The sequence below is a fragment of the Streptomyces sp. NPDC030143 genome, from assembly GCF_055573695.1.
In genome coordinates, this window is sequence record NZ_JBVIAY010000002.1 from 593,381 (window position 1) to 649,864 (window position 56,484).

General features: G+C 73.0%; 47 protein-coding genes and 1 pseudogene (2 of these 48 only partly in view). 19 read left to right on the forward strand and 29 right to left on the reverse strand.

Translation table 11 applies throughout. The annotated features are described in order from the left end of the window. The 6 genes in view from gnd to tkt are tightly spaced (at most 57 nt apart) and all read right to left on the reverse strand, a layout consistent with a single transcriptional unit that may run on beyond the window. Positions 1–787 carry the 5' portion of a phosphogluconate dehydrogenase (NAD(+)-dependent, decarboxylating) gene (gene gnd, locus ACZ4YY_RS05750; protein WP_468284372.1) on the reverse strand. The gene continues 98 nt to the left of window position 1, outside the view, so 787 of the gene's 885 nt are visible here — the first part of the coding sequence; it begins with the start codon at positions 785–787; the stop codon falls past the left edge of the window. A 10-nt stretch (positions 788–797) separates the two neighbouring features. Next, complete coding sequence (gene pgi, locus ACZ4YY_RS05755) at positions 798–2,444, reverse strand: glucose-6-phosphate isomerase (protein ID WP_468284152.1); 1,647 nt, start codon at positions 2,442–2,444, stop codon at positions 798–800. 57 nt (positions 2,445–2,501) lie between these two features. Continuing rightward, positions 2,502–3,452 carry a glucose-6-phosphate dehydrogenase assembly protein OpcA gene (opcA, locus tag ACZ4YY_RS05760; protein WP_468284154.1) on the reverse strand — a complete coding sequence of 317 codons (951 nt, stop codon included), beginning with the start codon at positions 3,450–3,452 and terminating at the stop codon, positions 2,502–2,504. After that, positions 3,449–4,981 (reverse strand): glucose-6-phosphate dehydrogenase, encoded by a 1,533-nt coding sequence (zwf, locus tag ACZ4YY_RS05765; protein WP_468284156.1) that lies wholly within the window; start codon positions 4,979–4,981, stop codon positions 3,449–3,451. Before zwf ends, opcA begins: the two co-directional genes overlap by 4 nt. Further along, positions 4,978–6,123 (reverse strand): transaldolase, encoded by a 1,146-nt coding sequence (tal, locus tag ACZ4YY_RS05770; protein WP_468284158.1) that lies wholly within the window; start codon positions 6,121–6,123, stop codon positions 4,978–4,980. The genes zwf and tal overlap by 4 nt, the downstream gene beginning before the upstream one ends. Positions 6,124–6,142: 19 nt before the next feature. After that, positions 6,143–8,218, reverse strand: coding sequence for a transketolase (gene tkt, locus ACZ4YY_RS05775; RefSeq protein WP_468284160.1), 2,076 nt, complete (start codon positions 8,216–8,218; stop codon positions 6,143–6,145). Positions 8,219–8,373: 155 nt separating this feature from the next. On the opposite strand from tkt, the gene ACZ4YY_RS05780 reads away from it, so the two are divergent. Then, on the forward strand, positions 8,374–9,315 hold the full coding sequence (locus ACZ4YY_RS05780) for a helix-turn-helix domain-containing protein (RefSeq protein ID WP_468284162.1): 942 nt from the start codon (positions 8,374–8,376) through the stop codon (positions 9,313–9,315). A 212-nt stretch (positions 9,316–9,527) separates the two neighbouring features. Here ACZ4YY_RS05780 and ACZ4YY_RS05785 read toward each other — a convergent pair whose 3' ends face one another. Next, on the reverse strand, positions 9,528–10,946 hold the full coding sequence (locus ACZ4YY_RS05785) for a glycoside hydrolase family 16 protein (RefSeq protein ID WP_468284164.1): 1,419 nt from the start codon (positions 10,944–10,946) through the stop codon (positions 9,528–9,530). A 644-nt stretch (positions 10,947–11,590) separates the two neighbouring features. Between ACZ4YY_RS05785 and ACZ4YY_RS05790 the strand changes: the two genes are divergently transcribed. Continuing rightward, positions 11,591–11,845, forward strand: a complete 255-nt coding sequence (locus ACZ4YY_RS05790; RefSeq protein ID WP_468284166.1) for a hypothetical protein — start codon at positions 11,591–11,593, stop codon at positions 11,843–11,845. A 306-nt stretch (positions 11,846–12,151) separates the two neighbouring features. Here ACZ4YY_RS05790 and ACZ4YY_RS05795 read toward each other — a convergent pair whose 3' ends face one another. Both ACZ4YY_RS05795 and ACZ4YY_RS05800 read right to left on the reverse strand, forming a co-directional pair. Then, a complete protein-coding gene (locus ACZ4YY_RS05795; protein ID WP_468284168.1) occupies positions 12,152–12,904 on the reverse strand; it encodes an IclR family transcriptional regulator in 753 nt (250 codons plus the stop codon). A gap of 119 nt (positions 12,905–13,023) precedes the next feature. Further along, positions 13,024–13,449, reverse strand: a complete 426-nt coding sequence (locus tag ACZ4YY_RS05800; protein WP_468284373.1) for a MarR family winged helix-turn-helix transcriptional regulator — start codon at positions 13,447–13,449, stop codon at positions 13,024–13,026. A 263-nt stretch (positions 13,450–13,712) separates the two neighbouring features. On the opposite strand from ACZ4YY_RS05800, the gene ACZ4YY_RS05805 reads away from it, so the two are divergent. From ACZ4YY_RS05805 to ACZ4YY_RS05820, 4 genes are read left to right on the forward strand one after another with little or no spacing between them, the layout of a single operon-like run. Beyond that, positions 13,713–14,630, forward strand: a complete 918-nt coding sequence (locus tag ACZ4YY_RS05805) for an SDR family NAD(P)-dependent oxidoreductase (protein WP_468284170.1) — start codon at positions 13,713–13,715, stop codon at positions 14,628–14,630. 13 nt (positions 14,631–14,643) lie between these two features. Continuing rightward, a complete protein-coding gene (locus ACZ4YY_RS05810) occupies positions 14,644–15,519 on the forward strand; it encodes an amidohydrolase family protein (RefSeq protein ID WP_468284375.1) in 876 nt (291 codons plus the stop codon). 12 nt (positions 15,520–15,531) lie between these two features. Further along, positions 15,532–17,037 carry an acyl-CoA synthetase gene (locus ACZ4YY_RS05815; RefSeq protein WP_468284172.1) on the forward strand — a complete coding sequence of 502 codons (1,506 nt, stop codon included), beginning with the start codon at positions 15,532–15,534 and terminating at the stop codon, positions 17,035–17,037. 14 nt (positions 17,038–17,051) lie between these two features. Next, a complete protein-coding gene (locus ACZ4YY_RS05820) occupies positions 17,052–17,507 on the forward strand; it encodes a MaoC family dehydratase (RefSeq protein WP_468284174.1) in 456 nt (151 codons plus the stop codon). A 229-nt stretch (positions 17,508–17,736) separates the two neighbouring features. Here ACZ4YY_RS05820 and ACZ4YY_RS05825 read toward each other — a convergent pair whose 3' ends face one another. Further along, the gene (locus tag ACZ4YY_RS05825; RefSeq protein ID WP_468284389.1) at positions 17,737–17,913 is read right to left on the reverse strand and encodes a hypothetical protein; all 177 of its coding nucleotides are present in this window, start codon (positions 17,911–17,913) and stop codon (positions 17,737–17,739) included. Between the two features lie 167 nt (positions 17,914–18,080). Between ACZ4YY_RS05825 and ACZ4YY_RS05830 the strand changes: the two genes are divergently transcribed. The 3 genes from ACZ4YY_RS05830 (at position 18,081) to ACZ4YY_RS05840 (ending at position 23,313) form a co-directional block, all read left to right on the forward strand. Further along, a complete protein-coding gene (locus tag ACZ4YY_RS05830; protein ID WP_468284176.1) occupies positions 18,081–18,845 on the forward strand; it encodes a DeoR/GlpR family DNA-binding transcription regulator in 765 nt (254 codons plus the stop codon). Next, positions 18,842–20,179 carry a 6-phospho-beta-glucosidase gene (locus ACZ4YY_RS05835; protein WP_468284178.1) on the forward strand — a complete coding sequence of 446 codons (1,338 nt, stop codon included), beginning with the start codon at positions 18,842–18,844 and terminating at the stop codon, positions 20,177–20,179. Before ACZ4YY_RS05830 ends, ACZ4YY_RS05835 begins: the two co-directional genes overlap by 4 nt. A 77-nt stretch (positions 20,180–20,256) precedes the next feature. Beyond that, positions 20,257–23,313, forward strand: a complete 3,057-nt coding sequence (locus ACZ4YY_RS05840) for an alpha-mannosidase (RefSeq protein WP_468284180.1) — start codon at positions 20,257–20,259, stop codon at positions 23,311–23,313. 733 nt (positions 23,314–24,046) lie between these two features. Here ACZ4YY_RS05840 and ACZ4YY_RS05845 read toward each other — a convergent pair. Further along, positions 24,047–25,201 (reverse strand): ATP-grasp domain-containing protein, encoded by a 1,155-nt coding sequence (locus ACZ4YY_RS05845; protein WP_468284182.1) that lies wholly within the window; start codon positions 25,199–25,201, stop codon positions 24,047–24,049. 449 nt (positions 25,202–25,650) lie between these two features. Here ACZ4YY_RS05845 and ACZ4YY_RS05850 point away from each other — a divergent pair, with 449 nt between their 5' ends. Together ACZ4YY_RS05850 and ACZ4YY_RS05855 are read left to right on the forward strand one after the other, a co-directional pair. After that, the gene (locus tag ACZ4YY_RS05850) at positions 25,651–26,481 is read left to right on the forward strand and encodes a metallophosphoesterase family protein (RefSeq protein WP_468284377.1); all 831 of its coding nucleotides are present in this window, start codon (positions 25,651–25,653) and stop codon (positions 26,479–26,481) included. Then, positions 26,478–27,176 carry a 4'-phosphopantetheinyl transferase family protein gene (locus tag ACZ4YY_RS05855; RefSeq protein WP_468284184.1) on the forward strand — a complete coding sequence of 233 codons (699 nt, stop codon included), beginning with the start codon at positions 26,478–26,480 and terminating at the stop codon, positions 27,174–27,176. Before ACZ4YY_RS05850 ends, ACZ4YY_RS05855 begins: the two co-directional genes overlap by 4 nt. 27 nt (positions 27,177–27,203) lie before the next feature. Here ACZ4YY_RS05855 and ACZ4YY_RS05860 read toward each other — a convergent pair whose 3' ends face one another. The 3 genes from ACZ4YY_RS05860 to ACZ4YY_RS05870 form a co-directional block, all read right to left on the reverse strand. After that, positions 27,204–27,443, reverse strand: a complete 240-nt coding sequence (locus ACZ4YY_RS05860) for a hypothetical protein (protein WP_468284186.1) — start codon at positions 27,441–27,443, stop codon at positions 27,204–27,206. Between the two features lie 392 nt (positions 27,444–27,835). After that, positions 27,836–28,378, reverse strand: a complete 543-nt coding sequence (locus tag ACZ4YY_RS05865; protein ID WP_468284379.1) for a toxin-antitoxin system, toxin component — start codon at positions 28,376–28,378, stop codon at positions 27,836–27,838. Positions 28,379–28,410: 32 nt separating this feature from the next. Further along, a complete protein-coding gene (locus tag ACZ4YY_RS05870) occupies positions 28,411–29,061 on the reverse strand; it encodes a helix-turn-helix domain-containing protein (RefSeq protein WP_468284188.1) in 651 nt (216 codons plus the stop codon). 229 nt (positions 29,062–29,290) lie between these two features. Here ACZ4YY_RS05870 and ACZ4YY_RS05875 point away from each other — a divergent pair, with 229 nt between their 5' ends. Further along, the gene (locus ACZ4YY_RS05875; protein WP_468284190.1) at positions 29,291–29,953 is read left to right on the forward strand and encodes an MmyB family transcriptional regulator; all 663 of its coding nucleotides are present in this window, start codon (positions 29,291–29,293) and stop codon (positions 29,951–29,953) included. Positions 29,954–30,632: 679 nt separating this feature from the next. Here the strand turns inward: ACZ4YY_RS05875 and ACZ4YY_RS05880 are convergent. Genes ACZ4YY_RS05880 through ACZ4YY_RS05890 form a run of 3 tightly spaced genes read right to left on the reverse strand, consistent with a single transcriptional unit; the run spans position 30,633 to position 32,871 of the window. After that, a complete protein-coding gene (locus tag ACZ4YY_RS05880) occupies positions 30,633–31,571 on the reverse strand; it encodes a PDR/VanB family oxidoreductase (protein ID WP_468284192.1) in 939 nt (312 codons plus the stop codon). Then, entirely contained in the window at positions 31,568–31,807 is a 240-nt protein-coding gene (locus tag ACZ4YY_RS05885; RefSeq protein ID WP_468284391.1) for a hypothetical protein, read from the reverse strand. Before ACZ4YY_RS05885 ends, ACZ4YY_RS05880 begins: the two co-directional genes overlap by 4 nt. Beyond that, positions 31,804–32,871: an aromatic ring-hydroxylating dioxygenase subunit alpha gene (locus ACZ4YY_RS05890; protein ID WP_468284194.1), complete on the reverse strand. Its 1,068-nt coding sequence runs from the start codon at positions 32,869–32,871 to the stop codon at positions 31,804–31,806. The genes ACZ4YY_RS05885 and ACZ4YY_RS05890 overlap by 4 nt, the downstream gene beginning before the upstream one ends. Before the next feature lie 566 nt (positions 32,872–33,437). Here ACZ4YY_RS05890 and ACZ4YY_RS05895 point away from each other — a divergent pair. Both ACZ4YY_RS05895 and ACZ4YY_RS05900 read left to right on the forward strand, forming a co-directional pair. Further along, the gene (locus ACZ4YY_RS05895) at positions 33,438–33,959 is read left to right on the forward strand and encodes a VOC family protein (RefSeq protein ID WP_468284196.1); all 522 of its coding nucleotides are present in this window, start codon (positions 33,438–33,440) and stop codon (positions 33,957–33,959) included. A 783-nt stretch (positions 33,960–34,742) separates the two neighbouring features. After that, on the forward strand, positions 34,743–36,794 hold the full coding sequence (locus ACZ4YY_RS05900) for a phosphocholine-specific phospholipase C (protein WP_468284198.1): 2,052 nt from the start codon (positions 34,743–34,745) through the stop codon (positions 36,792–36,794). A gap of 526 nt (positions 36,795–37,320) precedes the next feature. Here ACZ4YY_RS05900 and ACZ4YY_RS05905 read toward each other — a convergent pair. Both ACZ4YY_RS05905 and ACZ4YY_RS05910 read right to left on the reverse strand, forming a co-directional pair. Further along, positions 37,321–38,277 carry a DMT family protein gene (locus ACZ4YY_RS05905; protein WP_468284200.1) on the reverse strand — a complete coding sequence of 319 codons (957 nt, stop codon included), beginning with the start codon at positions 38,275–38,277 and terminating at the stop codon, positions 37,321–37,323. Between the two features lie 248 nt (positions 38,278–38,525). Further along, positions 38,526–39,299: pseudogene (locus ACZ4YY_RS05910) on the reverse strand (phosphatase PAP2 family protein); the annotation flags it as partial. A 211-nt stretch (positions 39,300–39,510) separates the two neighbouring features. On the opposite strand from ACZ4YY_RS05910, the gene ACZ4YY_RS05915 reads away from it, so the two are divergent. Beyond that, complete coding sequence (locus ACZ4YY_RS05915; RefSeq protein ID WP_468284203.1) at positions 39,511–40,152, forward strand: TetR/AcrR family transcriptional regulator; 642 nt, start codon at positions 39,511–39,513, stop codon at positions 40,150–40,152. A 208-nt stretch (positions 40,153–40,360) separates the two neighbouring features. On the opposite strand, the gene ACZ4YY_RS05920 is transcribed toward ACZ4YY_RS05915, so the two are convergent. Then, entirely contained in the window at positions 40,361–41,368 is a 1,008-nt protein-coding gene (locus tag ACZ4YY_RS05920) for a DUF2510 domain-containing protein (protein ID WP_468284205.1), read from the reverse strand. A gap of 489 nt (positions 41,369–41,857) precedes the next feature. On the opposite strand from ACZ4YY_RS05920, the gene ACZ4YY_RS05925 reads away from it, so the two are divergent. Then, positions 41,858–44,590, forward strand: coding sequence for an ATP-binding protein (locus ACZ4YY_RS05925; protein ID WP_468284207.1), 2,733 nt, complete (start codon positions 41,858–41,860; stop codon positions 44,588–44,590). 243 nt (positions 44,591–44,833) lie between these two features. Here ACZ4YY_RS05925 and pcaDC read toward each other — a convergent pair whose 3' ends face one another. The 7 genes from pcaDC to ACZ4YY_RS05960 are packed head-to-tail and all read right to left on the reverse strand — an operon-like array spanning position 44,834 to position 51,323. Continuing rightward, positions 44,834–45,955: a bifunctional 3-oxoadipate enol-lactonase/4-carboxymuconolactone decarboxylase PcaDC gene (pcaDC, locus tag ACZ4YY_RS05930; protein WP_468284209.1), complete on the reverse strand. Its 1,122-nt coding sequence runs from the start codon at positions 45,953–45,955 to the stop codon at positions 44,834–44,836. Then, complete coding sequence (gene pcaB / locus ACZ4YY_RS05935; RefSeq protein ID WP_468284211.1) at positions 45,952–47,292, reverse strand: 3-carboxy-cis,cis-muconate cycloisomerase; 1,341 nt, start codon at positions 47,290–47,292, stop codon at positions 45,952–45,954. The genes pcaDC and pcaB overlap by 4 nt, the downstream gene beginning before the upstream one ends. Next, complete coding sequence (gene pcaG, locus ACZ4YY_RS05940; protein ID WP_468284213.1) at positions 47,289–47,894, reverse strand: protocatechuate 3,4-dioxygenase subunit alpha; 606 nt, start codon at positions 47,892–47,894, stop codon at positions 47,289–47,291. Before pcaG ends, pcaB begins: the two co-directional genes overlap by 4 nt. Positions 47,895–47,900: 6 nt before the next feature. Then, positions 47,901–48,674: a protocatechuate 3,4-dioxygenase subunit beta gene (pcaH, locus tag ACZ4YY_RS05945; RefSeq protein ID WP_468284215.1), complete on the reverse strand. Its 774-nt coding sequence runs from the start codon at positions 48,672–48,674 to the stop codon at positions 47,901–47,903. Between the two features lie 14 nt (positions 48,675–48,688). Further along, a complete protein-coding gene (locus ACZ4YY_RS05950) occupies positions 48,689–49,927 on the reverse strand; it encodes a thiolase family protein (RefSeq protein ID WP_468284217.1) in 1,239 nt (412 codons plus the stop codon). Continuing rightward, entirely contained in the window at positions 49,924–50,568 is a 645-nt protein-coding gene (locus tag ACZ4YY_RS05955) for a CoA transferase subunit B (protein WP_468284219.1), read from the reverse strand. Before ACZ4YY_RS05955 ends, ACZ4YY_RS05950 begins: the two co-directional genes overlap by 4 nt. After that, entirely contained in the window at positions 50,568–51,323 is a 756-nt protein-coding gene (locus tag ACZ4YY_RS05960; RefSeq protein WP_468284221.1) for a CoA transferase subunit A, read from the reverse strand. Before ACZ4YY_RS05960 ends, ACZ4YY_RS05955 begins: the two co-directional genes overlap by 1 nt. Before the next feature lie 207 nt (positions 51,324–51,530). Here ACZ4YY_RS05960 and ACZ4YY_RS05965 point away from each other — a divergent pair, with 207 nt between their 5' ends. Further along, complete coding sequence (locus ACZ4YY_RS05965; RefSeq protein WP_468284223.1) at positions 51,531–51,995, forward strand: MarR family winged helix-turn-helix transcriptional regulator; 465 nt, start codon at positions 51,531–51,533, stop codon at positions 51,993–51,995. Positions 51,996–52,142: 147 nt separating this feature from the next. On the opposite strand, the gene ACZ4YY_RS05970 is transcribed toward ACZ4YY_RS05965, so the two are convergent. Continuing rightward, positions 52,143–53,087, reverse strand: a complete 945-nt coding sequence (locus ACZ4YY_RS05970; protein WP_468284225.1) for a DUF3048 domain-containing protein — start codon at positions 53,085–53,087, stop codon at positions 52,143–52,145. A 358-nt stretch (positions 53,088–53,445) separates the two neighbouring features. Here ACZ4YY_RS05970 and ACZ4YY_RS05975 point away from each other — a divergent pair, with 358 nt between their 5' ends. Then, a complete protein-coding gene (locus tag ACZ4YY_RS05975; protein ID WP_468284227.1) occupies positions 53,446–54,636 on the forward strand; it encodes a zinc-dependent alcohol dehydrogenase in 1,191 nt (396 codons plus the stop codon). A gap of 219 nt (positions 54,637–54,855) precedes the next feature. Here ACZ4YY_RS05975 and ACZ4YY_RS05980 read toward each other — a convergent pair whose 3' ends face one another. After that, positions 54,856–55,932: an ATP-dependent DNA ligase gene (locus ACZ4YY_RS05980; protein ID WP_468284229.1), complete on the reverse strand. Its 1,077-nt coding sequence runs from the start codon at positions 55,930–55,932 to the stop codon at positions 54,856–54,858. Between the two features lie 172 nt (positions 55,933–56,104). Between ACZ4YY_RS05980 and ligD the strand changes: the two genes are divergently transcribed. Then, positions 56,105–56,484: the start of a non-homologous end-joining DNA ligase gene (gene ligD, locus ACZ4YY_RS05985; protein WP_468284231.1), read on the forward strand. It continues 646 nt past the right edge of the window; the window shows 380 of its 1,026 coding nt (coding positions 1–380); its start codon is at positions 56,105–56,107; the stop codon falls past the right edge of the window.

Below are 56,484 nucleotides of genomic sequence, written 5' to 3' on the forward strand. Positions count from 1 at the left end.
ACCGCGCGAACAGCGAGGCCGTGATCGCGGGCAGCGGCACGGCGTTGTCGATGGCCGCCTCGACGGTCCAGCGGCCCTCGCCGGAGTCCTGGGCGAAACCGCGCAGCCTGTCCAGGTGCTCGTCCTCGTCGAGGGCGTTGACCGCGAGGTCCAGCAGCCAGGAACGGATGACGGTGCCCTCCTGCCAGGAGCGGAAGACCTCGCGGACGTCGGTGACGGAGTCGACCTTCTCCAGGAGCTCCCAGCCCTCGGCGTAGGCCTGCATCATGGCGTACTCGATGCCGTTGTGGACCATCTTCGAGAAGTGCCCGGCGCCCACCTTGCCCGCGTGGACGTACCCGTAGGGGCCCTCCGGCTTCAGCGCGTCGAAGATCGGCCGGAGCCGGTCGACGTGCTCCTTGTCGCCGCCGACCATCAGGGCGTAGCCGTTCTTCAGGCCCCACACTCCGCCGGAGACACCCGCGTCGACGAAGCCGATGCCCTTCGCGCCCAGCTCCGCCGCGTGCTTCTCGTCGTCCGTCCAGCGGGAGTTGCCGCCGTCGACGACGGTGTCGCCGGGCTGGAGCAGGTCGCCGAGCTCGTCGACGACGGACTGGGTGGCCGCACCGGCCGGGACCATCACCCAGACCGTGCGTGGTGCCTCGAGCCGCTCGACGAGTTCGGCGAGGCCGCCGACGTCGGAGAGCTCGGGGTTGCGGTCGTAGCCGACGACGGTGTGGCCGGCGTTGCGCAGGCGCTGGCGCATGTTGCCGCCCATCCTGCCCAGACCGATGAGGCCCAACTGCATCGATGCCATGTCAGTTCTCTTCCTTCAGTTCACGGTAGGCGGCGACCAGAGCGGCCGTGGAGGCGTCCAGACCGGGGACCTCGACACCCTCGGTCAGGGCGGGTTCGACCCGCTTGGCGAGGACCTTGCCCAGCTCCACGCCCCACTGGTCGAAGGAGTCGATGTCCCAGATCGCGCCCTGCACGAACACCTTGTGCTCGTAGAGCGCGATGAGCTGGCCGAGGACCGACGGCGTCAGCTGGGGCGCGAGGATCGTCGTGGTGGGGTGGTTGCCCCGGAAGGTGCGGTGCGCGACCTGCTCCTCGGGCACACCTTCCGCGCGGACCTCCTCGGCGGTCCTGCCGAAGGCCAGCGCCTGGCCCTGCGCGAACAGGTTCGCCATCAACAGGTCGTGCTGCGCCTCGAGTGCGTCGCTCAGTCCGGCGACGGGACGGGCGAAACCGATGAGGTCGGCCGGGATCAGTTTCGTGCCCTGGTGGATCAACTGGTAGTAGGCGTGCTGACCGTTGGTGCCCGGCGTGCCCCACACCACCGGACCGGTCTGCCACTCGACGGGCCGGCCCTCGCGGTCCACCGACTTGCCGTTGGACTCCATGTCGAGCTGCTGGAGGTAGGCGGTGAACTTCGACAGGTAGTGGCTGTAGGGCAGCACGGCGTGCGACTGCGCGTCGAGGAAGTTGCCGTACCAGACCCCCAACAGGCCCAGGATCAGCGGGGCGTTGGCCTCGGCAGGCGCGGTGCGGAAGTGGTCGTCGACGACTCGGAACCCGTCGAGCATCTCCCGGAACCGCTGCGGACCGATCGCGATCATCAACGACAGTCCGATCGCCGAGTCGTAGGAGTAGCGGCCGCCGACCCAGTCCCAGAACTCGAACATGTTGGCCGTGTCGATGCCGAAGTCGGCGACCTTCCCGGCGTTCGTCGACAGCGCCACGAAGTGCTTGGCGACGGCCTTGTCGTCCCCGCCGAGCCCCTCGAGCAGCCAGGAGCGCGCCGAGGTGGCGTTGGTGATCGTCTCGATCGTGGTGAAGGTCTTCGACGCGACGATGAACAGCGTCTCGGCCGGGTCGAGGTCCCGCACGGCCTCGTGCAGGTCGGCGCCGTCGACGTTGGACACGAACCGGAACGTCAGGTCCCGCGCCGTGTACGCGCGCAGCGCCTCGTACGCCATCGCCGGGCCCAGGTCCGAGCCGCCGATGCCGATGTTGACGACGTTGCGGACGGGCCGGCCGGTGTGGCCGGTCCACTCGCCCGACCGCACGCGGCGGGCGAAGTCGCCCATCCGGTCGAGCACGGCGTGCACCCGGGGCACGACGTTCTCGCCGTCCACCTCCACGACCGCGTCCCGCGGCGCGCGCAGCGCGGTGTGCAGGACGGCGCGGTCCTCGGTGATGTTGATCCGGTCGCCGCGGAACATCGCGTCGCGCAGCCCGGACACGCCGGTGGCGGCGGCGAGTTCCCGCAGCAGGGCCAGCGTCTCGTCGTCGACCAGGTTCTTGGAGTAGTCGATCCGCAGGTCGCCGACGCGGACCACGTACCGCTGCGCGCGCCCGGGATCGGCCGCGAACAGCTCCCGCAGATGCGCGTGCCACGCGGCACGGTGGTCCTCCAGGGCGGCCCACTCGGGCCGCCGGGTCAGCAGGGGGGAGTCAGACATGAGAGGCGGTCTCCTTGGTGCCTCGGGGGGTCTTCCTGACGGTGCCGGGGGTCGGTCTCACAGCACCGTCGTCCCGGGTCGGCCTGATGGCGAGGATCCCCCTTCGCCGCGCAGGGCGACGGCGTACATCTCGTCCGCGTCGAGGCGCCGCAGCTCCTCGGCGATGAGTTCGGAGGTCGGGCGGACCTTCAGGGCGAGGGTCCGCGACGGCTGGCCGGGCAGGGTCAGCGTGGCGAGCGGGCCCTCGGGGCGGTCGATGACGATCTCGCCCTTCCCGGTGCCGAGGCGTACGGCCGTGACGACGGGGCCCGCGGTGACGACCCGCTCGATCGGGACGCCGAGGCGTGCCTCCAGCCAGCGCGCGAGGAGTTCCGCGCTGGGGTTGTCGGCCTCGCTCTCGACGGCGCCCGAGGTGATCGGCAGCCGCGCCTGGTCCAGGGCCGCCGCCAGCATCGAACGCCACGGCGTCAGCCGGGTCCAGGCGAGGTCGGTGTCGCCGGGCGCGTACGACGTCACCCTCGACTCCAGTGCCCGCAGCGGCCGTTCGACGGCGTACATGTCGGTGATCCGGCGCTGGGCCAGCGCGCCCAGCGGGTCCTTGGCCGGGTTCTCCGGCGCGTCCACCGGCCACCACACGACCACCGGCGCGTCCGGCAGCAGCAGCGGCAGCACGACGGAGTCGGCGTGGTCGGACACCTCGCCGTACGTCCGCAGGATGACCGTCTCTCCGGTGCCCGCGTCCGCGCCCACCCGCACCTCGGCGTCGAGGTGGGAGTTGGTGCGGTCGCGTGGGCTGCGGGCGTGCCGCTTGATGACGACCAGGGTGCGCGAGGGGTGCTCGTGCGAGGCCTCCTCGGCGGCCTTGATCGAGTCGTAGGCGTTCTCCTCGTCCGTGACGATCACCATCGTCAGGACCATGCCCACGGCCGGGGTGCCGATGGCACGGCGCCCCCGCACCAACGCCTTGTTGATCTTGCTTGCCGTGGTGTCGCTCAGGTCGATCCTCATGGCCTGCGCCAGCTCCGTCCGTCTCGTGCGAGCATCTCGTCGGCTTCCTCGGGTCCCCAACTGCCCGACGCGTACCTGGCCGGCCTGCCGTGCGCGGCCCAGTACTCCTCGATCGGGTCGAGGATCTTCCAGGACTCCTCCACCTCCTGGTGGCGCGGGAACAGGTTGGCGTCGCCGAGCAGCACGTCCAGGATGAGGCGTTCGTAGGCCTCCGGGCTGGACTCCGTGAAGGACTCGCCGTACGCGAAGTCCATCGTGACGTCCCGGATCTCCATCGAGGTGCCGGGCACCTTGGAGCCGAAGCGGACCGTGACGCCCTCGTCGGGCTGGACGCGGATGACGATGGCGTTCTGCCCGAGTTCCTCCGTCGCCGTGGAGTCGAAGGGGGAGTGCGGGGCCCGCTGGAAGACGACCGCGATCTCGGTGACGCGCCGGCCGAGGCGCTTGCCGGTGCGCAGGTAGAAGGGGACGCCCGCCCAGCGGCGGTTGTCGACGTTCAGCCGGATCGCCGCGTAGGTGTCGGTGGTGGAGGCCGGGTCGATGCCGTCCTCCTCCAGGTAGCCGCGCACCTTCTCGCCGCCCTGCCAGGCGCCCTCGTACTGGGCGCGCACGGTGTGCAGGCCGAGGTCCTCGGGCAGCTTCACGGCCTTGAGGACCTTCAGCTTCTCGGTGAGCAGCGAGGCCGCGTCGAAGGAGGCGGGCTCCTCCATTGCGGTGAGCGCCATCAGTTGGAGCAGGTGGTTCTGGATCACGTCGCGCGCCGAGCCGATGCCGTCGTAGTAGCCGGCCCGGCCGCCGATCCCGATGTCCTCGGCCATGGTGATCTGCACGTGGTCGACGTACGACCGGTTCCAGATCGGCTCGAACATCTGGTTGGCGAAGCGCAGCGCCAGGATGTTCTGGACGGTCTCCTTGCCCAGGTAGTGGTCGATGCGGAACACCTGGTCGGGCTCGAACACGTCGTGCACGATCGCGTTCAGCTCCCGGGCGCTCACCAGGTCGCGGCCGAACGGCTTCTCGATCACCGCCCGCCGCCAGGCGCCCTCCGGGGCGTCGGCCAGCCCGTGCTTCTTCAGCTGCTCGACGACCTTGGGGAAGAACTTCGGCGGCACGGAGAGGTAGAAGGCGAAGTTGCCGCCTGTGCCGCGGGAGGCGTCCAGTTCCTGGACGGCGTCGCGCAACTGCTTGAAGGCGGTGTCGTCGTCGAAGTCGCCCGGGATGAACCGCATGCCCTCGGCGAGCTGCTGCCAGACCTCCTCGCGGAACGGCGTCCGCGCGTGCTCGCGCACGGCGTCGTGGACGACCTGCGCGAAGTCCTGGTCCTCCCAGTCGCGGCGGGCGAACCCGACGAGCGAGAAGCCCGGCGGCAGCAGACCGCGGTTGGCGAGGTCGTAGACGGCCGGCATCAGCTTCTTGCGGGACAGGTCACCGGTCACGCCGAAGATGACGAGTCCGGACGGGCCGGCGATGAGCGGCAGCCGCCGGTCACGCGGATCCCGCAGCGGGTTGCTCCACACGGAGGTGCTCATTGCGCGTCAACTCCCTTGCTGTTCAGCGACTTCGTGACCGCGTCCAGAAGGTCCTGCCAGGCCGCCTCGAACTTGGCGACGCCCTCGTCCTCCAGCCGGGTGACGACCTCGTCGTAGGAGATGCCGAGCGCCTCCACGGCGGCGAGGTCGGCGCGGGCCTGCGCGTAGCCGCCGGTGACGGTGTCGCCGGTGATCCTGCCGTGGTCGGCCGTCGCGTCGAGCGTGGCCTGCGGCATGGTGTTGACGGTGCCGGGGGCGACCAGCTCGTCGACGTACAACGTGTCCTTGTACGCGGGATCCTTCACCCCGGTGGAAGCCCACAGCGGGCGCTGCTTGTTGGCCCTCGCGCCGCCGAGGGGGGTCCACCGCTCACCGGAGAAGACCTCCTCGTACGCCTCGTACGCCAGACGCGCGTTGGCGAGCGCGGCCCGTCCCCTCAGCGCGAGGGCCGTGTCGGTGCCGAGGACCGTCAGCCGCTTGTCGATCTCGGAGTCGACGCGGGAGACGAAGAAGGAGGCGACGGAGTGGATGGCGGAGAGGTCCAGGCCCCGCGCGGCGGCCTTCTCCAGGCCGGCCAGGTAGGCGTCCATGACCTCGCGGTAGCGCTCCAGCGAGAAGATCAGCGTGACGTTGACGCTGATGCCGAGGCCGACGACCTCGGTGATCGCCGGGAGGCCGGCCTTCGTCGCCGGGATCTTGATCATGACGTTGGGGCGGTCGACGAGCCAGGCGAGCTGCTTGGCCTCGGCGATCGTGGCCGCGGTGTCGTGGGCGAGGCGGGGGTCGACCTCGATGGAGACCCGGCCGTCGCGACCGCCGGTGGCGGTGTATACGGAATGCAGGACATCGGCTGCCGTCCGCACGTCGGCGGTCGTCAGCATCCGCACCGCCTCGTCGGGTGTGACGCCCCGCACGGCCAGGTCTGCGAGCTGCTCCTCGTAGCCCTCGCCGGAGCCGATGGCGGCCTGGAAGATGGACGGGTTGGTGGTGACGCCGACGACGTGCCGCTCGGTGACGAGCGCGGCGAGGCCGCCGGACGTGAGGCGCCGGCGCGACAGGTCGTCCAGCCAGATCGACACGCCCTCCTCGGCGAGGCGCTCGAGGGCGCCCGCGGGGGCGCTTGCTTCGGTCACAGTGATCATCTTCTTTCTGGCGATCGGGTCAACCACGCGCGGCAGCCAGCGATTCCCGGGCTGCGGCGGCGACGTTCTCGGGGGTGAAGCCGTACTCGGCGAAGAGGGTGCCGGCGTCGGCGGAGGCACCGAAGTGTTCGAGGGAGACGATGCGTCCCGCGTCACCCACGAACCGGTACCACGTCAGGCCGATGCCCGCCTCGACCGCGACGCGGGCCTTCACCGAGGGCGGAAGGACCTGGTCGCGGTAGGCGCGCGGCTGCTCCTCGAACCACTCCACGGACGGCATCGACACCACCCGCGTCCCGATCCCCTCGGCCTCCAGCGTCTCCCGCGCGGCCACGGCGAGCTGCACCTCGGAGCCGGTGGCGATCAGGACGACGTCCGGGAGCGCCGTCGAGGACTCCTTCAGGACGTAGCCGCCGCGCGCGGCGTCCGGGTCGGGGGCGTAGGTCGGGACGCCCTGACGGGTCAGCGCCAGTCCGTGCGGGGCCGGGTGGGTGGCGTGCCGCTCGAGGATCTCGCGCCAGGCGATCGCGGTCTCGTTGGCGTCGGCCGGGCGGACCACGTTCAGTCCCGGGACGGCGCGCAGCGAGGCCAGGTGCTCGACCGGCTGGTGGGTGGGGCCGTCCTCGCCGAGGCCGACGGAGTCGTGCGTCCACACGTACGTCACCGGCAGCTGCATCAGGGCCGACATACGGACGGCGTTGCGCATGTAGTCGGAGAAGACGAGGAACGTGCCGCCGTAGACACGGGTGTTGCCGTGCAGCGCGACGCCGTTCATCACCGCGGCCATCGAGAACTCGCGGATGCCGAAGTGGACCGTGCGGCCGTACGGGTCGGCCCCGGGCAGCGGGTTGCCCCGCGGCAGGAACGACGAGGTCCTGTCGATGGTGGTGTTGTTGGAACCGGCCAGGTCGGCCGAGCCGCCCCACAGTTCGGGGACGACCGCGCCGAGCGCCTGGAGCACCTTGCCGGATGCGGCGCGCGTGGCGACGGACCTGCCGGGCTCGAACACCGGCAGTGCGTCCTCCCAGCCCTCGGGGAGCCGACCGGCGACGACCCGGTCGAACAGCTCCGCGCGCTCGGGGTGGGCGCCGCGCCAGGCGACGATCCGCTTGTCCCAGGCGGCGTGCGCCTCGGCGCCCCGGTCGAGGGCGGCGCGGGTGTGCGCGAGGACCTCCTCGGACACCTCGAAGGACCGCTCCGGGTCGAAGCCGAGGACGCGCTTGGTGGCGGCCACCTCGTCCGCGCCGAGGGCCGAGCCGTGGGAGGCCTCGGTGTTCTGCGCGGTGGGGGCCGGCCAGGCGATGATCGTGCGCATCGCGATGATCGAGGGGCGCCCGGTCTCGGCCCGCGCCGCCGTCAGCGCCCCGTACAGGGCGTGCACGTCGACGTCGCCGTCGTCCTGCGGCTCGATGCGCTGCACATGCCAGCCGTAGGCCTCGTACCGCTTCAGCACGTCCTCGGAGAACGCCGTCGCGGTGTCGCCCTCGATGGAGATGTGGTTGTCGTCGTAGAGGAGGACCAGGTTGCCGAGCCTCTGGTGGCCCGCCAGGGAGGACGCCTCGGCGGAGACGCCCTCCTGGAGGTCGCCGTCGGAGACGACGGCCCAGACGGTGTGGTCGAAGGGGGAGGTGCCCTCGGGGGCGTCCGGGTCGAACAGGCCGCGCTCGTAGCGGGCCGCCATCGCCATGCCCACCGCGTTGGCGACACCCTGCCCGAGCGGGCCGGTGGTGGTCTCGACACCGGCGGTGTGCCCGTACTCGGGGTGCCCGGGCGTCTTGGAGCCGTGGGTACGGAAGGCCTTGAGGTCCTCCAGCTCCAGCTCGTAGCCGGCCAGGAAGAGCTGCGTGTAGAGGGTCAGCGAGGTGTGCCCGGGGGAGAGGACGAAACGGTCACGTCCCGCCCACTCGGGATCCGCGGGGTCGTGCCGCATCACCTTCTGAAAGATCGTGTAGGCGGCGGGCGCGAGGCTCATCGCGGTGCCGGGGTGACCGTTGCCCACCTCCTGCACGGCGTCCGCGGCCAGCAGGCGTGCGGTGTCGACGGCACGCCGGTCGAGTTCGGTCCATGCGAAGCGGTCCGGTGTCTGCGTGCTCATCTTCAAGAAGTCCTCGGTGTGAGCGGAATCGCTGGTCTGACGCGTTCAAAAGTAAAAGTCTGACTTATTCGAGGGAAGGTCTCCGTGTGTCAGGCTGTGGTGAAAGTGGGACACCCGGCGGGCACAGAACGCGATCAAGGCGGCACGAGACGGACATGGCGGACACAACGCTTCCGGGCGGCGGGAGGGCCGACGGCGCCGACGGCACCACCGGCCACGCGGGACACGGCGCGGCGGACGGGATCAGAACCCTCCCCTTCCCGGTCGACCTCAGCGTCGGCGGCGTCGGCATGCAGGTCGGCCCGATGGGCACCGGTCGCACCTGGCACGCGGACGCGCCCCTGGACCGGGTGCACCGGATCGACTTCCACGTCGTGCTGTTCTTCACCGACGGTCCCGTACGTCACATGGTCGACTTCACCGAGTACGAGGCGACGGCCGGCGACGTGCTGTGGATCCGCCCGGGCCAGGTCCACCGCTTCTCGAAGTCGAGCGAGTACCGCGGAACCGTCCTCGCCATGCAGCCCGGATTCCTGCCGCGCGCCACCGTCGAGGCCACCGGCCTGTACCGCTGGGACCTGCCGCCGCTGTTGCGCCCCGACCCGCCGCGGTCGGCGGCGCTGCGCGCCTGCCTGACCCACCTCCGACGGGAGTACGAGGACACCGCGACGCTTCCGCCGAGCCTGCACACCGCCGTGCTGCGCCACTGCCTGACCGCGTTCCTGCTGCGCCTGGCGCACCTCGCGGCCAGCTCCGCGGAGGCGGTCCGCCGGCAGGGCGACACCACCTTCACCCTCTTCCGGGACGCCGTGGAAAGGGAGTTCGCCACCAACCACAGCGTGAGCGCCTACGCCGAGGCCCTCGGCTACTCGCGCCGCACCCTGGTGCGGGCCGTGCGCGCCGCGACCGGCGAGACCCCCAAGGGCTTCATCGACAAACGGGTCGTCCTGGAGGCCAAGCGCCTGCTGGCCCACAGCGACCTGCCGATCGGCCGGGTCGGCGCGGCGGTCGGCTTCCCCGACCCGGCGAACTTCTCCAAGTTCTTCCACCTGCACACGGACATGACACCGGCGGCGTTCCGCGCCGAACTGCGCTGAGGGGTCCTTGCACTGTGAGCGCCGGATCAGACCGCGCGGCCCAGGCGGGCACAGGGCGCGGGGAACCCTGAGAGCTCCGGAGAGAAGGGGCGGCCGATCAGCTCGCGGCTTCCGTCGCCTGGTGAGCGTGCGTACCAGGCTCCCGAGCCCGGCTCCCCTTCTGTCCGGAGCTCCGAAACGCCGCCGGCCGCCCTCCGCGGCCGACCGGGCGATCAGTGACCGAAGTCGAACCAGTTCACGTTCACGAAGTCCGCGGGCTGACCGCTGGTGAAGGTCAGATAGACGTCGTGGGTGCCGGTCACGCCGGTGATGTTCGCCGGGATCGTGCGCCACGACTGCCAGCCGCCCGTGTTGCCCACCGCGAAGCTGCCCACGGGTGCGCTGCTCCGGCTGTCCAGGCGCACCTCGACCAGGCCGCTGACCCCGCTCGCCGCACCACTGGCGACCCGGGCGTAGAACTGTCCGGCCGCCGAGGAGCCGAAGGCGACCCCGCGGAACAGCGCCCAGTCACCGTTGGCCAGGGAGCCGATGTTCCGGCCGCCGCCGGTGTCGGTGGTGGTCTCGGTGATCACACCCGACTGTCCGTCGAAGGACTCGGCCTGGATGGGGGCGTAGGCGTCCCGGTTGCCGGACGGGGGCGGCGTGGTGCCGCCCCCGCCGCCCGCGGCCCGGAGGACCCGCACGTAGTCCACGACCATCGGGACGCCCGAACGCGTGTCACCGTCGAGACCGCCGCCGAAGGCGTCGGGGAAGCCACCGCCCATCGCCACGTTCAGGATGATGAAGAAGCCGTGGTCGGTGGCGTTTCTCCAGGTGGTGGCGTCGACCTGGTCGGCGGTCACGGTGTGGTAGTTGACGCCGTCGACGAAGAAGCGGATCGCCTCGGGGCTCACCGAGCGGTCCCACTCCATGGTGTAGGTGTGGAATCCGGACTGGCAGGTGGTGCCCGGGCAGGCGGTGGAGTTGCCGATGCCGCTCGTCTCGTTGCACGGGCCGCCGGGGTTGGTGCCGCAGTGCATGGTGGACCAGACCCGGTTCAGGCCCTGGACGTTCTCCATGATGTCCAGCTCGCCGACGGCGGGCCAGTTCTGGTAGTTGCCGCGGTAGGGGGCGCCCAGCATCCAGAACGCGGGCCAGTACCCCTCGGCCGCCGTGCCGGTCACGTTGGGCATCTGCAACCGGGCCTCGACGCGCAGCTTGCCACCGGACGGCGGCTGGAAGTCGGTGCGGTTGGTCTCGATACGGCCCGAGGTCCAGCGGCCGGCGGAGTCGCGCAGCGGGGTGATGCGCAGGTTGCCGTTGCCGTCGAGGGAGACGTTGCCGGTGCTGTTCGTCATCGTCTCGACCTCGCCGGTGCCCCAGTTCGCGGGGCCGCCCGGGTACGACGTGCCGGTCGCGTACTGCCAGTCGGCGGTGTTGACGCCGGAGCCGGCGGGGCCGTTGAAGTCGTCGAGGAACACCTGCGTCCAGCCCGTCGGGGTCGTGGGCGCGGAGGCGTTGGCGGGCAGGGTGACGGCCGTCGCGGCGGCGGCCGCCAGCCCGAGGGTGGCCAGCACGGCGATCAGCGCGCGCCGGACCGGCCGCCCTCGCGCGGGCCCTGGGGGGACGGGTGTGCCGGAGGTTTCGCTCATGGGGGAGCCTCTCGGAGTACGGGGACGGATGGGCGCGGGCGCCGTCGAGAGCGCCCGGGGCAGCGCGTGAGAGCGCTCTCAAGCTGCGGCCAATGTGCTCCCCGCCACCCGGACCGTCAAGAGTCAAAGCAAAGAAAGTCCTTCTGCCGTACGGGAGTTCATCCCGTGAACCCACTCGGGGGCCCCGGCGCGCCGCCCCCGCCCGGCCCTCCCGCGACGGCCCGGCGCGCGACTCCCGCCCGGGCCCTGCGTCTCGTCGGTCATCGCGACCGACGGCGCGAGGGTGTCACGGGCGGCCGGCGGGGGGGCGAGGACTGCGTGTCCGAGGGGCGAGTCGACGGAGGCCGGCACCGGACATCGCCGGCCGGGACCCGGTGCGGGTGCTGAACGAGACCGACGCCAGGCGGAAGGACCTCAGGACGGTGGACGACTGCGCCGAGCACCGCATCCCCGAACTGCCCGGTCGACGGCCCGCCGCAGACGGCCCTCGGCGTCCTGACACCGGTGCGGGTGCGCGTCGCCGCCGCGTACGCGGACCGGCACCGGGCTACCGCGAGGAGCGGCGGACGTGGTGCTGCGCCATTCAGCCCTCCCTCGCGGGTCGAGGCGGGTGCTTCCTCATACCCGCTCTACGATCGGCACCCGTGGCACACACCTTCGAAGAACTCGTGGACATGCAGCGCGCCGCCGACCAAGCGCACACGACTGCCCACGCCCTGCGCAACAGGGACGACGCGTCCGCCTTCGACACCGCGTGGCAGACGTGGCGGGGCCTCGCCCAGGACGTCCGGGCCGCAGTCACCGAGCACGCCAAGGAGCAGGGCAAGGGGCGTGCCGGCCTGGAGTTCGAGGTGAAGAAGGCGGCCCGGCAGACAGGGCCGACGTACGGCCAGGGCTGATGGATCTCCGAGGCGTCGCGACGCCCGGCACGCACTCTCGCCGCACCGCGCGAAAGCCCAAGTGGCGCCGCTACGAGGACTTCCGCGCCGCACGCCGAGAGCACGCACCGGACGCCGCTCCTTCTCCCACGGAGATCCATCAGAAGGCCCTGGACGGCGCACGGGAACACCCGTTCCCCGTATCCCCGCGTCGCCGGTCCGGGTGTCGGCGCGGTGCCCGTGCGACGGGCGCGCGTCCCCGGGCCGGTGCTGACACCGTCGTCGTCGCCGGACATCCCGCTGCTGGGGCAAGGGGGGCGGCCCCCGTCAGTCCGGCTGCCAGCCCAGTGCCCGTGAGATGCCCCGCGCCGCGAGCCGTACCGTCGGCACCAGCGCCGGGACCTGGGCGTCCGCGTGGGGGACGACGACCGAGACGGCGGCGACCACGTCGCCGCCCGGTCCGCGCACCGGTGCGGCCACGGAGACGGCGTCCTCGGTGACCTGACGGCTGCTCACCGCGACGTCGCCGCGCCGCACTTCGGCCAGGACGCGGCGCAGCCGGGCCGGGTCGGTGATCGTGTGGTCGGTGTAGGAGGCCAACGGGGCGGCGCAGTAGGTCTCCTGGAGCTCGGGGGTTCCGTGGGCCAGGAGGGCGAGGCCCACGCCGGTGACGTGCAGCGGCCAGCGGGCGCCGACCCGGATGCGCACGCCCACCGCCGACCGTCCGGAGAGCCACTCGATGTAGACGACGTCATGCCCGTCGCGCACCGCCAGCTGCACGTTCTCGTGCGTGGCTTCGTACAGGTCCTCGAGGTAGGGCAGTGCGGCCTGGCGCAGGGCGAGGCCGCGCGGGGCGAGCGCCGCGATCTCCCACAACCGCAGGCCGACGTGGTAGGCGCCGGACGCGTCCCGTTCCAGGGCGCCCCACTCGGTGAGGGCGGCCACCAGCCGGTGCGCCGTGGTCAGGCTCAGCCCGGCCCGTCGGCTGATGTCGGTCAGGGTCAGCGCCGGATGGGCGTGGTCGAACGCGGCGAGCACGGACAGCAGCCGGTCGGGCGCGGAGCGCGTGGTGACGGGCAAGGGGTTCCTCCATCCCCCGCACGGCGGCGGGAGGCGTTCTCCCGACCGGGGTGAAGGTAGGCAGTGGCCGCGCAGCCGTCAACCATGTGCCCAGCGTCCGCCCCGGGTGGGCGGGGCCCTCAGCCGAGCCCGTCCTGTGCGACGCGGCGCAGCAGCGCGTGCAGCGTCTCGCGGTCGGCCGCGTCGAGCGGGGCGAGCAGCTCGTTCGTCACGCGCAGGCCCGCCTCGTCCGTGCCGCGCAGGAAGGCGCGGCCGTCCTCGGTGAGGGCGACGATCCGGCTTCGGCGGTCGTCGGGGGCGGGACGGCGTTCGGCGAACCCGAGCTTCTCCAGGTCGTCGACCAGGCCGACGATGGCGCTCGGGTCGTAGCCGAGGCGGGCGCTCAGTTCGCGCTGGAGCGCTCCCTCGGCGGTGGCCAGGAAGCGCAGCACGGCGTAGTGCCGCAGGCGCAGCCCCGACTCCTGGAGGAACGTGTTGAAGAGCTGCCCGGAGCGCAGTCCCAGGCGGTAGAGCAGATAGCCGGTGTCCGCGTGCAGTGCGCGCATCCACGGCTCGTCGGCGTCGATCGGGGTGGCGTTCACGGCGTCGTGCTGGCGGGCGATGGCGGGCTCCCTGGTCGTGGATCCGGGCGAGACGGACGGTCGTGCGGCGTGCGGAGTCGTGCGGCGTGCGGAACGAATTCCAGCATGACGCACCCGCAGGTCGACAACAACTATTGACGACAACAATTATTGCTCTTAGCTTCGATCTCGCAGCCGCACCTCTCCGTGCCCCTCCCGGGTCGCACCGTTCGTGAAGGGACTCATCCGTGCCCAGCATCGATCTCACCGGCAAGGTCGCCGTCGTCACCGGCAGCGGCCGGGGCCTCGGCCTCGCCTACGCCCGCGCCCTGGCCGCCCACGGCGCCTCCGTGGTCGTCAACGACGTCGACGAGGCGGTCGCCGAGCAGGCCGTGACGTCGATCACCGAGGCGGGCGGCACCGCCGTCGCCGAGGTGGTCCCGGTCGGGACGACCGAGGCCGCCGAACGCCTGGTGAACCGCGCCGTCGAGGCGTTCGGCCGGCTCGACGTCCTGGTCACCAACGCGGGCATCCTGCGCGACCGGGTGCTGTGGAAGATGACCGACGACGACTTCGACGCCGTGATCACCACCCACCTCAAGGGCACCTTCACCTGCGCCCGCGCCGCCGCCGTGCGGATGCGGGAGCAGGGCGAGGGCGGCACGCTGGTCCTGGTCGGCTCCCCGGCCGGCCAGCGCGGCAACTTCGGGCAGACCAACTACGCCGCCGCCAAGGCCGGCATCGCCGCGTTCGCCCGCACCTGGGCGATGGAGCTGGGCCGGGCGAACATCACCGTCAACGCGATCGTCCCGGTCGCCGCGACCGCGATGACCGAGACCATCCCCGCCTTCGCCCCCTACGTCGAGGCGATGCGGGGCGGCGAGCCGCTGCCGGACTTCCTGCGCAAGGGCGAGGGCTTCGGCACCCCCGAGGACTGCGCGGCCCTGGTGCCGTTCCTCGCCTCCGAGGCCGCGCGCGGCATCACCGGCCAGGCCATCGGCATCGGAGGTGACAAGGTGGCACTCTGGTCGCATCCGCAGGAGATCCGCGCGGCCTACGCCGACGGCGGCTGGACCCCCGAGACCCTGGCCGCCGCCTTCCCCACCTCGGTCGGCGCCGAACTCCAGTCGGTCGGCATCCCGGCGCCCGAGTTCCCGGAGGCGTGACAGCATGGCGATCATCGACGTCGAGAACCTCGTCGCGATCGACGTCCACACCCACGCGGAGGTGTCCTCCCGGGGCCACTCCTCCCTGGACGACGACCTGCACGACGCCTCCTCCGCCTACTTCAAGGTGGAGGGCAAGCGCAAGCCCACCCTGGAGGAGACGGCCGCCTACTACCGCGAGCGGAGGATGGCCGCCGTGATCTTCACGGTGGACGCCGAGTCCGCCACCGGCACGGCGCCCGTCCCCAACGAGGAGGTCGCCGAGGCGGCCGCGGCCAACGCCGACGTCCTCATCCCCTTCGCCTCCATCGACCCCTTCCGCGGGAAGGCGGGCGTGCGGCAGGCCCGCCGCCTGGTCGAGGAGTACGGGGTGAGGGGCTTCAAGTTCCACCCCAGTATCCAGGGTTTCTTCCCCAACGACCGTGCGGTCGCCTACGACCTGTACGAGGTGATCGAGGAGACCGGCACCATCGCCCTGTTCCACACGGGCCAGACCGGCATCGGCGCCGGCGTGCCCGGCGGGGGCGGGATCCGGCTGAAGTACTCCAATCCGCTGCACGTGGACGACGTCGCCGCCGACTTCCCGCACCTGAAGATCATCCTGGCGCACCCGTCCTTCCCCTGGCAGGACGAGGCCCTCGCCGTCGCCACCCACAAGCCGGGCGTGCACATCGACCTGTCCGGCTGGTCGCCGAAGTACTTCCCGCCGCAGCTCGTGCAGTACGCCAACACGCTGCTCAAGGACAAGGTCCTCTTCGGCTCCGACTTCCCCGTCCTCACCCCCGACCGCTGGCTCGCCGACTTCGACAAGCTGACGATCAAGGACGAGGTGAAGCCGAAGATCCTCAAGGAGAACGCCGTCCGCCTGCTCGGGCTGACCACACCCTGAAGGGGCCTGACGATGCGCAACGAGGGACTGGGGTCATGGCCCGCACGCCGGGCCCGCAAGACCCCGCACCGCACCGCCCTGATCCACGGTGAGCGGTCGACCGACTACCGCACATTGCATACACGCACCACGCGCCTGGCGCACGCCCTGCGCGCCCGGGGCGTACGCCGCGGTGACCGCATCGCGTACCTCGGCCCGAACCACCCCTCCTACCTGGAGACCCTGTTCGCCGCCGGCACCCTCGGCGCGGTCTTCGTCCCGCTGAACACCCGCCTCGCCGGACCCGAGATCGCCTACCAGCTCGCCGACTCCGGCGCCAAAGCCCTCGTCTACGGGCCCTCCCACGCGGGCCTTGTCGCCGGACTGCCCGGCAGCACCGACGTCCGCACCTACGTCGAGGCCGGCCCCGAGTACGAGGAGGCGCTGGCGGCGGCGCCGGACGAGCCGATCGACGAGCCCGTCACCGCCGACGACACCTGCATCATCATGTACACCTCCGGCACGACCGGCCGGCCCAAGGGCGCCATGCTCACCCACGGCAACCTGACCTGGAACGCGCTCAACGTCCTCGTCGACACCGACCTCATCGCCGACGAACGCGCCCTGGTCTCCGCCCCGTTGTTCCACACGGCGGGTCTGAACATGCTGACGCTGCCGGTACTGCTGAAGGGAGGCACCTGCGTCCTGGTCGAGGCCTTCGACCCGCAGGCCACCTTCGACCTCGTCGCACGGCACCGGATCACCTTCATGTTCGGCGTGCCCACCATGTTCGACCAGATCGCCCGCCATCCGCGCTGGCCCGACGCCGACCTGTCCTCCCTGCGCATCCTCACCTGCGGCGGCTCACCGGTCCCCACCCCGCTGATCGCGGCCTACCAGGAACGCGGCCTCACCTTCCTCCAGGGCTACGGCATGACCGAGGCCGCCCCCGGCACCCTGTTCCTGGACGCCGAACACGCCCTCGCCAAGGCCGGTTCCGCCGGTGTCCCGCACTTCTTCAGCGACGTCCGGGTCGTCGGGCCCGACCTCGCGCCCGTCGGGGTCGGCGAGACCGGCGAGGTCGTCGTGCGCGGACCGCACGTCATGCCCGGCTACTGGGGACTGCCCGAGGAGACGGCGTCGTCGTTCGCCGACGGCTGGTTCCGCAGCGGGGACGCGGCCCGGGTCGACGAGGACGGGTACGTGTACATCGTCGACCGCATCAAGGACATGATCATCTCCGGTGGGGAGAACATCTACCCCGCCGAGATCGAGGACCTGCTCCTCGCCCACCCCGACATCGTCGAGTGCGCGGTCATCGGCGTGCCCGACGACAGGTGGGGAGAGGTGCCGCGCGCGGTCGTCGTGCCCCGCGAGGGCGCTTCGCCGGATCCCGACGAGGTGCTGGCCTCCCTCGCCGGACGGCTCGCCAAGTACAAGATCCCCAAGTCGGTCGTGGTCGCGGACGGACTTCCCCGCACCGCCTCCGGAAAGCTTCTGAAAGCCCGGGTGCGTCAGCGCTTCGGCACCAACTCCTAGCTGAGGACAGCCATATGAGCATCACCGTCAACGGACTCGACGAGCTGAGGAAGCTGGCCGGCAGCGACCTGGGCACCAGCGAGTGGATCGAGGTCACCCAGGAGCGCATCGACACGTTCGCCGACGCGACCGGGGACCACCAGTGGATCCACGTGGACCCCGAGCGCGCCGCCGCCGGCCCCTTCGGCGCTCCCATCGCCCACGGCTACCTGACGCTCTCCCTCTTCATCCCGCTGTTCACCGAGCTGCTGGACGTCCAGGGAGTCACGACGAAGGTCAACTACGGCCTGAACAAGGTGCGTTTCCCCTCGCCGGTGAAGGTCGGCTCGCGGATCCGCCTGGCCGGCAGGCTGACCGAGGTCGAGGACGTGCCGGGCGGCGTGCAGATCACCGTCGACGGCACGATCGAGATCGAGGGCGGAGCGAAGCCGGCGGCGGTCCTGCAGAGCCTCTCGCGGTTCTACGCGTAGGGCTGCGCCGCTCGAGCCGTTCCGCGCCGTGGCGGCCGGCGAGGGTGGGGGACCCCGGGGAACGGTGTCGAGCCGGTACGGGGGCGGCTCCGGCAGCCGGGTTCTCCACTCCGGGCCGTCCGTGACCGCTCGTGCCCACATGGCGGAGCGCACATCGACTCAGGGGGCCTTGCACCATGCCCGCCCGGGCCGCGCGGCCTGATCAGGCGAAGATCAGCCGGCGGGGGTTCTAGGCGCGGGCCCGGAGGATCTCCCGGTGCTGGAGCGCCGCGCCGTGGGACGCGTGCCCGACGTCGGAGTGCTCGTTGAACACCATCCGGTCCAGGCCGCAGCGGGCGGCGGCCGCGGCGGCCGCTCCGCCCAGGGCGAACGCGGTCCCGAACAAGAGCAGCCCGGTCAGCAGCACATCGGGCCGGTCGTCGTCGACGGGAGCGTCCCCTCGCGTCCGTCACGGGGGGAGCTCGTCAAAACTCCTCATTTCGTGATCGGAATCGTGCGCCGCCCTCGGGGGTTGGTCCATGGTCGAGCAGAAGTGCGCATAGAGGATTGAAGATGACGAGTAGTGTTCTTGGCGTGCTGGCTGAACGACGACACCGGCTCATCCTGCGGGCCTTGCCCGCCGGAGGCCCCGCGGCCGTGACCGACCTCTCCGAGCGGCTGGGTGTCAGCCCCGCCACCGTCCGGCGCGACCTGCTCAAACGCGAGGAGGACGGGCTGCTCACGCGGGTGCACGGCGGAGCGGTGGTCGAGGAGGGCGACCAGCCCTTCGCCGAGGTCGCCGAGGTGCGTGTGGCCGAGACGGACGCCATAGCGGCCCGCGCGGCGGCGATGGTGGCCGACGGCCGGTCCGTCCTCCTCGACATCTCCACCACCGCCTACCGGCTGGCCCGCCGGCTGCGCGGCCGCCGGCTCACCGTGACCACCGGCGACCTGGTGGTCCACGAGGAACTCGCCGACGACGAGGGCATCGAGCTGGTGCTGCTCGGCGGCATGGTCCGCCGCGAGTACCGCTCCCTGGTCGGCTTCCTCACCGAGGGCAACCTGCGCCGGCTCCACGCGGACTGGCTCTTCCTCGGCACCAGCGGAGTGCGCCCGGGCGGGCAGGTGATGGACACCACGGTCGTCGAGGTGCCGGTCGAACGAGCCATGATCAAGGCCGGCGACAAGGTGGTCCTGCTCGCCGACGCGGCGAAGTTCCCGGGGACGGGCATGGCGAAGGTCTGCGGTCCCGAGGACCTGGACGTGGCGTTGACGAACGCGCCGGTCGACCCGGCGACCCGTTCCTGCCCGGAGGAGGCGGGCGTCGAGTTGGTGCCGGCGGGAAGGGTGCAGGCGTGAGGCTGACGATTCTGGGCGGCGGCGGGTTCCGGGTGCCGCTCGTGTACGGGGCGCTGCTGGCGGACCGGGGCGAGGGGCGGGTCACGCAGGTCGTGCTGCACGACCTGGACTCCGGTCGACTGTATGCAGTCACCCGTGTACTGAAGGAGCAGGCGTCGACCGTCCCCGACGCCCCCACAATCACGGCCACCACCGACCTCGACGAGGCCCTGCGCGGTGCCGACTTCGTCTTCTCCGCGATCCGCGTCGGCGGCCTGGAGGGCCGGGCGGAGGACGAACGGGTCGCCCTCGCCCAAGGCGTCCTCGGCCAGGAGACGGTCGGCGCCGGGGGCATCGCCTACGGTCTGCGCACGACGCCCGTCGCCGTCGACATCGCCCGGCGCGTCGCCCGCCTCGCCCCCGACGCCTGGGTCATCAACTTCACCAACCCCGCCGGCCTGGTCACCGAGGCCATGTCCCGCCACCTCGGCGACCGCGTCATCGGCATCTGCGACTCTCCGGTCGGCCTCGGCCGCCGCATCGCCCGCGTCCTGGGCGCCAACCCGCGTGAGGCCTTCGTCGACTACATCGGCCTCAACCACCTCGGCTGGGTGCGCGGGCTGCGCGTCGCCGGCCGCGACCAGCTGCCGCGGCTGCTCGCCGACCCCGACCTGCTCGGCTCCTTCGAGGAGGGCAGGCTCTTCGGCGCCGACTGGCTCCGCGCGCTCGGCGCGATCCCCAACGAGTACCTGCACTACTACTACTTCAACCGGGAGACCGTCCGGGCCTACCAGCAGGTCGAGAAGACCCGCGGCGCCTTCCTCCGCGACCAGCAGGCCGGTTTCTACGAGGAGATGCGCGACCCCGGCGCGGCGGCCCTGGCTGCCTGGAACCGCACCCGCGCCGAACGCGAGGCCACCTACATGGCCGAGAACCGGGAGGCGGCCGGCGCCGGCGAACGCGACGCCGACGACCTCTCCGGAGGCTATGAGAAGGTCGCCCTCGCCCTGATGCGGGCCATCGCCCGCGACGAACGCACCACCCTGATCCTCAACGTCCGCAACCGCACCACGCTGTCGGTGCTGGACGCCGATGCCGTCATCGAGGTCCCGTGCCTGGTCGACGCCGGTGGTGCCCACCCGATCGCCGTCGACCCGCTGCCCGACCACGCCACCGGCCTGGTCTGCGCGGTCAAGGCGGTCGAGCGCGAGGTGCTCGCCGCCGCCGGGTCCGGATCGCGCGCGACGGCCGTGAAGGCCTTCGCGCTGCACCCGCTGGTCGACTCCGTGAACGTCGCCCGTCGGCTCGTGGAGGGCTACACCCAGGTCCATCCCGGCCTGGCGTACCTTAAGTAGCACGTCAGTCGTGGCAAGCGCTTTCTGCGCTCGCTTCCACCGCCGCTCACGCCTCCCTGGTTTCCTGGAGACTTCCCATGCACGACGAACGCCGCCGGATCGAGGAGCGCGTGGAGCGCCTCCACAACCAGCGCATCAAGCCCGCCGTCTACGCGGCCACCGCCCCCCTCGAGGTGGAGGCCTGGCAGGCCCCGGGGGAGCCGGTGCCCTTCGAGGAGGCCGCGGCCGCGGCGTACGAGCCCTTCGCGATGGACACCCCCTGGGGGCCGCCGTGGGGCACCACCTGGTTCCGGATGCGCGGGCAGGTGCCCGCCGCGTTCGCGGGCCGCCGGGTCGAGGCCGTCATCGACCTCGGCTTCGTGGGCGGCTGGCCGGGCAACCAGGCCGAGGCGCTGGTCCACCTGACGGACGGCACCCCGCTGAAGGCCGTCAACCCCCTCAACCAGTACGTGCCCATCGCCCACCCGGCGGCCGGCGGCGAGTCCGTCGACTACCTGGTCGAGGCGGCCTCCAACCCCGACATCCTCGCCAACGACTTCGCGGGTCCGACCCCGCTCGGCGATGTACTGACGGCAGGAGACCGTCCACTGTATACATTCCGCCGGGCCGACATCGCGGTCCTCGACGAGAACGTCTGGCACCTCGACCTCGACGTCCAGGTCCTGCGCGAACTCATGCGCGAGCTCGGCGAGCACGACCCGCGCCGGCACGAGATCATGCACGCCCTCGACCGCGCGATGGACCTGCTCGACCTCGACGACGTCTCCGGCTCCGCGGCCGAGGTGCGCGCGGCGCTCGCGCCCGCGCTGGCCAAGCCGGCCCACGCCAGTGCGCACGTCATCTCCGGCGTCGGCCACGCCCACATCGACTCCGCCTGGCTGTGGCCGATCCGCGAGACCAAGCGCAAGGCCTCACGCACCTTCTCCAACGTCACCTCGCTCGCCGAGGAGTACGACGACTTCGTGTTCGCCTGTTCGCAGGCCCAGCAGTACGCGTGGGTGCGCGACCACTACCCGCAGGTGTGGGCCCGCATCCAGGAGTCGGTGAAGAAGGGCCAGTGGGTGCCGGTCGGCGGCATGTGGGTGGAGGCCGACGGCAACCTGCCCGGCGGCGAGGCGGTCGCCCGCCAGTTCGTGCACGGCAAGCGGTTCTTCATCGAACACTTCGGCATCGAGACCAAGGGTGTGTGGCTGCCGGACTCCTTCGGCTACAACGCGGCCTACCCGCAGCTCGCCAAGCTCGCCGGCAACGAGTGGTTCCTCACCCAGAAGATCTCCTGGAACCAGACCAACAAGTTCCCCCACCACACCTTCTGGTGGGAGGGCATCGACGGCACCCGCATCTTCACCCACTTCCCGCCCATCGACACCTACAACGCCCGCTTCAGCGGCGAGGAGATGTCCCGCGCGGTGCGCAACTACGCCGAGAAGGGCGGCGCCACCCGCTCCCTCGCCCCCTTCGGCTGGGGCGACGGCGGCGGCGGCCCCACCCGCGAGATCATGGAGCGCGCGCGCCGGCTCGCCGACCTGGAGGGCTCGCCCCGGGTCGTCGTCGAGCACCCCGACGCGTTCTTCGCCAAGGCCCGCGAGGAGTACCCCGACGCGCCGGTGTGGGTCGGCGAGCTCTACCTGGAGCTGCACCGCGCCACCTACACCACCCAGGCCCGCACCAAGCAGGGCAACCGCCGCTGCGAACACCTGCTGCGCGAGGCGGAGCTGTGGGCGACGACCGCCGCACTGCACGCGCCCGGCTACGCCTACCCCCACGAGCAACTGGACCGGTTGTGGAAGACGGTGCTGCTGCACCAGTTCCACGACATCCTGCCCGGCTCGTCGATCGCCTGGGTGCACCGCGAGGCCGAGGCCGAGTACGCCCGCGTGGCACGGGAACTGGAGGAGCTGACCGCGCAGGCGATCGCCGCACCGGGCGCCGGCGGGACCCGGGTGTTCAACACGAGTCCCTTCGCCCGCGCCGAGGTGGTCCGCACGGCCGACGGCGCACCGGCGTACGCCGAGGTTCCCGCCAACGGCAGCGCACCCCTCACCGATGCCCGGCCCGCACAGCCGGTGACGGTGTCCGGCCGGGTCCTGGACAACGGTCTGGTGCGCGTACGGGTGGCGGACGACGGCACACTGTCGTCCGTATACGATCTGCGCGCCGACCGTGAGGTCCTCGCCGACCGGGGCAACCTGCTGCGTCTGCACACTGACCTCCCGAACTCCTGGGACGCCTGGGACATCGACAAGCACTACCGCAACCGCTACACCGACCTGCTGGACGCCACGGCGATCACGGTCGTCGAGGAGGACCCGCTCGTCGGCGCGCTCCGTGTCGAACGGACCTTCGGCAAGGGCTCGACGATCGTCCAGACGATCACCCTGCGCGCCGGCACCCCCCGTGTCGACTTCGAGACCGAGATCGACTGGCACGAGACGGAGAAGATCCTCAAGGCGGGCTTCCCGGTGGACATCCGGGCCCCGCACTCCTCCGCCGAGATCCAGTTCGGCCACGTCCAGCGCCCCACCCACACCAACACCACCTGGGAGGCGGCCCGATTCGAGGTCTCCGGCCACCGCTGGGTGCACGTCGGCGAACCCGGCTACGGGGTCGCCGTCATCAACGACTCGACGTACGGCCACGACGTGACCCGCACGGTCCGCGAGGACGGCGGGACCACCACCACCGTCCGCCTCAGCCTGGTCCGCGCCCCGCGCGTGCCCGACCCCGAGGCCGACCAGGGTCGCCACCGTTTCACCTACGCCCTGCTGCCCGGCGCGAGGATCGAGGACGCGGTCGCCGAGGGCTACGCCCTCAACCTCCCGCTGCGCGTGACGGACGCGGCCGGCGCACCCGCGCCCGTCGTGTCGGTCGACGGCGAGGGCCTGACCGTCGAGGCGGTCAAGCTCGCCGACGACGGATCGGGCGACGTCGTCGTACGGCTCTACGAGTGCCGGGGCGGCCGGGCGAGCGGTGTCCTGCGCACCGGCTTCCCGCTGGCCGCGGCCGAGGTCACCGACCTGCTGGAGCGCCCGCTGGAGCCGGCCGCCACCGACGGCGCGGACGCGGTCACCGTGGAGCTGCGGCCCTTCCAGATCCTGACGCTCCGTCTGCAGCGCGCCATCACCGGCCGGTAGGACCGCGGGTGCCCGGGGCCCGGTGCGCTGCCTCTCCTGTATGCGGTATCCGCGCCCCGGGCGGAAGGACCGGGCCCCGGGGCCGGTGCGGTGCCTTCCCTGGATGCCGCATCCTCGCCGGCGGTCGGTAGGCCCCCCGTCCCGGCGCCGGGGCGCCCGGCCCTCGTTCTGCCCGGCCCCGCTCGGCCGTTATCCCAGGACCGCCGCATCGGCGGTGGGCACGAGGCGCCGGGCGTGCGGTGGACCGTCCCGCCGACCGGGCGGTGGGCCTCGACCCGCACACCACGGTCGTCGCCGTGGAACGGGAAGGGCAGCTGGAGCCGTACCGGGGTTCGGGCCGCTTCTGACGGCGAGGTGCCCCGGTGACGGGGACGTGCGTCCGGCCGGAGGGAGAGACGTCCGGGCCGGCCGGCCGCTCCCCGTGACAGCGGCCGGCCGGCCCGATCCCCCGTGCACCGGGGATCCCCCGTCGATCCCCGGTCTTTCCGGTGGTGCTTCCCCCTGGCCCCCGCGCCCCCCGTGCCCCCGTGTCCCTTGGTCCCCCGTGCCCCCGGGTCCCCCGACCCGGGGGACCCGGATCCCCCGTGCTTCCCCCCGAGGACCGGTGGTTCCCCCGTGGCCCTCCACTCTTAGGAGCACGCGGTCGCGGCCCTGATACACCCCCGACGAAAAAAGTTTCCCCGGACCTGAATCCGGTCCGGGGGAGTGGGTCTTCCGGGTGCTCAGGACACCGCTAGAGGGGCAGGGCCTCGGCCGCGGTGCTCGTGGTGGAGTCGGCGGTGCTCGTCTCGACGGGCGGCTGCGCCGGAGCGGGTACGGCCGGCAGCAGCGGCTCGGTCTCCTCCAGCCGCTGCTGGGGGAGCGACACCGGCCGCAGCGGGCGCGGTCCCGACACCACCGTGTAGTCCTGGCCCAGGAACGGCGGCGCGATCTCACCCGGGTCCTCGCCGAGCGCGAGCTGCACGGCGGCCCAGGGGGCGTTCACCCCGCACAGGGACAGCTGGTGCAGTCCGCCGGCCGGGCGCGTGTTGACGTCCATCAGGACCGGCTGCTCGCCGAACATCCGGAACTGGATGTTGGACAGGTAGTGCAGCCCGAAGCCCTCGGCGATCCGACGGGCCGGCTCCAGCCACCGGTCGTGCAGGGTGAAGCCCCGGCGGCGGCCGTTCTTGGTGCGGCCGATGGCCAGACGGACCCGGTTGTCGGGGCCGGTGAGGCAGTCCACGGACACCTCGGGCTGCTCCAGGCGCGGCATGACCAGCCAGTCCACGGGCTCGTCGGCCCGCCGGAGCGTCTCCACGACCATGTCCAGCTGGACGTAGGAGCTGGGGAAGCCGTTCAGGTGCGTCAGGGAGAAGGGGGCGCGTGTGATCACACGGAAGCCGACCCCGCCCGCACCGGACGCGGGCTTGAAGCAGGCCTTGTGGCCGCCGGCCTCCAACTCCTCGACGGCGGCGACGAGTTCGTCGGCCGTGCGCACCCGCCACCACGGCGGCACGGGCACGCCGATCGCCTCGACCGCCTCGTAGGCGATCACCTTGTCGTGGAAGACGGCCACGGCCTCCGGGGGCGGGGCCAGCAGCGCGGTGCCCACCGCGGTGAAGTCGGCACGGTGCGCGACGACCGCCGCCTGGTGCAACCGGGGCACGAACACGTCGATGCCGCGACGCTGGCACTGGTCGAGCGCGTACTCGACGTACGCGGCGGGGGACAGGCCCTCCGGCTCCAGGTCGGCGGTGTCGGCGGCGGCCAGCACGGGGGAGTCGGCGTCACCGTGCGTGGCATGGATCTCGACGGCCCGGTCGTTCGGATTTCGTCGCAGCTGATCCATGAAGAACACGTTCTCCGCGTACGTGCGGTTGAGCCAGACGCGTACGCGAGAGACCATGCAGGCCGCCTTTCACGGTTCGCGGGCAGGGCAAAGCAGGCCCGTGCCCGGGCAGGGGGATGGGAGGGACACCAAACCGCGCTGCGTGAAAGCAAGTCCATGGCGGTGGTGTTGGGGCGATCATACGGCTTCCCGGGGGTGCCGCGTGCAACGCGCGTGTTACGGATTTTCTGATCATGTTCCGGTAGTCCCCGGGGTCGGGTAAGGACGCGTTCGGGCCACCTGACGGGTGGTCTCCTTGTTCCGTGGGCGCGAATGTGTTCTCGTGGTGCCGTTCGTGGGTTCGTCGGCGGTGCGTGCGCTGAGTCGGGGGGCGGAAGGTGACGTCGAGGGCGGCGGGTGCCGGTGGTACCGGCGGGGTCGGTGTCGGCGGCGCGGGCAGCGGGACCGCTGACACCGGTGAGGTCGGCGGTACCGACGGGAGGGGCGGTACGGGCCCTTCCGGAAAGCTGCTGGCCGTCAGTGATCTCCACATCGGCTATCCGGAGAACCGCGAGCTGGTCGAGCGCATGGCGCCGGACTCGGACGACGACTGGCTGATCGTCGCCGGTGACGTGTCGGAGAACGTCGCGGACATCCGCTGGACGCTGAAGACCCTCGCGAGCCGCTTCCGCAAGGTCGTCTGGGCCCCCGGCAACCACGAACTGTGGACCCACCCCAAGGACACCGTCACCCTGCGCGGGGTCGCCCGTTACGAGCACCTCGTCGAGGTCTGCCGAGAGCTGGACGTGACGACCCCCGAAGACCCGTACCCGGTGTGGGAGGGACCGGGCGGCCCGGCCGTCGTCGCACCGCTGTTCCTGCTGTACGACTACTCGTTCCTGCCGGCCGGGTGCGCGACCAAGGAGGAGGGCCTCGCGTACGCGCACGGCACGGGCGTCGTGTGCAACGACGAGTTCCTGCTGCACCCCGACCCGTACCCGACCCGCGACGACTGGTGCCGCGCGCGGGTCGCGCAGACCGAACGCCGGCTCGAGCGGATCCCTGAGCACCTGCCCACGGTGCTCGTCAACCACTACCCGCTGCACCGCCACCCCACCGACGTCCTGTGGTACCCCGAGTTCGCGATGTGGTGCGGCACCGAGCTGACCGCCGACTGGCACCGCCGCTTCCGCGTCGCCGCCATGGTCTACGGCCATCTGCACATCCCGCGGACCACTTTCCACGAGGGCGTCCGCTTCGAGGAGGTGTCGGTGGGCTATCCCCGCGAGTGGCGCAAACGACCGCAGCCGCCGGGCCGGCTGCGCCGCATCCTGCCGACGGAGGACGACACCGAGTGATCGAGGAACTGCTGCCGGAGACGGTGGTCGCCGTGGAGGCGCACGGCGAGGACGGCGTGCGCGCCTTCGGTGACGGGCCGCTCTATCCGCAGGAGGAGGCGCTGATGGTACGGGCCGTCGCCAAGCGGCGCCGCGAGTTCACCGTCGTACGGTCCTGCGCGCGCCGCGCGATGGAGAAGCTCGGCGTGCCCCCGCAGCCGGTGCTGCCCGGCGAGCGCGGCGCCCCCCGGTGGCCGGAGGGCCTGGCCGGCAGCATGACCCACTGCGAGGGCTACGGCGCCGCCGCACTGGTGCGCGCCACCGAACTGGCCTCCCTCGGCATCGACGCCGAACCGCACGCGCCGCTGCCCGAGGGCGTGCTGTCCGCCGTCGCGCTGTCCGCGGAGGAGGAGCGGTTGAGGCGGCTGGCCGCGGACCGTCCCGGTGTGCACTTCGACCGCCTGCTGTTCAGCGCCAAGGAGTCCGTGTACAAGGCGTGGTTCCCCCTCACCCGCAAGTGGCTGGACTTCAGCGAGGCGGACATCGCCTTCGACCTCGACACCCCCGACGGCACGGTGGGCGCCCGGGGCGGCTTCCGGGCCCGCCTCCTCGTCCCCGGTCCGGTGGTCGGCGGCCGAGAGGTCGACCACTTCGACGGCCGCTGGATGGTCGACCGGGGGCTGCTGGCCACCGCGGTCACGGTGCCGCACGGCTGAGCGCACGCCGTCCCCTCACGCCCCCGGTCACGGCCGGGGGCACCACTGGTGCAGCAGACGGAAGAACTCCTCCTCGTTGCCCGCGAGGCCCGCATCCGCCAGGGCATGCTCCGCCTCGGCCAGGACGGCGGGCGGGACCACCGGCGGACGCCGCTCGTGCGGCGGGCCGGAGACCTCCTCCCCGAACGCGGCACGGACGGTGTGCAACAGCCGCAGATAGGCCTGGACGGCGGTGCGCTCGCGGTCGGTCAGTACGGCGGTGGGCATCGGTCGGCTCTCCCCGTGTCGGCGTCGTCTCCCCCGCGCCCCTGGCGGCGCGTACGCCCCCGTACGGCGGGCGCACCTCCCAGCTTGCCGCCCACCACTGACAATCGGGCCGCGCTCCACCGCGGTTCGCCCGCACGGCGCAGGGGCGAGCGCGTCGGCCCGGCCCGGGGAGGGCCGTGCCTCCGCTGGTCGGAGGGGGACCGGGCGGACGGTGGACGTCCGGCGCGCGACACGACCGTCCGGCACACGACCCGACAGGACGGTGCAGGGCACAAGGGCCGGTGCAGAACACGAGGGCCGGTGCAGAACACGAGGGCCGGCGCGGGACGTGACGGGCCGGCGCCCCCTCACCCGGCCCGGGCACCGGGTCGCCAGCCACGCGTCCCGCGGCGTCAGGCCCCGCCGCGGTCCTGCGGCCCCAGGTACCCGAGGGACACCTCGATCCGTCCCGCCAGATGGTCGCGCTGTCCACGCCCCCGGGGCGACGAACCCGCGAGCCAGGCGCGGCACTTGCTCGCCAGCAGCAGGCCGAAGCTCTCGGCGTCCCGCTCGTCGTCCTGGTCGAAGCGGGTGCGCGCGGCCACCTTGTGGATCGTCGCCTGGAGGTCCGCCCCGTCGTGCAGGAGCCGGGCCGCGACGGCGGCGCCCTCGACGTGATGGCTGCGGTGACCGGCCTTCATGTGCCACAGCTCGTGACCGAGGATCACCAACTGGTGGTCGGGGGCCGTGCGTTCCTCGATGACGACGAGGTCCTGGTCGGCCATGTCGAGCCACAGCCCGCTCGCCGTGCCGGTCGGGAACGCGGCCGTGCGGAAGTGCACGGGGCGGCCCCGGCGCCGGCTCATGCCGTCGCACAGGGCGGTGTACAGGTCGCTCGGCGCGGCGGGGGCCGGGAGGGCCAGTTCCGCGACCAGTTCGCCGCACAGACGGCGCATGTCCTTGGCGATGCCCACAGTTCTCCCCAGGATCACGACTCTGGCCGCTTCACGCTCTCCAGGAGCATGTCCAGCCACTCGGCGACCTTGTCGCGGTGCTGGTCGGTGGGCAGTTGCGCGGCCCGCCAGGCGATCCCGCGCACCCCGTGGTCCTGCAGGAGCCGCTCCAGCGGGTCCTCGGCGGCCGCGGCCGCCTCGCGGGCGGCGAGCTTCTGCAGCAGTTCCTGTTCGGTGCGCTGGAGCGCCCCGGCGACCGCCTCGGGGTCCTCGGCGGTGAGGAAGCCGGCGTGGACGCGGAAGAAGCGCTGGAGGGCGTCGCAGTGCTCCATCGTGGGACGGCGGTCGCCGTTGATCAGGGCGCCCGCCTGCTGTCGGGACATGCCGGCGCCGTCGGCGATCTCCTGCTGGGTGTATCTGCGGCCGTTGGGCTTCAGACGGGTCCGCCGCAGCAGGTCGAGACGTTGCAGGAACCGGGCCTGGACGTCCGGTTCGCCCGCCGCCCGGCCGCTGAGCAGGGCCTTGACGACGGGTTCGGGAACGCCGGAGGCGACGGACAGCCGTCCGGTGTCGAAGACCTCCGCGGGGGGCACGCCGAGCCGGTCGGCGAGTGCGGTGACACGGGTGACGACGGCCGACAGCAACACCGTCACCGGAGCGCCCGGAACCTCGAAGCCATCCGTCACCGACAGGTCTCCTACGTCTCTCACGACCCTCTCACAGGCACAGGCGATCGCCGTGAACTGACCGGAGAGTAGCGGGTCTTTCGAACTCACATCCAGGTCTCGCCACAACTGTGGCCAATTTCAGCCGTCAACGAGCCTGGAATGCCACGATAGTTGACACGTCGAACGTCGGGGCACCAGGATCGGGACCCGCGTGCAGGGCCGCAGAGGCAAGAGGGGTGACCTCCCGATGGCATATCAGGCAGGTGGGCAGCGGTCGGTGCCGCGGCCCGTCCCCGGCACTCCCGAGGCCCAGGCCTATCTCCGGGACTACGCCGCGTATCTGGAGGCCGTCGCCTTCCCGTCCGTCGTCGTCGACCACCGCTGGGACGTCGTCCTGGCCAACACCGCGTTCGAGACGCTCTTCCGGGAGGTCGGCCCGCATCCGACGGCGCTGCCGGGCGACAACTTCCTGAGGTTCGTGCTGTTCCACCCGGACGCGTCGTCGGTCCTCGGCGACCACGAGGCCAGCTGGTGCCTGCCGATGCTGGCCGGGTTCGCCGCCGCCGTCGAACGGCACGGTCACGACGCCGGGCTCCAGGCGATCCGCCGGGAGATCGCCCAGGACCCCCTGATGGAGGCCGCCTACCGGCAGGGCCTGCCGCACTGGGTCCGCGCGGTCGGCGCGGGGGCCGTGGAGCACGACGGGGCGGTCCGGCCGCTGCTCCACCCCGACCCGCGCCGGGGCGCCCTCGAGTGCCGCATCGTCGGCGAGACCCCGGCGACCCTGCGGGATCTGGGGTACACACGGCTGACCATGGTGCTGCGCGAGACCGCGGCGCCCGCACCCCGCCGGTCCCGCCGGCGCCGTGCCGCGGGACACCTCAGCGTGGTGCCCACCCCCGAGGCCTGACCGGGCACCGTCGGCGTTCAGGTCGCCGACGGCGCTCCGGTCGGCCCCCTGGAGACCGCCGCACCGGTACCCGCGCGTCCCGCAGGCAACCGGCCACTTCGCGCTCCCGCAGGAAACCGTCCACCGGGGCGTCCCGCGAACCACCGCCCGCACGCCCCGCCCCGGGGGCCGCACCGCCGACCCGCACCCACGGCGACGGTCACCGGCTCCTTCCCGTCGACCCACGGCGGCGGCGACACGACGGTCGGGGGCGGGGCCGCCGGTTCTACCGGGCCGCCGGCGACCCGGCCACCGTCACCTCAAGGGTGTTCCGACAGGCTGTGCGCAGACGGCACAGTAGTGCCCAAGTCGCTTGCAGGGAACGCCGATCGGCGCCCCGGACCGGGTCGGACGGGCCGGCTGACGACGTCGTTGACAGGCCGGGGCGCGGTGCGCTGGAACTCGGCCACGCGTGCCTCACCGGTCTGATGCCGACCGGGCCGGCACGGTCGTGGCCGGCGTGAACACCACCGTCCGCCCCGGCCCCACCGCGTCGGCGGTGGTCCGGCGTGGGTTGTCGCCGTACCGCGTCGGCGGCGGTCCGGCGTGACCTGCTGCCGTACCGCGTCGGCGGTAATCCGGCGTGGGCTGTCGCCACGTCTGCTCGGGGCCGTGGCGCGGAGCGAGGCGGACCAGCGGATCAGAGGTCCAGGACCAGGCGCTTCCCCCGGCACCGCGACACGCAGACGAGCATGGTCTCGCCGGACTCGCGCTCCTCGTCCGAGAGGACGGAGTCGCGGTGGTCCGGGGTCCCCTCCAGCACGTCGGTCTCGCACGTGCCGCAGGTGCCCTCGGTGCAGGAGTAGAGCACCTCCACCCCGGCGCCGCGCACGGCGTCCAGCACGGAGACGCCCGGAGCGACCGTCAGGGTGTGCCCGCTTCGCGCGAGGACCACCTCGAACGCGGCGTCCTCGCCCGCCCGTTGCTCCTTGGGCCGGAACCGCTCCAGATGCAGCGCTCCGGACGGGCAGCGCGCCTCGACCGCGTCGAGCAGGGCCCCCGGACCGCAGCAGTAGACGAGGGTGCCCTCCGGCAGGTCGTCGAGCACCGGGCCGAGGTCGAGCAGACCGGTCTCGTCCTGCGGCGCGACGGTCACCCGGTCGCCGTAGGCCGCCAACTCCTCGGTGAAGGCCATGGAGTCGCGGGTGCGACCGCCGTAGAGCAGGGTCCACTCGGCGCCGGCCGCCTCGGCCGCCGCCACCATCGGCAGCAGCGGCGTGATGCCGATGCCGCCCGCGACGAAGCGGTAGCGCGGGGCCGGGCGAAGGGCGAAGTGGTTGCGCGGACCGCGCACCCGCACCTTGTCGCCCGGGGCCAGCCGCTCGTGCACGTACGCCGATCCGCCGCGCCCGTCCGGTTCGCGCAGCACGGCGATCCGCCAGGCGTCACGGTCGGCGGGGTCCCCGCACAGGGAGTACTGGCGTTCCAGCTCCGGGCCGAGCAGGACGTCGATGTGCGCACCGGGCTCCCAGGCGGGCAGCGGCTCGCCCAGGGGATGGCGCAGGACGAGCGCCCGGACACCGTCGGCCGCCGACTGTATACCGTCGACGACGAGCTCGGTCTCGTACACGGTCGTCATGAGTCGCTCCCTCGCGGCTCGTGTGCCGGCTCCTGCCCCGACCCGGGCGTCGGCCACCCCGCACGCGGGTGCGGCCGGGGGGCCGGCCGGTGTCCTTCGGGGTGGCCGAGCATCCACTCCCACATCTCGACCGGGTCCTGGGCGCTGTGTTCGGCGCCGCAGTGACAGGTGCCGTGCAGCACGTCGGTGCCCGGCAGCCAGTCGATGCGGTAGATCTCGCCCGTCGGCGACCTCACAGGACCTTCTCCACGGGCTTGTCGCCCTCCTCGACCAGCCGGGCGAGGATGCGACGGGCGGCCAGGCCGCCGGTGTCGATGTTGATGCTGAGCTCCTGGTACCCGGCCCGCTCCGAACCGAGCGTGCGCTGCAGGAGGTTGAGCGCGTCGACGTCCTGCATGACCACCGTGTGGTTGTTGCCGCGCAGGAACTCCGTGACCTCGTCGTCGTCCGTCGCCCAGTCCCGCGAGACCATCCAGAAGTCGTACACCTTGCCGTCGTCCGACGGCGTGATGGCGTACGTGATCTCGGTGTGGAAGCCGTGCGGGTCGCTGCCGTCGGCCTCCGGCAGGACGCCCACCGGTGCGATGCGGCTGTGCAGCAGGTACAGGCAGGGCGCGTGGTACTCGATGTCCTGCCAGCGGGTGATCCGGCCCTCGATGCCGGTCGAGCGGGCGTAGAACGGCGGGCACTCGGCGTCGTCCATGTGCCGGCTCACCCGCACGATGCCCGCGCCTTCGTCGACCTCGGTGGTGATCGGCGTCTCGGCGACCTCGGGGGTGCCGATGTAACCGCCGTGCAGATACGTCTCGTGGGAGAGGTCGAGGAGGTTGTCGACGAGCAGCCCGTAGTCGGCGTCGATGGGCTCCATGCCGCGCACGGTCGTCCAGCCGGGGGAGTCCAGGTGGCGGGCGCGCGGGACGGCCTGCGGGTCGGCGAGGGCCGGGTCGCCGATCCACACCCACACCAGGGAGTCCTGTTCGACGACCGGGTAGGAGGCGACGCGGGCGGTGCGCGGGACGCGTTTCTGTCCCGGCACGTACACACAGGTGCCGCTCGTGTCGTAGGTGAACCCGTGGTATCCGCACACGATCCGGTCGCCGTCGAGGCGGCTCTCGGAGAGCGGGTAGCGCCGGTGCACGCAGCGGTCGTGCAGCGCGACGGGCGTGCCCTCCTCCTCGGTGCGGTAGAGGACGATCGGCTCGCCGAGGATCGTGCGGCCGAGCAGGTCCTCGCGCCCCACCTCGTGACTGTAGGCGGCGACGTACCACTGGTTCCTGGCGAAGGCGGTCATGTGAGGCATGAGGTTCCCGTCCCTGTCGGCGGGGCGCCGTCGCCCCGCGTGCCGTGGTTGGCATCAGGGTCCTGACGGCTGTGGTTGCCGCGCAAGGCGGCTTCTGCCAGGCGGAAGCCTCTCTGTGGAAGTGCTGGTCAGGGCCTTGTCATGCATCTTGATCATCACTGATGGGCTGACGGGCAGACGTCAGAAGAGCCGGACAGGAGGGTCGACGGCGTAGGTCGGCCCGCGCTGGGTGAAGCAGGTCGGGGGCCGGGTCCCATCTGGATGTGCGACGTCGACGACCCACTTCTCGCACCCACCACCGGTGATGGTGGCGACCGCAGCCGCCAGGGGTGAAGCGACCGTAGGAGTGCCGGCGTCCGCGCTGCCCGGGTTCGACTTCGGCTCCGGGGGCTGCACCACCAACCGAAGGGGGAGCCCGGCGGACGCCGCGAGCTGATCGGCCTCCCCCTTTTGTTCGGAGTTCCAAGTCGCCGCAGGGACAGGGCCCGGTCGGCGTGACAGCCGCGATCGCGGACGCGATCCTGGGGGCGGGCACCGCACGGCTTGAGCGACGTACGAGGAGAGTCATGACCAGCACCGGTACACCCGAGGGCGCGCAACCGGACCACTCGGCGCTCGAGGCGCGGCGGGAGCACCTCAAGGAGCAGTACCTGCGGCCGGCCGGCGAGCGGCCCGCGTCCGCCGCGCGCGGGCTGCACCACACCGCTCTGATCAGCAGTGACGTCGAGCGGACGATCCGCTTCTACCAGGACGTGCTGGAGTTCCCGCTCACCGAGCTGATCGAGAACCGCGACTACCCCGGCTCCTCGCACTTCTTCTTCGACATCGGCAACGGCAACCTGCTCGCCTTCTTCGACTTCCCCGGCCTCGACGTCGGCCCGTACGCCGAAGTCCTGGGCGGACTGCACCACGTGGCCATCTCGGTGGAGCCCGACCGGTGGAGCCGCCTGGTGGACAACCTGACCCGGGCGGGCGTCGACCACGTCGTGCACAGCGAGGTCTCCGTCTATTTCCGCGACCCCGACGGCGCCCGCCTCGAACTGATCGCCGACCCGCTCGGCGAGATGTACGGCACCCAGGTGCTGTGACGCGCGAGGTGGGGAGCGCGGCTCCGGCCTCGCCCTCGGCGGACCTCGCGCCGCACCCCCGACGCCGCCCTGTTCAGCATCGGGGAAGGCCTCGATCGGCGAAGTGGCGGACATCCGGCCACCGTTCACCCTCGCAGCCCTCGCAGCTGTCGGAGCCGCCGGAACGGCCCAGCGCCGCGCCGGGAGGCGTCCCTGCCGGGCCGGAAGTCCTCACCGGCGCCCCCCGTTTGACGTAAGCAGACGACCCTGCGTCCGGCCCGGTGCGGGGAGGTGCCGGAGGCGGAGGGGGCTCGGGGGAGGTGGCGGATGCAGTCGTCGCCGGGGTGGTGGGCCGGGCGTCGACGTCCGGTGTCGGAAGGGGAGGCGGAGCAGGCGTCCACGGCCGCCGCCGCGGCGAGGACCGCGACCGCGCACGTCCCCGCCGTCCGCCTCATCGCCAGGACCCCGTGAGCGCGGGCGTCGATCCCGAGCGCGCCGGCGGGTGTCCGGCGTCGTACGACGACACACGGCGCGGGGTGCGCGGTGCGAGGAGGGGCATGGGGGCATGGCGGTGCTCGGCCTCCCTGCCGCGTGAGCGGTGTCCCGTCGGTGTCGGTCGCGCCGGCGGGGGAGGGGCAGCGAGCCTTGGTGACCTCTTGGCCGTGACCACACCCCCCGTACCGGCGACCTTCACATCGGCGCCATCCGGCCCTTCCCCCGTGTTCCGTGCCCTTGGAACACTCCTTGCGCGCCCTCCGTCCGCACCGGCCGCGCGCACCCCGCCCGCACGAGAGGTCCTCACCCATGGCTCAAGTCAACCGGCGCCACTTCCTCCAACTGGCGGGCGCCACCACGGCGTTCACCGCGCTCTCCGCGAGCATCGCGCGCGCCGCCGCGCTGCCCGCGCACCATCGCACGGGATCGATCGAGGACGTCGAGCACATCGTCGTCCTGATGCAGGAGAACCGGTCCTTCGACCACTACTTCGGCACGCTGAGAGGAGTGCGCGGCTTCGGCGACCCGCACCCCGCGACGCTCGACAACGGCAAGCCGGTCTGGCACCAGTGGGACGGCGGCAAGGACATCCTGCCCTTCCGCCCGGAGGCCGACGACCTCGGCATGCAGTTCCTCGAGGGCCTGCCGCACGGCTGGACCGACGGACAGGACGCCTACCACGGTGGCAAGTACGACCGGTGGGTGCCCGCGAAGGGCACCACGACGATGGCGTACCTGACGCGCGAGGACATCCCGTTCCACTACGCGCTCGCCGACGCCTTCACCGTGTGCGACGCCTACCACTGCTCGTTCATCGGCTCCACCGACCCCAACCGCTACTACATGTGGACGGGGCACACCGGCAACGACGGCCGGGGCGGCGGTCCCGTGATGGGCAACGACGAGCTCGGCTACGGCTGGACCACCTACCCCGAGCGGCTGGAGAAGGCCGGGATCTCCTGGAAGATCTACCAGGACGTCGGCGACGGCCTGGACGCGGCCGGTTCCTGGGGCTGGATCGACGACGCCTACCGCGGCAACTACGGCGACAACTCGCTGCTGTACTTCGACACCTACCGCGACGCCCGGCCCGGCGACCCGCTGTACGAGAAGGCCCGCACGGGCACGAACGCCAAGGCGGGCGACGGCTACTTCGACCGGCTGAAGGCCGACGTCGTGGCGGGCAGGCTGCCGCAGATCTCCTGGATCGTCGCCCCCGAGGCCTTCTCCGAGCACTCCAACTGGCCCTCCAACTACGGTGCCTGGTACATCGCCCAGGTCCTGGACGCGCTCACCGCCGACCCCGGGGTCTGGTCGAAGACCGCGCTGTTCGTCACCTACGACGAGAACGACGGCTTCTTCGACCACGTCGTGCCGCCGCTGCCGCCGCGGGACGCCTCGCGGGGCAGGTCGACCGTCGACGTCTCCCTCGATCTCTACCCGGGCGACGGCAACCGCCCGGCCGGTCCCTTCGGCCTCGGGCCGCGCGTGCCGATGCTGGTCGTCTCGCCCTGGAGCAAGGGCGGTTACGTCTGCTCCGAGACCCTCGACCACACCTCGATCCTGCGGTTCATGGAACGCCGCTTCGGGGTGCGCGAGCCCAACATCTCGCCGTGGCGGCGGGCCGTGTGCGGCGACCTCACCGCCGCCTTCGACTTCTCCCGCAAGGACACGCGTCCGGCCGCGCTCCCCGACACCGACGGCTACGAGCCGCCGGACCGCGAGCGTCACCCGGACTACCGTCCGGCGGTGCCCGTCGACGCCGCCCTGCCGAAGCAGGAGCGCGGCTCGCGCCCCACCCGTCCGCTCGCGTACGCGCCGAGCGTGGACGGTTCGCTCGACGCGGCGGCCGGCACCCTCACCCTCACGTTCGCGTCCGGGCCGAAGGCGGGCGCAGCGTTCCTCGTCACCTCCGGCAACCGCACGGACGGGCCGTGGCACTACACCACGAGCGCCGGAAAGACTCTCTCCGACACCTGGATCCCGGCCGGTTCGGAGGGGTCCCACGACCTGACCGTCCACGGACCGAACGGGTTCCTGCGGGTCTTCAGGGGGGCGGGGCACACGCCGGGACCCGAGGTCGTGGCGCGGCACGTCGGCGACGGGCTCGAGCTGACGTTCACTCACAGAGGCTCCGGAACAGCGGAGTTGAGGGTGGCGGACGGCTACGGCGGTCGTACGACCACGGTGAAGGTGCGCCGGGGGGCGGTGCTCAAGCGCACGGTCGGCCTGGCGGAGAGCTGGCGTTGGTACGACCTCACCGTCACCTCCGCCACCGACCCGTCGTTCCTGCGGCGGCTGGCCGGCCACGTGGAGAACGGCCGCCCTGGCGTGAGCGACCCGGCGATCGCCACGGGGTGAGGGGTCCTTGCACGACGAGCGCCCGATCAGGCCGCGTGGCCCAGGCGGGCGTGGTGCAGCGTGCGTGCCGGGCGTCGCGAGTCGGGCTCCCTTTGTGTTCGGAGCGCTAAGGACGGGCCCGAGGCCCCCCGCGGCGACGCCGACCGCGGGCGCTCGTCGGCCCCGTCCCGACTGTCGGCGTCCGTCCGGCCGTCGCCCCGCAGGGAGCAGGGGATCGGGACAGGTTGTCGCCCCCCGTGGGCGCCGGTCCGGGCGGCGCCGTGCCCGGCCGGGCACGGCGGACAGCGGGGGACAGGCGCCCGCCGGACACCCGGGGCACAAGCCCGGCGGACACCCGGGGCACGGGCCCGGCGGACACCGGGGGGCACGGGCCTCGGCCGGGTGCGACGCCGTTGGCGTGAGGGCTCGGATGTGGGCGCCGGGCCCGGCTCGCGGCGCCCGCCGGCTTCCGCGGTCCGGCCCCGGGCGGCGCCTGCGCGGTTCACGGGCCCGGCCCGCCGGGCCGGATCCGATGCCCCCGCCCGTCTCACCGCGGGGTGAGGTGTCCCGGTCCCGTCGCCGGGCGGGGGAGCAGGGCCGGTTCGGCGGAGGCGGTGGCCGGTTCCAGGGCCAGGACCGCCGCCACCGGGTGCTCCTCCTCGGCTTCCCCTCGGGCCGCCGTCGGTTCGGGTGTCGCCCTGGAGAGCAGGACCACGCCCCAGGAGGCGAGGCCCGCGCCCGCCAGGGCGAGGAGGACGCCCGTCGGCCCCCCTTGCAGCCGCTCGCCCAGCAGCGCGAGGCCGATCACCGCGGCGGCCATCGGGTTGGCCAGCGTCACCACCGCCAGCGGGGCGCCCAGGCCACCCCGGTAGGCGGTCTGCGACAGCAGCAGCCCGGCCGTGGCGAAGGCTGCCACCAGCAGCGCCACGCCCATCACCTGCACGCTCAGCAGCGGGCCCGACCGATCCGCGGCGGCCACCGTCACGGTCTGGGTGAGCGCCGAGGCCACCCCGGAGGCGAAGCCGGAGGCGGTGGCGTGCCGCAGACCGGGCCGGGTGCCCGGCCGGGCCAGCAGACCGATCAGCGCGGCCGTCGCGCCCGCGACGGCGACGGCCTCGCCGCCGCCGAGCACGTCCTCGGGGGCCGGCCCGGACGCCGTCGGCAGGATTGCCGCCAGTCCGAGCAGGGTGAGCGCGGTGCCCCGCCACTCGACGGAGCCGACCCGCCGTCCTGCGACCCTGGCGCCCAGGGGCACCGCCGCGACCAGGGTCAGTGCGCCCAGCGGCTGCACCACGGTGAGCGGTCCGTACCTGAGTGCCGCGACGTGCAGCAGCGCGGCGCCGCCGTTGAGCCCCACCGACGCCCACCAGGTGCCGCGCCCCAGCAGCCGGACCAGGCCCGTGCCCGGGGAGAGGGAGGCCAGCCGCTCCTGGGCGACGGCGGCGGCCGCGTAGGCGACGGCCGAGGAGAGCGACAGGGCGACGGCGACGAGGGTGGCGTTCATCGGCGGGCCCCCACGAACTCCTCGTCCTCCGCCACCCGGCCACCGTGCGCCCGACTGCCGTCCGCCCCGCTCCCGTCCGCCCCGCTCCCGTCCGTCCCTTGTCCGTGCGCTCGACGTCCGTGCGCTCGACGTCCGTCCGTCCGGCTCCCGTCCGTCCGGCTCCCGTCCGTCCGACGTCCGTCCGGCCGACTGCCGGGCGTCCGGCCCCCGTCGGCCCGCGTGCTGTCGGCCGGGACGGCGGGCGTCCGGTCCTCGGCCGGTTCGGGGGCGGGCGCCCCGGTGCCGGCCACGGTGGCCGTCGTGCGGCGCGGGGCGTGGATCAGCGCCAGCGCGAGACCCAGCAGCGCGCCCGCGACGAGCGCGTCCAGCCAGTAGTGGTTCGCCGTACCGACGATCACCAGCAGGGTCAGCAGCGGGTGCAGCAGCCACAGCCACCGCGCTCGCGAGCGGGTGGCTGCGATCAGTCCGACCGCCACCATCAGCGCCCAGCCGAAGTGCAGCGACGGCATCGCCGCGAACTGGTTCGACAGATGGTCGGTGCGCGGCGGGCCGTACACCGACGGCCCGTAGATCCGCGCGGTGTCGACCAACCCCGTCGCCGCGAGCATGCGGGGCGGGGCGAGCGGGAGGACGAGGTGCAGCACCAGGGCGGCGGCGGTGACGGCCGCCAGGACGCGGCGCGCCCAGACGTAGTGCGCCGGCCGCCGCAGGTACAGCCAGACCAGGAAGGCGGCCGTGGCGGGGAAGTGGACGGTCGCGTAGGAGGTGTTCGCGACGCGGGCCAGCGCGTCGCCGTGCAGCAGCAGGGACTGCACCGAGCCCTCGTCCGGCAGACGGAGCCACCGTTCGGCGCGCCACACGTCGTGGGCGTTGCGGAAGGCCTCGGCGGTGTGGCCGGCGGCGAGCTGCCGGCCGGCCTCGTACACGAGGAAGAGGCCTGCGACGAGCAGGAGCTCCCTGATCACGGGCGGCCGGGCCGGCGTGGCCGGCTCCGCTTCTGCAGGCTCGGTGCGGGCATTCATCCCCCGGCCCCTTCGCTGACGGTGGTGCGTGCGGAGGTACGCCATCGCCACGAGCGGCAACAAGCCATCGATACGATGTCGTTCCGATACGCGAGTGTACCGATACGATCCAGTACCGGTACACTGGCGTATCGATTGAGATGGGCCACACTGGAACGAGGGCACGGCCCACCACCGGCGCGCCGCATGAGGACAGGGAGAGGCAGCAGTGATGACGTCGCAGGCCGCGGACGGACCGGAGCCGGTCACCGCCTCGCGCCGCTCCAAACTCACTCCCGAGCGCGAGCAGGAGTTCTTCGACGCCGTCCTGGAGCAGATCCGTGAGTGCGGGTACGAGGCCGTCACCATGGAGGGGATCGCCGCCAGCACCCGGTGCAGCAAGTCCACGCTGTACCGGCAGTGGAAGACCAAGCCGCAGTTCGTCGTGGCGGCACTGCGCTCGCGCCGCCGTTCGCGGCTCGCCGGCATCGACACCGGCTCGCTCGCCGACGACCTGCGCCAGGCCGCACGGGCCGCGGCCCGCTGGTCCGCGACGGACACCAAGCTGCTCCAGGCCCTCGGTCACGCCGTCACACAGGACGAAGCCCTCGCGCGGGCGCTGCGGGAGGCGCTCGTCGGGCCGGAGGTCGCGGCGTTGCGCCGGATCCTGCACCGCGGGGCCGAGCGCGGCGAGATCCGGGCCGACCACCCGGCGCTCGAGTACATCCCGGCCCAGATGTTCGGTCTCGTCCGCGCCCGCCCGGTCGTGGACGGCACCTACGCCGACGAGGAGTATCTGGTGCGTTTCGTGGAGGCCGCCGTGTTGCCGGTGCTGGGCCTCGCCGAAGGACCCAGGCCGCCGTCCGAGGGATGACCGGACGGTGACCTGCTCGCGCCGCACCGTGGGGACGGGGGCGGCGCGCACCCCCCCGGCCGGGTGGGGTTCCCCTTGAGCGGAGGGGCGCCCCACCCGGCCGACCGGCGTTCGGGGCGGCTTTTTTTCAGGGGTCCTTGCACTGTGCCCGCCCGGGCGGCGCGGCCTGGTGCCGTGAGCGATCGGCCTCCCCTTTTGTTCGGACCCCTCAGACGTCCTGTCCGGCGCCCCCGCCCGAGGCGACCCTGATGCCCCGGGTGACGGTGTCGATGACGGACGCCGACTGGTCGGCGTCGACGCCGAAGCGCAGCACCACGATCCGGTCGGGGTTGGCGGGCGCCGGGAACGCCAGCGACTCGACGATGCCGTCGGCGCCCTTGCTCGTGACCGCCTTCCACCGCACCAGATAGCCCTTCTGCCCGGCCACGGTCACCGCCTGGGAGGCGAGCACCTGGTGCGAGGTGATCGCGCCGTAGGTCGTGCCGCCGTAGGACTCTTCGGCGTTGGCGGAGATGTCCGCCTTCGCGACCTCCTCGGCGGTGCCGCCCTTGGTGCCCAGCGCCTCGACGGGCGCCGAGTACAGGCCCCCCTTGGTGCAGGTCTTCGAGGTGTCGCCGGGGCACGGGTAGGAGGAGTCGGACGTGATCTGCGCCCCCGCGGCCATCTCCTGCCCCGACCAGCCCTTCGGGACGGGGATGCTGATCCCGTTCAGCGCGTCGGTCACCGCACCGCTCCTGATCTTCGGCGCCTCGGAACCGTCCGGACCGCCCGAGCCGCCGGAGCCTCCCGAGTCGCCGCGGGGCCCGCCCTGCCCGCCGTCCTGGCCGCCGGAGCCTCCCGCGCCGCCTCGGCCGCCCGGCCCCTGCGCGGTTCCGGGCCCGGAGGATCCGCCGTCGTCCTTGGTCAGCGCGTACACCCCGACGCCGATGCACGCGAGGACCACCGCGGCCGCCGCGACGGCGATCCCCGTGCGCACACCGCGCCGCGGAGCCGCGCCCGCCGGATAGGCGGGGTACGCCGGGAAGGCGGGGTGGGCCGGGTAGGCCGGGTGGGCCCCGGCGGCCGGCTGTTGCGCCGGCGGACCCCATGCGGCGGCCGAGCCCGCGGGGCGGGTCCGGTCCGTCCACGCCTTGCCGTCCCACCAGCGCTCGGTGGGGAGACCGTCACTTGTCTGCCCGGGATCGGGATACCACCCGGGGGGAGTCACCTGCGTCATGCCCCCACCGTATGAGGCATCGGTGAAAGTCGTATGAGAGGGATGCCGCCGAGGGGCCGCCCGAAGGCGCGGGCCGGGGTGGGTGCGCCTCCTCGGGTGCGCGTCCGGCTCGCCACGGGTCGCCTCGCGCAGCGCCCCTTCCCCGCGTGCGCATCCCTTCCCCGCGGGCCGTCCCGCGTACGCCGCGGGTCCGTCCCGCACGCGCCGTCGCCCTGTCCCGCGAGCGGGTCGCCGGGCCCCTGCCGACCCGTCCGAGCCGCCTCCCGCGGCGGAACGTTTCCCTCCGTTCGGCCGGAAACCGACGTCAATTCGCCGCGCGTCACCCGCCGTTGACGTCCTGAGGGTGTCCGCGCAGGCCCGTCGGGGCGCCGCGGCCCCTTCTGCGTCACCCGTCGAGGCAGGAGCTGCCCGGACCGGCCTCCGCGCGGGCCGCCGGAGGGCTACGCTCAAGGTCTGTACGTCGTTCGGGCGACTTGGGGAGGTAGCGGGATGACGGAGGTACGGCCGGCGGCGGCCACCTCGGCTTCCCTCTGGGAGCGCGACGAGGAGGTCGCCGCCATCGAGCGGGCGGTGGAGACACTCCGCGCCGACCGGTCCCCCTCGGGCCACCTGCTGGTGCTGTGGGGCGAGGCGGGTCTCGGCAAGACCGCGCTGCTGGCCGAGACCCGCCGTATCGCCGAGGCCCGCGGCTGCACCGTGTGGTCGGCCCGCGGCGGCGAGACGCTGAAGTCCGTCCCCTTCAACGTGGTACGGCAGTTGCTGCAACCCGCGCTGCTGTCGCTGATGGAGGAGGAGGCCCGCGAGTACCTCGGCGACTGGTACGACATCGCCGGCCCCGCCCTCGGCATCGCCGACCCCGGAGACGCCCCGGCCGATCCGCAGGGCGTGTGCGACGGCCTCGTGGCCGCCGTACGGCGGCTCGCCGAACGGCACTACCCGCTCGTGCTGCTCATCGACGACGCGCACTGGGCCGACCAGGAGACCCTGCGCTGGCTCGCCGCGTTCGCCGAACGCCTCGACGACCTCTCCGTCCTGGTCGTCGTGGCCCGCAGGCCCGGCGAGGTCACCGGGGAACGGGCCGGCCACCTCGACGCCGTCGCGTCCGTCGCCGGCTCGTCGGTGACCACCCTCAACGCGCTCACCCCGGCGGCGGTCGCCGGCCTCACCCGGGCCACCCTCGGCACCCACGCCGACGGCGCGTTCTGCCGCGAGGTGTGGGCCGTCACCGACGGCAACCCCTACGACACCGTCGAACTCCTCGCCAAGGTCCAGGACAACGACCTCGAACCGAGCGAGTCCTCGGCCGCCGAACTGCGCCCCCTGAACCGTGCCGCGCGCGGCGGCGGACTCGTCGACCGACTGGAGGAACTGGGCGTCGACGCCACCCGGTTCGCGATGGCCGCCGCCATACTCGGCGCCGGCATCTCCATCGACGAGGCCGCCCGGCTCGCCGTCATGGACCGCGACTCGGCGGTGCGCTGCGCCGAACTGCTGCGCACCCACCGCATCCTCACCGAACCCGACCCCGCGGCCGTGCCCGCCCCCGCCGACGGCGACCTGGAGTTCGTCCACCCGCTGATCGCGACCGCCGTCTACGAATCCATCCCGCAGAGCCTGCGCACCGCGATGCACGGCATCGCCGCGAAGGTCGTCACCGACGCCGGCAAGGGTCTGGCGGCCGCCTCCCGCCATCTGATCCAGGTCCACGCCGAGGGCGACGAGGAACTCGTCGAGCAACTGCGCGGAGCCGCCCGCGAACACCTCGCCGTCGGCGCGCCCGACGCGGCCCGCCGCTGTCTGGAACGCGCCCTGAAGGAACCGCCCGCGCCCGACGTCCACGCGCGCGTCCTGTACGAACTCGGCTGCGCCACCCACCTCACCGCACCCGCCACGACCATCGGACACCTGCGCACCGCGCTCGCCATGCCCGGCCTCGACGGCGACGACCGGGTCGACGCCGTCCACCGCCTCTCCCAGGCCCTCGTCCACAACAACCAGCTCGAGGAGGCCGTCCGCACCGTCGAGGCGGAGGCCGCCCGGCAGCCGGCCGGTTCCGCGCGGATGCGCCTGCAGGCCGTGCAGTTCATGTGGGAGGGCATCCACGCCGGCGAGGCCACCTCGCCCGGCCGCTCCGACAAGCTCGCCGCGCTCGCCGCGACCTGCACCGGCCGCGACAACGCCGAACGCTCGCTGCTCATCCTGCGCGGCTTCGACGCCATGACCCACGGCGAGAACGCCGAGGAGGTCGTCGAGTACTGCGACCGCGCCCTCGTCAACGGCCGGCTCGCGCCCGGGCTCGGCTGGACCGACACCGAGTCGGGCATCGAACTGCTGATGATGCTGGCCAGCGCGTACGCGTACACCGACCGCCTCGACCGGGCCGAGTCCCTCTTCAACGAGGCCCTGCGCGCCTACCTGACGGCCGGCTGGAGCGGCGGCCACCTCGCCCTGGCCCACGCCTACGTCGGTCTCGGCCTGCGCCGGCGGGGCCGGCTGACGGAGGCCGAGGAGTCCCTGCGCGAATCGCTGCGCCTCGCCGAACGCGTCGGCCGGGGCCTGCCGCTGTACTGGTCGGCAACCTGCAACCTCGTCGACACGCTGCTCGCCCGCGGCCATGTCGACGAGGCCTGGGAGATCGCCGAGCAGTACGAGTTCGCCCCGCCCTATCCCACGACGATCGTGCTGCCCGACCCGCGGGCGGTGCGCGGCCGGCTGCTGATCGCCGTCGGCCAGGTGCAGGACGGCGTCAACGAGCTGGAGGAGGCGGAGAAGGCGGCCGCCGCGCGCGGGCACCTCAACCCGGTGATGGTGCCCTGGGCGGGCGACCTCGCCCGGGCCCTCGCCACGGAGGACCCGGCCCGCGCGGCCCGGCTCGCCTCCGACCTGCGCCGCCAGGCCGAGCGCTTCGGCACCGACACCGCCATCGGCGAGGCCCTGCGGTGCGCCGCCGCCCTGGAGACGGGCCAGCGCGCGGTCCGCCTGGCCGCCCGGGCCGTCACGTTCCTGGAGGCCTCGCCCTGCCAGTACGAACACGCCGCCGCCCGCGTCGAGTACGGTCTCCTCTCCCGCTCGGCGAGCGAACTCGAACGCGGCCTGACACTGGCCCGCTCCTGCGGCGCGGACGGCCTGGTCATCCAGGCGCAGCAGGCCCTGAACGGCCTGGGCTCCCGGCGCGTGGGGCTGGTCCCGGGACAGGCGCGCGGGCAGGCCCCGCTGGGGTGACGGCGGCCCGGCGGCGCCCCGCCGGGCGGGCCGGGATCGGATGGGCGTGTGCTGCTGTGCCGGGCGGGACGTGTGGTCGCTGCGCCGGGTGGTCGGGGGTCGGACGGGTGTGTGCTGCTGGGCCGGCGGGACCTGTGGTCGCCCTCCGGGTGGTCCGGTCGCGCCGCCCGCCTGCGGGGTCCTGGAAGTCTGTGCCCGCCTGGACCACGCGGCCTGATCAGGCGCTCACAGCGCACGGACCCCTCAGTCCTCGTCCTCCTCCGCCAGCACCCGCTGCGCCGTCGCGAAAGCCGAGTTGGCCGCGGGGACCCCGCAGTAGACGGCCGTCTGCAGGAGCACCGCGCCGATCTCCTCCGGGGTGAGGCCGTTGCGGCGGGCCGCCCGGACGTGCATGGCCAGCTCGTCGTAGTGGCCGTGGGCGACCAGCGCCGTCAGCGTGATCATGCTGCGTTCACGGCGGCTGAGGGTCGAGTCGGTCCAGATCTCGCCCCAGGCGTAGCGGGAGATGAAGTCCTGGAAGCGGGCGGTGAAGGGCGTCTGGCGGGACTGGGCCCGGTTGACGTGGGCGTCGCCGAGCACCTGGCGCCGCACGTCCATGCCCAGCCGGGCGCCGCCGTCCAGATGGGCGCGCAGGGCCGTGAGGACGGCCTCGGGGCGTTCCGCGGGTGCCAGGTGCGAGGCGCCGGGGATCTCGACGAGCGCGGCGCCCGGCACCGCGTCCGCGATCTGCCGCAGATGCGCGGGCGGTGTCGCCGGATCCTCGCGGCCGGCGACCACGAGGGTCGGGACGGCGATCTCGCTCAGCCGTTCGCGCACGTCGAACGCGGCCAGCGCGTCGCAGCAGGCGGCGTACGCGCCGGGGTCGGCGGCACGGTGGTCGGCGACCAGCTCCGGCACGGTGAAACCGGGCGTGAACCAGCGGGCGTCCGCGCTCCGCGCGAGCGAGGCCAGTCCCTCGCGCCGCACCAGCGCGGCCCGCTCCTGCCACGGTGCGGCCCCGTTGAAGTGGGCCGACGAGCAGAGCACCGCCAGCGACGACACCCGCTCGGGGTGGTGCAGCGCCAGGTGCAGGCCGACCGCGCCGCCCAGCGACACCCCGGCGTAGGCGAACCGCTCCACGCCCAGCGCGTCCGCGAGCGCGAGCACCAGCCCGGCGAGGTCACCGACGGTGGCGCCGGGAGCGATCAGGTCCGCCGCCGAGCCGCCGTGCCCGGGCAGGTCCCAGCGGATCACCTGGTGGGTGACGGACAGCTCGGGGGCGACCTTGTCCCACAGGGCGGCGGAGGTGCCCAGCGAGGGCCCGAGCAGGAGCGGGGTGGCGGAAGCGGCCCCCTCGGCGCGGTGGTTGAGCAGCTTCTCGGTCAACGTCGCTCCAGCGCACGGTCGGTGAGGGATCCGGCGGAGCCGGTGTAACGGGCCGGGTCGGTCAGGGCGTCGAGGTCGACGCCCTTCAACGCGGGTTCCTCCCGGAGGAGTTCGGCCAGCGAGCGGCCGTCGGAGTGGATGCGGTGGGCGGTCCGGGTGAGCAGTTCCTTCGCCCGGGCGCGGCCCAGGGCGGCCGACAACTCGGCGGACAGCCGCTCGGAGACGATCAGCCCGTGCGTGAGGCCGAGGTGCTCCCGCATGACCTCCGGGTACGTCCGCAGCCCCCCGGTCAGTGCGGCGGTGTCCCGCGCGGCCCCGCCGGTCAGCCGCAGCAGGTCCCGCAGCGGCTCCCACTCGGCGTGCCAGGCCCCGGCCGGCCGCTCGTCCTCGGCGACCAGCGCGCCGTACAGCGTGGCCGCGAGCTGCGGGGCGCGCCGGGCGGCGGCTGCGACCAGGGTGGAGCGCACCGGGTTCGCCTTGTGCGGCATGGCCGACGAGCCGCCGCCGCTGCCCTCGGCGACCTCCGCGATCTCGGTGCGGGAGAGGGTGAGGACGTCCGTCGCGAGCTTTCCCAGTGCGCCCGCCGTGAAGGCCAGGCATCCGGCGAGGTCGGCGATCGGGGTGCGCAGCGTGTGCCACGGCAGCCGGGGCGCGCGCAGCCCCAGTTCTCGGGCGTAGGCGGCGGGCAGCGCGGTCGCGTCGTCGGCGCCGTACGCCGTGAAGGCGGCCAGCGTCCCGGCGGCACCGCCGAGTTGAGCGGGCAGCGCGTCCCGCACGGCCGTCACCCGGTCGCGCGCGTCCAGCACCAGTGACCGCCATCCGGCGGCCTTCAGCCCGAAGGTGGTCGGTACGGCGTGCTGGGTGAGCGTGCGTCCCGGCATCGGCGTGTCCCGGTGCGCGGCGGCGAGCCGGGCCAGGTCCCGCTGCGCGCGGTCGAGGTCGGACAGGAGCGGCTCCAGCGCGCGCACCGCGACCAGCATCATCGCCGTGTCCATGATGTCCTGGCTGGTCGCGCCCCGGTGCACATACGGCCCGAACTCCTCACCGACCGCCTCGGTCAGGTCGGCGACCAGCGGGATCACGGGGTTGCCGCCGCCGCGGGCGCGCTCGGCGAGGGAGCGCGGGTCGAAGGTGCGCGCGGCCGCCTCGGTGACGGCGGTCCCGGCGCCCCGGGGGGCGAGCGCCAGCGACTCCTGGGCGCGGGTCAGCGCCGCCTCCGCGTCGAGCAGCGCCCGCAGGAACGCCTCGTCGCCGGTGGCGTCGGCGGCGCGGGAGCCGGTCCAGCCGGGGGAGAGCAGACCGGCCTCACGGCGGGTCGGGGGCACCTCGTGCGTCACTGGTACTCCAGGAAGACCGTCTCGCCTTCGCCCTGAAGGCGGATGTCGAAACGGTAGGTGTTCCACGGCCCGGGCGTGGCGATCAGCGTGTCGCGCCGCGCGGGCTCCAGCCGGCCCAGCAGCGGGTCGGCGGCGAGTGCGGCGTCGTCGCCCGGCAGGTAGATCCGGGTGTACAGGTGCACCAGCAGCCCGCGCGCGAACACGCACACGCTGAGGTAGGGGGCGCTGTTCCCGCGGGCGCCGGGCCGCAGCGTCCGCGCGCTCCAGTGGCCGTCGGCGTCGGTCTGGACGCGGCCCCAGCCGGTGAACTCCACGCCGTTGCGGCCCAGGAAGCCGCCGCTCGCCGGGTCGCGCCGCATCGATCCGTCGACCCGCGGCACGTTGCCGTCGGGGTCGGCGCCCCACAGTTCCAGGAACGCGTCGGGCAGCGGCACGCCCTCGCCGTCGTACACGTGTCCCTGCAGGGTGACGGTGTCCGGGTGGCCGAGGGGGGCGATGTCGCCGCCGCCCGGGAACGGCAGGGCATGGCCGTAGAAGGGGCCGACCGTGTGCGACGGCGTGGGCAGCACCGTCTCCGGGCGGCTCGGGTCGATCTTCGTCATGGCAGGTCAGCGTCCTTCTTCGATCCAGGTGGCGTGCGGCCCGTCGAGCACGATGTCCCAGTGGTAGCCCATCGAGAACTCCGGCACCGACAGGCTGTGGTCGTAGGTCGCGACCAGACGCTGCCGGGCGTTGTCGTCCGTCACCGACTGGATGATCGGGTCGTAGGGGAACAGCGGGTCGCTCGGGAAGTACATCTGGGTCACGAGCCGCTGGGTGAACGCCGTGCCGAACAGCGAGAAGTGGATGTGGGCCGGCCGCCAGGCGTTGAGGTGCTGGCGCCACGGGTACGGGCCCGGCTGGACGGTCGTGAAGCGGTAGCGCCCGTCGGCGTCCGTCAGGGTGCGGCCGACGCCCGTGAAGTTCGGGTCCAGCGGGGCGTCGTGCTGCTCGCGCCGGTGGGCGTAGCGGCCCGCCGAGTTCGCCTGCCAGATCTCGATGAGCTGGCCCCGGACGGGACGGCCGTCGCGGTCCAGCAGCCGGCCGGAGACGGTGATGCGCTCGCCGATCGGCTCCCCGTCGTGCTGCCGGGTCAGGTCGTTGTCGATCTCGGTGATGTCGCGCTCCCCGAAGGCCGGCGAGTGCAGCTCCACCAGCTCCGGGTCCTGCGTCACGTCGATGGTGACCGGCGGCTGCTCGGGGTGGCGCAGCACCGAGGACCGGTAGGGCGCGTAGTCGCGGCGCGGCTGGTGCTCGACCGGACCGCCGTCGGCGAGCCGCTTCCGGTACGCGGCGTGTTCCGCCGCGATCTCCTGGTCGATGTCGTGCTGGGTGAGAGCCATGGGGGTTCCTGGGGTTAGCGTTCGAGGACGAGGGCGAGGCCCTGGCCCACGCCGATGCAGAGGGTGGCGACGCCGACTCCGCCGCCCCGGCGGGCGAGCTGGTGGGCGACGGTGCCGGCGAGGCGGGCGCCGGAGGCGCCGAGCGGGTGCCCGAGGGCGATCGCGCCGCCCTGCGGGTTGAGGACGGCCGGGTCGAACGCGGGCCATTCGGCCACGCAGCCGAGCACCTGGGCGGCGAAGGCCTCGTTCAGCTCCAGGACGGACAGGTCGTCGAACCGCTTGCCCGCCTTGGCCAGGGCGCGGTGGACGGCCTCGACGGGGGCGAGTCCGAAGTGGTGCGGGTCGACGGCGTGGACGCCGGTGGCGCTGACGCGGGCGAGCGGTTCGCGGCCGGTGGCCTTCAGGCCCGCCTCGTCGACCAGCAGCAGGGCGGCGGCGCCGTCGTTGAGGGGGGAGGCGTTGCCCGCGGTGACCGTGCCTGCCCCGGCGGTCGGGGCGGAGCCCTCTCCGGCTTCGCGCGCCTTGCGGAAGGCGGGCTCGAGCCTCGCCATCGCCTCCGGGGAGGCGTCCGGGCGGACGCACTCGTCGGCGCCGAACTCGACCGGGTCGCCCTTGCGCCGCGGGATCGTGACGGGTGTCAGTTCCGCGTCGAAGAGGCCCTCGCGCTGGGCTCGCGCGGCCTTCCGATGGCTGCTCAGGGCGAACTCGTCCTGCTGTTCGCGGCTGATGCCGTGCTTGTCGGCGACGAGTTCGGCGCACTCGCCCAGCGGGACGGCCCACTGCGGGTCCATCCTCGGGTTGACCATGCGCCAGCCGAGCGTGGTCGAGTACAGCTCGGTGTGGCCGGCCGGGAAGGGGCGGTCGTTCTTGGGCAGGACGTAGGGCGCCCGGGTCATCGACTCCACGCCGCCGGCCACGGCGATCGAGGCGTCGCCGACGGCGATGGCGCGGGCCGCCTGGATCACCGCCTCCAGGCCGGAGGCGCACAGCCGGTTGACGGTGACGCCGGGGACCGAGGTGGGCAGGCCCGCGAGGAGGGCGGCCATGCGGCCGACGTTGCGGTTCTCCTCGCCGGCGCCGTTGGCGTTGCCGACGTAGACGTCCTCGACGCGGGAGGGGTCCAACTCCGGTGTCCGGGCGAGCAGTTCCCGGATGGTGTGGGCGGCCAGGTCGTCCGGGCGGACGCTCGCGAGAGCCCCGTTGTAGCGGCCGATCGGCGTGCGGACGGCGTCGACGATGTACACGGTCCTCATCGCACACCCTCCGCGACGGTCAGCTCGGCTGCGGTCCGGTCCGCGACCTCCTCGACGGTGACGCCCGGCGCGGTCTCCACCAGCACCAGTCCGTCGTCGGTGACGTCGAGCACGCCGAGGTCGGTGATGATCCGGTTCACGCACGCCTTGCCGGTCAGCGGCAGCGCGCACTCCTGGAGGATCTTCGGGCTGCCGTCCTTGGCGGTGTGCGTCATCACCACGATGACGGTGCGGGCGCCGTGGACCAGGTCCATCGCCCCGCCGATCCCGGTGATCAGCTTGCCGGGGACCGCCCAGTTGGCGAGGTCGCCGCCGGCGGAGACCTGCATCGCGCCCAGCACGGCGACGTCGATGTGCCCGCCCCTGATCATCGAGAACGACAGCGCCGAGTCGAAGAAGGACGCCCCCGGCAGCACGGTGACGGTCTCCTTGCCGGCGTTGATCAGGTCCGGGTCGACGGCGTCCGCGGTGGGGTAGGGGCCGGTACCGAGGATGCCGTTCTCGCTCTCCAGCACCACCTCCACGCCCGGCGGCAGGTGGTTCGGGATCAGGGTCGGCAGGCCGATGCCGAGATTGACGTACTGCCCGTCCTCCAGCTCGCGCGCCGCCCGCGCGGCCATCTCCTCACGTGTCCAGGCCATCAGCTGCTCACCGTCCGCCGCTCGATCTTCTTGTCCGCGGCCTGCTCCGGGGTCAGGGCCACCACCCGCTGCACGAAGATGCCCGGCAGGTGCACCGCGTCGGGGTCGATGGCTCCGGGCTCGACCAGCTCCTCCACCTCCGCGATCGTCACCCGGCCCGCCATGGCGGCGAGAGGGTTGAAGTTACGGGAGCTCCTGTTGAAGACGAGGTTGCCGTGCCGGTCGCCCTTCGCCGCTCTGACCAGCGCGAAGTCGGTCCGGATGCCGTGCTCCAAGACGTACTCCGAGCCGTCGAACTCCCGCACCTCCTTCGGCGGCGAGGCCAGCGCGACGCCGCCCTCGCCGTCGTAGCGCCACGGCAGACCGCCCTCGGCGACCTGTGTGCCGACCCCCGCCGGGGTGTAGAAGGCGGGGATCCCCGCCCCGCCGGCGCGCAGCCGCTCGGCCAGCGTGCCCTGCGGGATCAGTTCCACCTCCAGCTCCCCGGCCAGGTACTGGCGCGCGAACTCCTTGTTCGCCCCGATGTAGGAACCGGTCACGCGGGCGATCCGCCCGGCGGCGAGCAGGACCGCGAGGCCCGACTCCATCGCCCCGCAGTTGTTGGAGACGACCGACAGGCCGGCCACGCCCCGCTCGTACAGGGCCTGGACGAGCACGTTCGGCACGCCGCTCAGTCCGAAACCGCCCACCGCCAGCGACGCGCCGTCCGGCACGTCGGCCACCGCCTCCAGGGCCGTGGCGACCACCTTGTCCATCCGTGAAGCCCCATCTCTTCCGTGCGCCGGCCCCTCGGTTAATCAGGGCACTGACTATCTGGGCGAGCGTCCTTCACGCTGCCATCGGCGGGACGGGCCGTCAAGGGGTCGGAGAAGCAGAGGTCACAGAGATGTGCGGAGTGCAGACAGGTCGGCCCGTCCCGGGTATCGTTCAGTGCACGTACGATCCGGATCTCGGGAGTTGGCATGGCGGCGGTGGACCTGAACACCCATCCCGGGCACCTCGCCCGGAGGCTTCAGCAGGCCCACTACCTGCTGTGGAACGCGATGGTCTCCGAGGAGATCACCTCGCCGCAGTTCGCCGTCCTCAACGCCCTCGTCGCGGAGCCGGGACTCGACCAGCGCACGGTGGGGGAGCGGGTGGGGCTCGACCGTTCCACCGTCGCCGAGGTGATCAGCCGGCTGACCCGGCGCTCCCTGCTCGACAAGGTCCGCGACCCGCAGGACGGCCGTCGCTTCCTGCTGCGGCTGACCGACGACGGCGTACGCACCCACCGACGGCTCGCGGTGCGCGCGGCCCGGATGAGTCAGGTCTTCCTCGCGCCGCTGTCGGGCGAGGAACAGGCGCAGTTCTTCGATCTCATCCGACGGGTCGCCGACGCGGCGGAGGGCCTGCGCAATCCGGGGGAGCCGCTGGTCGCCCAGGAATGACGGGGCCGGGGCCGGTCGAGGGGCGGTCGGGGGCGCGTCGCACCGGGCGCGGCGTGTGCTCGTCGCGGGTCGCCAAGGGCGCCGCGTGCCGCTGGGGGGTCTCCGTGCCGGCGGGGCGGCCGTGTCCCGCCGCGGCTTGCCCGAGGCTCACCGGGCCGCGACGAACACCACCCACACCTGACCCTCGGCGAAGGCGACCTGCCGGCCGTCGCCGGTCGAGAACCGCGTGCCCTCCGCGGCGCTCCCGCGCTTCCAGGTCACCTCGTGGGAACGTCCGTCGCGCAGCACCTGCGCCCGCCCCGAGCCGACCGTCTGCGTGTACGGCGTGGTGTGGCCGAGCGCGTCGTGGAAGGCCGAGCCGCGCACCGTCACGTGCTGCACCACCACCGTCGACGCGGCCACCCGCCCCGCGTCGGTCGTCACGGTCGGCCTGCCGTCCGTCGACACCAGCCAGCGCCCACTGCTCTGCGACCAGGTGAAGGTGAAACGCGCCGACGGGTAGCGCACGGTGTGCGAGGGAGTCGGCGTGCCGCCGGCGGGTGCCGCGCCGAAGCGGAAACCGGTCGTCAGCGCGGCGGGGCCCGGCGCGGCGGACAGCAGCCGGTCGGGACGCAGGAAGAGGTCGTGCGGCGAGGGCCGGTGCGCGTCGCGGTGGTAGGCGCCGGACTCCTCCTGGGGCGTGACGGCCCGCAGCGGCGCCCTGTCGATCAGCGGCCTCAGCGCGCTCTGCGCCCCGGAGTACGCCAGCACCGGGCGGTGGAACTGGCGCAGCAACTCCAGGTCGGACTCGCGGGCGCTGCGCACCGGGCCGACGGCCCGCGGCAGCTTCGTCGCGTACACCGCCATCAGCCGGCTCAGTCCGCCCTCGACCTCCTCGACGTACACGATGTCCGCCGCGGCGAGGCCGGTGTGCGGTCGGGCCGCGCCCACGTTGTCGATCTTCACCGCGAGTGCCGGGCCGGCGCCCGACGTCGGGCCGTCCGAGCGGCTCGGCTCCCGTTGCGTGGCGCGCTCGTCGTCCGCCGGGCCGCGGTCCGTCGTGCAGCCCGCCGCCAGGGCGAGCGCGACCGCCGTGGCCAGCAGCGCCGCCACGAGCGGCGGACGAGGGTGTGCCCGTCGCCCCCGCCGCGCCCCGCGTCCCGGGACCGCGGCCCCGTGGTCCACCCTGGTCGCACCCACCGTCGCCACCCCGTTCCGTTCCTTTCGATTGTGCGCTCATCGGTGCCCCGGCGACCACATGTGGATGTATGCGCCATGCCTGACCAAAGGGGCTGTTCCTGATGAATAGGCTGATCAGATGACACGGAGACATTGTGTCGGTTGATGCGCGTCCATGACCTTCGCGGTCGTCGGGGGATTCGGGCCGGAGGCGCTCGGGTACCCGGGCGGCACCCGGAATCCGGCCGGTGACACGGCGGGACTCCCGACTCGGTGGAGGGAGCGCGGCACGATGAAGGCAGTGACCTGGCAGGGGAAGCGGGACGTACGGGTGGAGACCGTGCCCGACCCGACCATCCAGGAGCCGACGGACGCCGTCATCCGCGTCACGTCCACCGGACTGTGCGGCTCCGACCTGCACCTGTACGAGGTGCTCACCCCGTTCATGAGCCCGGGCGACATCCTCGGCCACGAACCGATGGGCATCGTCGAGGAGGTCGGCCCCGGTGTCCCCGACCTCAAGGCCGGCGACCGGGTCGTGGTGCCGTTCCAGATCGCCTGCGGCAACTGCTGGATGTGCCTGAACTCCCTGCCCACGCAGTGCGAGACCACCCAGGTCACCGGCGAGGGCATGGGCGCCGCCCTGTTCGGCTACACCCGTCTGTACGGCGCGGTCCCCGGCGGCCAGGCCGAGTACCTGCGCGTACCGCAGGCCCAGTTCGGCCCCATCAAGCTCCCCGAGGGACCGCCTGACGACCGGTTCCTGTACCTCTCCGACGTGCTGCCCACCGCCTGGCAGGCCGTCGCCTACGCGGACGTTCCCCAGGGCGGCAGCGTCGCCGTGCTCGGCCTCGGCCCGATCGGCGACATGGCCTGCCGCGTCGCCCAGGTGCGCGGCGCCGGCCGGGTGTTCGGCGTCGACCTGGTCGGCGACCGGCTGCGCCGGGCCCGCGCGCGCGGCGTGGAGACGTTCGACCTCAGGAACTTCGACAGCGAGAAGGAACTGGTCGCCGCGATCCGTGACGAGACCGACGGCCGCGGACCCGACGCCGTGATCGACGCCGTCGGCACCGAGGCCCACGGCAGCGCGGCCGCCCGCCTCGTCCAGAACGCCTCCGCCCTGTTGCCGCGCAAACTCAGCGGCCCGCTCGCGGAACGCTTCAGCGTCGACCGGCTCGCCGCCCTGCACACCGCCATCGAGCTGGTGCGCCGCGGCGGCACCCTCTCCCTGGTCGGCGTCTACGGCGGCATGGCCGACCCGCTGCCCATGCTGACCATGTTCGACAAGCAGCTCCAGATCCGCATGGGCCAGGCCAACGTGCGCCGTTGGACCGACGACATCATCCCGTACCTCACCGACGAGGACCCGCTCGGCGTCGACGACTTCGCCACCCACCGGATGCCGCTGTCGGAGGCCCCGCAGGCGTACGAGATGTTCCAGCACAAGCGGGACGGCGCGGTGAAGATCGTCATGACGCCCTGAGAGCCCCCGGCGCGGTGAGGGGCCGGGCGCCCTCACCGCGGGGCCGGCCGCGCCCCGGCGAGTGCCGGGCGCGGCCGTGCGCTGACCGGGCCCCGGGGCGCCGCCGCCGGTGGGCTGGGCTGCCTGGGGTGTGATGGTGCCCGGGGGTGAGGTGTCCTGGGTGTTGAGGTGCCCTGGGGTGCGGAGGTGGACGGTGGGGTGCCGTGCCCGTCGGGTGTGTCACGCCTCGGGGGGCGTTCCCAGGATTTCCGCGAGGTCGTAGCGCACCGGCTCCTCCAGTTGGGCGTAGGTGCAGCTCTGCGGGGTCCGGTCCGGGCGCCAGCGGCGGAAGCGGGCCGTGTGCCGGAACCGGGCCCCGTTCTCCATGTGGTCGTAGGCCACCTCGACCACCCGCTCCGGCCTGAGCGGCACCCACGACAGGTCCTTCTTGCCCGACCAGCGGCTCGGCGCCCCGGGCAGTCGCGCGCTCTCGTGGGCGGCCTCGTCCGACCAGGCCGCCCACGGATGGCCCTCGGCGTCCTCCATGCGCAGCGGCTCCAGCTCCCGCACCAGCTCCGCCCGGCGTTTCATGGCGAACGCGGCCGACACGCCGACATGCTGGAGGACACCCCGGTCGTCGTACAGGCCCAGCAGCAGCGAACCCACCACCGGCCCGCTCTTGTGAAGGCGGTACCCCGCGACGACGACGTCCGCCGTGCGCTCGTGCTTCACCTTGAACATGGCACGCTCGTCCTGGAGGTAGGGCAGCGCCAACGGCTTGGCGATCACCCCGTCCAGACCCGCACCCTCGTACTCATCGAACCACTGCCGCGCCACCTCGACGTCCGTCGTCGCCGGCGCCAGGTGCACGGGCGGCGTCACCCCGGCCAGTGCCCGGGCCAGCAGCTCCCGCCGGTCGACGAGCGGCACGTCGAGCAGTGACTCGTCGGCCAGCGCCAGCAGGTCGAAGGCGACGAACGACGCCGGGGTCCGCTCGGCGAGCGTCCGCACCCGCGAGTCGGCGGGATGGATCCGCTCGGTCAGCGCGTCGAAGTCCAACCGTCCCTCCCGCGCGATCACGATCTCCCCGTCCACCACGCACCGCGCCGGCAACCGCTCCTGAAGCGCCCCCACCAGCTCGGGAAAGTACCTGGTCAACGGCTTCCCGGTACGGCTGCCCAGCTCGACGTCGGCCCCGTCGCGAAACGCGATCGCCCGAAAGCCGTCCCACTTCGCCTCGTACTGCATGCCCGGCGGGATCACCGCCACCGACTTGGCGAGCATCGGCTTCACGGGTGGCATCACCGGCAGGTCCATGGTCCGATTCTGCTCGGAAAGACGATAGATCGCCCGGTGTGCGAGCTATGCGAGGTACGCCTACCGTGGCACGCACGGGTGAGGCGGCCGAACGGCTCGGGCAGGAGGACGGGCGTCGCGGCCCCGCCCCGAGAACGCGCACGGGCGACGCGGTGGAAGTGGAGGGGCACGCATGGGCGACGCGGTGGAACTCGAGGCGGGCGGCCGCACGGTACGGCTGTCCAGCCCCGACAAGGTCTTCTTCCCGGAGCGCGGCTTCACCAAGCTGGACCTCGCCCGCTACTACCAGGCGGTCGCCCCCGGCATCCTGCGCGCCCTGCGCAACCGCCCCACCACCCTGGAGCGCTACCCGGACGGCGTGACCGGCGAGTCCTTCTTCCAGAAACGCGCCCCGAAGAACATGCCCGACTGGATCCCCACCACCCACATCACCTTCCCCAGCGGCCGTTCCGCCGACGAGATGTGCCCCACCGAGGAGGGCGCCGTCCTGTGGGCCGCCCAGTACGGCACGCTCACCTTCCACCCCTGGCCCGTCCGCCGTGACGACGTCGA

What these genes read in the sequence shown, in the direction of transcription:
- pgi (WP_468284152.1), bottom strand. Translation starts at nt 2,444, where the DNA reads ATGTCTGACTCCCCCCTGCTGACCCGGCGGCCCGAGTGGGCCGCCCTG.
- opcA (WP_468284154.1), bottom strand. Translation starts at nt 3,452, where the DNA reads ATGAGGATCGACCTGAGCGACACCACGGCAAGCAAGATCAACAAGGCG.
- zwf (WP_468284156.1), bottom strand. Translation starts at nt 4,981, where the DNA reads ATGAGCACCTCCGTGTGGAGCAACCCGCTGCGGGATCCGCGTGACCGG.
- tal (WP_468284158.1), bottom strand. Translation starts at nt 6,123, where the DNA reads ATGATCACTGTGACCGAAGCAAGCGCCCCCGCGGGCGCCCTCGAGCGC.
- tkt (WP_468284160.1), bottom strand. Translation starts at nt 8,218, where the DNA reads ATGAGCACGCAGACACCGGACCGCTTCGCATGGACCGAACTCGACCGG.
- ACZ4YY_RS05780 (WP_468284162.1), top strand. Translation starts at nt 8,374, where the DNA reads ATGGCGGACACAACGCTTCCGGGCGGCGGGAGGGCCGACGGCGCCGAC.
- ACZ4YY_RS05785 (WP_468284164.1), bottom strand. Translation starts at nt 10,946, where the DNA reads ATGAGCGAAACCTCCGGCACACCCGTCCCCCCAGGGCCCGCGCGAGGG.
- ACZ4YY_RS05800 (WP_468284373.1), bottom strand. Translation starts at nt 13,449, where the DNA reads ATGCGCGCACTGCACGCGGACACCGGCTATCTGCTCTACCGCCTGGGA.
- ACZ4YY_RS05815 (WP_468284172.1), top strand. Translation starts at nt 15,532, where the DNA reads ATGCGCAACGAGGGACTGGGGTCATGGCCCGCACGCCGGGCCCGCAAG.
- ACZ4YY_RS05820 (WP_468284174.1), top strand. Translation starts at nt 17,052, where the DNA reads ATGAGCATCACCGTCAACGGACTCGACGAGCTGAGGAAGCTGGCCGGC.
- ACZ4YY_RS05840 (WP_468284180.1), top strand. Translation starts at nt 20,257, where the DNA reads ATGCACGACGAACGCCGCCGGATCGAGGAGCGCGTGGAGCGCCTCCAC.
- ACZ4YY_RS05845 (WP_468284182.1), bottom strand. Translation starts at nt 25,201, where the DNA reads ATGGTCTCTCGCGTACGCGTCTGGCTCAACCGCACGTACGCGGAGAAC.
- ACZ4YY_RS05860 (WP_468284186.1), bottom strand. Translation starts at nt 27,443, where the DNA reads ATGCCCACCGCCGTACTGACCGACCGCGAGCGCACCGCCGTCCAGGCC.
- ACZ4YY_RS05865 (WP_468284379.1), bottom strand. Translation starts at nt 28,378, where the DNA reads ATGCGCCGTCTGTGCGGCGAACTGGTCGCGGAACTGGCCCTCCCGGCC.
- ACZ4YY_RS05875 (WP_468284190.1), top strand. Translation starts at nt 29,291, where the DNA reads ATGGCATATCAGGCAGGTGGGCAGCGGTCGGTGCCGCGGCCCGTCCCC.
- ACZ4YY_RS05880 (WP_468284192.1), bottom strand. Translation starts at nt 31,571, where the DNA reads ATGACGACCGTGTACGAGACCGAGCTCGTCGTCGACGGTATACAGTCG.
- ACZ4YY_RS05890 (WP_468284194.1), bottom strand. Translation starts at nt 32,871, where the DNA reads ATGCCTCACATGACCGCCTTCGCCAGGAACCAGTGGTACGTCGCCGCC.
- ACZ4YY_RS05895 (WP_468284196.1), top strand. Translation starts at nt 33,438, where the DNA reads ATGACCAGCACCGGTACACCCGAGGGCGCGCAACCGGACCACTCGGCG.
- ACZ4YY_RS05900 (WP_468284198.1), top strand. Translation starts at nt 34,743, where the DNA reads ATGGCTCAAGTCAACCGGCGCCACTTCCTCCAACTGGCGGGCGCCACC.
- ACZ4YY_RS05905 (WP_468284200.1), bottom strand. Translation starts at nt 38,277, where the DNA reads ATGAACGCCACCCTCGTCGCCGTCGCCCTGTCGCTCTCCTCGGCCGTC.
- ACZ4YY_RS05915 (WP_468284203.1), top strand. Translation starts at nt 39,511, where the DNA reads ATGACGTCGCAGGCCGCGGACGGACCGGAGCCGGTCACCGCCTCGCGC.
- ACZ4YY_RS05920 (WP_468284205.1), bottom strand. Translation starts at nt 41,368, where the DNA reads ATGACGCAGGTGACTCCCCCCGGGTGGTATCCCGATCCCGGGCAGACA.
- ACZ4YY_RS05925 (WP_468284207.1), top strand. Translation starts at nt 41,858, where the DNA reads ATGACGGAGGTACGGCCGGCGGCGGCCACCTCGGCTTCCCTCTGGGAG.
- pcaG (WP_468284213.1), bottom strand. Translation starts at nt 47,894, where the DNA reads ATGACGAAGATCGACCCGAGCCGCCCGGAGACGGTGCTGCCCACGCCG.
- pcaH (WP_468284215.1), bottom strand. Translation starts at nt 48,674, where the DNA reads ATGGCTCTCACCCAGCACGACATCGACCAGGAGATCGCGGCGGAACAC.
- ACZ4YY_RS05950 (WP_468284217.1), bottom strand. Translation starts at nt 49,927, where the DNA reads ATGAGGACCGTGTACATCGTCGACGCCGTCCGCACGCCGATCGGCCGC.
- ACZ4YY_RS05955 (WP_468284219.1), bottom strand. Translation starts at nt 50,568, where the DNA reads ATGGCCTGGACACGTGAGGAGATGGCCGCGCGGGCGGCGCGCGAGCTG.
- ACZ4YY_RS05960 (WP_468284221.1), bottom strand. Translation starts at nt 51,323, where the DNA reads ATGGACAAGGTGGTCGCCACGGCCCTGGAGGCGGTGGCCGACGTGCCG.
- ACZ4YY_RS05965 (WP_468284223.1), top strand. Translation starts at nt 51,531, where the DNA reads ATGGCGGCGGTGGACCTGAACACCCATCCCGGGCACCTCGCCCGGAGG.
- ACZ4YY_RS05975 (WP_468284227.1), top strand. Translation starts at nt 53,446, where the DNA reads ATGAAGGCAGTGACCTGGCAGGGGAAGCGGGACGTACGGGTGGAGACC.
- ACZ4YY_RS05980 (WP_468284229.1), bottom strand. Translation starts at nt 55,932, where the DNA reads ATGGACCTGCCGGTGATGCCACCCGTGAAGCCGATGCTCGCCAAGTCG.